Consider the following 52,580-nt stretch of genomic DNA (forward strand, 5'->3'; position numbering starts at 1 on the left):
CGGATCTGGGCGCGGGCCGCCCCGGACAGCGCGATCCACAACCTCTACGGCCCGACCGAGGCGACGATCGCCATCAGCCACTTCGCCTACCGGCCGGACGATCCCGCGACGGTCCTGCCGATCGGCCGGCCCTTGGCGGGGCAGGGGATGGCCCTGTTCGACGAGGCCGGCCGGCCCGCCGCGCCGGGCGCCGTCGGCGAGATCTGCCTGTCCGGATCGCAGCTCACGCGCGGCTACTGGCAGCAGCCGGAGCTCGACGCGGACCGGTTCCGGACCGTCGAGGGGACGCGCTGGTACCGGACCGGCGATCTCGGCCGGCTGGAGGCGGGGGATGGCCTGCACTTCCTCGGCCGCGTCGACCACCAGATCAAGATCCGGGGCTACCGGGTCGAGACGCTGGAGATCGAGGGCGCCCTGCGGGCGGCGGCCGGGCGCGACCTCGTGGCCGTCCTGCCGCTGCCCGCCGCTGACGGGACGGTCGCGGGCGTGGTCGGCTTCGTCGCCGGCGCACCGCTCGACACGGCCGCGGTCCGGGCGCGCCTGCAGGGCTGCCTGCCCGACTACATGATCCCGCAGGCCGTGATCGTCCTCGACGCCCTCCCGCTCAACACAAACGGAAAAGTCGACCTGCGGGCGCTCGCGGAAATCTCAAATTATACAATTCACGGAAGATCAGAAACTGCTCGACACGGTGCTGCATAACTATATCGCAGCACAAAGCATTGCTTCTTGGTTGCAGCGCAAGGAGGGCGATATGGACGTTCTATGTAATTTGCAAGAAATCGCTCGCCGAGTCTTCGAAAACAAGGACATTGCCCTCAGTCGAAAGACAACGGCCGCCGATGTTTCGGAGTGGGATTCAGTGTCCCACATTACTTTGGTTTTGGCAGTCGAAAGCGAATTTGGCATGCGCTTCGGCGTTGCTGAAATCGGTTCGCTCGAAAATGTCGGCGCATTTGTCGATCTAATAGAGAAAGGGCTGAAGAGCACTCCGCAATAGAACTCGCAAAGGATATTTTTCGTTTATTTCAGCTGCTCTAATTGGGTATAGGATAAGGCGTGCCCAAAGCAGTGGGAGGTAGAAGATGCCGACGCGATTCTTGGTGCTTGGTGATGGCTGGCCGGCTGCGGAAGCGGTTCGTACAATCTGCAGCCATCCTAATGGTCATCTTGTAGCATACATACAGCCTCGAACAGAGAGGAATAAATACTTGGTTCAACTGAGCGATTTTGGCTCGCATCGCAGCGTTGAGTATTTACGATCTTCGGGCGTTGATTGGATAGTTAGTGCAAACAATTTACAGATAATTGGCCGCGAAGCGCTTGATGAGGTAAAATATCAAGCCATAAATCTACATCCGGCTCTTTTGCCGGAATATGCAGGCGTTCATTGTCATGAATGGGCGATCCGCAACAGTGAAAAATATTTCGGAGTGTCGGTTCATATGATACTTCCTGGCATTGACACGGGAGATGTCGTCGCTGAAAGCAAATTTCCATTGGCTGACAATGAGACAGGATTGAGTCTTTTTACGAAGTGCATGAGAGAGGGAGCTCTGTTGCTCGGAAAAGTACTTATAGATGTCCTTGAAGAGAAGTCACTCGTTTGTCGGAAGCAGGATTTGGCTAAGCGCCAAATATATCGACACAAGGACAGATCAATTCAAAATCTGACGTGGCAAGAAAATGCGGATTCTATCGCTCGAGTGGTAAGATCATATAATTACGAGCCTTTTGATCGCCCAGACCATTGCTTAAAGATTGTACTCGATAACAATCAAAAATTTGATATCATTCGAGCGCGCGTTGGAGAATTTACGTCTGAAAAGCCAGGCGAAATCGTTCGTTCATCGAAAGATGGCGTCCACATTGCTGCTGGAGGTTTCAGAGAAATTATAGTCACAAAGGCTAGATATGCAACGTCCGATGTTTCCGGAGCGGAAATCGGTACATTATGCAGATCGGCTAGGAGATGTGTTTTGTGCTAATAATTCAAATTTAACTGGGGGGTGAGCGCGTCACCTGCGAGTTGCTCCCGCTTGCTTGCCTGCTGCTGGCGCTGATGCCGACCCAGCGCAAGAGCTGCGCGATCACCCGCTCGTTCTCGCACCGGGTGACGGATCGGGTCGAACTGGAGCAGGCGGTGGCAACATATGCGGCGCGGCTCTGCGAGGAGCTGCGGCGGGGCGGCTTGGCCACGAACCACGTCGGCGTCTTCTCCCACATCAGCGAGCACGACTGGGGCGAGCCGATGCGCTCGGTCTCGACGACGGTGGGCTTGCCAGAGGCGACGAGCGACAGCTTGGCGCTACGCGAAGGCGGGCGCGCTGAAGGCCATGCTGAATTCGGGGTTCGGCGGAAGATGCTACCGGCCAACCCTTCCAAGGGTGTGAAGCTCTACAAGATCGAGAGCCGCGAGCGCTTCCTGCTGGACCGCGAGGTGATTGCTCTGGCCGAGGCACTGGCAGTCATGGAGGAGGAGGCTGGGATCAGCCACACGATGGCGACCGGCATTCGCCCTGCTGCTCCTCACTGGCGCCCGCAAGCAGGAGATCGCGACGCTGCAATGGGCGTGGGTGGATCTCGACCGTGCCTGCCTTCATGCCGAACTCGAAGACCGGCGCGAAGGCGGTGCCGCTGGCAGGGGCTGCGCTGGAGATCCTGGCGAATCTACCGCGGAGATCGCCCTGCATCCTACGGTCCTCGCGGTCAGGTGGACCAATCGGTGGCCTGCTGCAGGTCTGGGGTGCGGTGCGGAAGCGGGCGACCGTGCTGGCGAGAGCACGTGCCGTAGCAGCTGGCGAGCCGGCTGACCGGGCGCCGAACCTCGATGCGGTCCGCATCCACGATCTGCGCCATAGCTTCGCGAGTTTCGCGGTCGCGGACGGAGCCCCCTATTCACGGTCGGCAAGGTGCTCGGTCACCGACAGACAAGCACGACGGAGATCTACGCGCACCTGCATGACGACCCACTGAAGACTGTAGCCAATCAGACCGGGGCGAAGATTGCCGCCGCCCTGAAGGTCGGGGCGATGCGTGGGCGGCCGAGTGTTGGTGGTTGATCCGGCAACTCGGTGACGAGCCGGTACGTGCATCACCTCGATGCCGTGTTGATCGCTGCGGCGAAGCGGATCGCAGCCAGCCTGGCAGGAGCCAAACATGAGAAAGCCCCCGCTGCGGGCGGTGCAGCGGGGGCCCTGAACTCGTTGGCGACAGCGGCTTAGTAGCCGCGGCCGTAGTAGCTCGGCGCATAGCCGCCTTCGTAGGCACCGGCCGCAGCCGCGCCGGCCGCTACACCGGCAATGCCCAGGCCTACCGCGGCGCCCGTCGACAGACCGCGGCGCCCGCGCCGGTCATAGCCGCGATCGTAGCCGTAGCCGCGGTCATAGCCTCGGGCGTAGCCACCATCCCGGTAACCGCCATAGCCACCGTAACCGCCATAGCCGTAGCCCTGCGCCTGAGCGCCGGTCACGCCGAGAGCCCCGAGGGACAGCGTCACGGCGGAGATGAGAGCGAGCTTACGCATCGTTGTCTCCTTCGTCGTTGCGTTGGGGAGCCAATGCATGGGGCCGGAGCATGTTGCGGCCGTTTCCTCACGATGGCGTGAGGCGGATGAAGGCAACCCTAGCGCCAGGCTCGCCGCAAAAGCCTGCCTGTCTTCAGGTCATGGAAGGAGGAGTTCCATTCTGATTGAACGTTATGGAAAACACATCCGAAGAATTAGCTTTAGCTAGCAATTTTGTATGTAGATTTACACCAACATATCTGCCTCCAGGGGCGCCGCCAATAATCTCAACTAAAGCCCAATGCAAATGAGGCGGCATGCCGCTTCCTGGAATGATATAAACTTCCCCAAGCAAATCGCCTCTACTAATTTTGGCGCCTGCTTTAATCGCGGCCGGGACTGAGGTGATATGCTGGTAAAAAACGCCAGCTTTATCATTTTCTGATCGAGCGAAAATCTGCGCTCCGTACTCTTTAGTCGAATCGCTTGATTTATCGTGTGGATGATAAACGGTTATATGAGCGTCGAATGCAGCATACACTCTTGTGCCGACAGGGCCGCTCAAATCCATGCCATATTGGATATACCATTTTTCGCGATTGACGTGTCCACCTACCCCAGGACCTCCATTCGTTCCAGTGTTGCCGGATGGCATTGGGCTCGACATGTCGATGCTGAACGCAGGCATTATATAAAACCTCCGATAAGCTGGATTTATCCGAATTTATTACATGTCTTCTCTGTGAATAGTTTCGCGTCAAGAGATTGAAGGCGAGTCGCAAGCGACCATGCGGGCCTCAGAATAGCTGCCAGAGCGTGGCTGTCGAGAGCTGGTCAGTAGAACAGCTTGCCGCAATTCGACGATCCCAGTGATGAGCGGTGTAGCCGGGTCTCGTGAGATGGCAGTCTCGCCCTTCGCCTTCGGGTGCCCAGAAATTTCGTCGCAGCAATCACTTGTCCCCCTGATCCCAGCGGGCTTTCACGAACACGACCGCCGAGGCGATCAGGGCGCCGGCCAGCAAAGGAAGGCGAGGCATCAGTTCGTGCCCTCGCTCTTCCGCAGGCGCACGCCCGGGCCTTCTCCGTTCTGCTCGATGACGATGACGCCGGCCGCTTCGAGAGCGGCCTGTAGGGCAGCGACAGTTCGGCTCTTCAGCTCTTCTCCAGCCTCGAACCGAGAGACGGTGTTCGTCGAGACCTGAGCTCGTTCCGCCAGATCGCTAATCCCAAGGCCCGCTCGAGCCAACTTGCACGGCTCTGGCGTCAAAATCGCGTCCTTGCAGCGAATTTGCATTGATACTGCGAAAACCGCGCGTTTATTCGCAACATAGTTGCGAATTTGCTGCTTAAACGCAAGGAATTCGGCAGCCCAGTGGGCTGCCGGTACTCCCGACACATCCGACCCCCCTTCAGCCCCGGAGACCCCGGTTATGGCAACGCCCCCGCTCGCCCCGCGTCCGGCCGAGCGCCGGTCCGCGCCCATCGTGCACACCAACGCAACGCCGCTCCTCGAGCCGGAGGAGACAGACGCTCGGCCCGTCATCCGCGCCGCCCGGCCCGATGCCCCGCACGTCCGCGCGCCGCGGCTCCTGGGTCTCGCTGGCGAGCTCGTCGCTGCTTTCGCGATCATCGCCGGGGCACGATGCTCTACGGCTGGCTGCCGGTCGCGTGAGGGGAGGGGAGGCCCTGAAGCCTGCTCGCTCCCTCTCGGCTGCCCAGGCGCCCGAGCGATCGCCGAGGACGCCCGCCGGAACGACGAGGCCGCGCGCTGTTGGCCGACGTGTTCGAAGCCCTGCTGCGGCGGAGCTGACGCGTGAGTAACGTCATCGCCTTTCCCTCCCGGCAGCGGATTCCGGCCGCCAGCATCCCGCGTGAGGAGTTCGAGCGCCGAGCCGGGCCCACGCTCGACATCGTCGACCAGATCATGCGGCTGCTCGATGCGGCCGAGCCGGACAACGAGAGCCATCCCCGCGAGACCGGGGACTCCCGATCCAGGGCCAGCGCGCGGTCTCGACGCGCGCGCCAATTTTCCGCAAGGTTACCGTCCGGAGATTGACACTATGTGCTTACTACGGGACATCCGAGGCCGATCAGTGGCCTGCTTCAAGATGCCTAAGTATCTATGATTGCAAGAGAAAAATGGTGCCGCAAGAGGGATTCGAACCCCCGACCCCCTCATTACGAATGAGGTGCTCTACCAGCTGAGCTATTGCGGCAGGAACGGTCCGTGCGCGGACCGTTCGGGTGCTGGCTCTTAGCGGTCCGGCCGCGTCTTGGCAAGGCGCATCGGCAAGGGGTATCGCCGCCGGCCGATGCCGTGTTGCAACGCCGAAGCGCCGGAGCAAGCGGCTGTGCGGCCTTGTCCTTGACGGCGCCGCCGCGGGCCGGAACTGTGCTGTCGGACCCCCGCGGAAACACGCCATGTCGCTCGTCTCACGTCTGCGTGCCTATGCCGCCGAGGCTTTCGGCCTCGCGGAACGACCTGAGCCCGTCGACGACACCCATCTCGCCGCCACCGCGCTCCTCGTCCACGTGGCGCGGGTCGACGGCATCCTCGCGCCCGCGGAATCCGACCGTCTGGCCCGGCTCGTGCTCGGCCGCTACGCCGCCACGCCGGAGGCGGCGAACGCCCTCATCGCCCGCGCGAGCGCCTTCGATGCCGAGACACGGGACGTGGCGAGCCTCGTCGAGATGCTGCCGCACGCAGCCGACGACGCCGAGCGGGCGCGCCTGCTCGCCATGGCATGGTCGGTCGCGGGCGCCGACGGGACGGTCGACGAGTTCGAGGAGGCCCTGGTCTGGCGGCTGGGCCGGCTTCTCGGCTTCGACGAGGCCGCGATCGGCCAAGCCCGGGCTGAGGCGGCGGGGCGGAGCGAGTCGGCCTCCTGAGAGGCCGCTGCAGCGATGATCGCGAGCCTCACCCTCATCCTCCTCGCCCAACTCATCGGGGAGGCGGCGGCGCGCGCCGCCGGCTTGCCGGTGCCCGGCCCGGTGATCGGCATGGCGCTGCTCCTCGGCTTCCTGATCCTGCGCGACAGCGGGCCGCCGGTCCTGTTGCGGCTGATGCCGCGGCCCCTGACCGACGGCACCCTGGAGAGCACCGGCAAGGGGTTGCTCGCCAACCTGTCGTTGATGTTCGTGCCGGCTGGTGCGGGCATCGTCGGCCGGCTGGACGTGGTGCAGGCACAGGGGTTGAAGCTCGCCGTCGTCATCGTCGCCTCGACGGGTGCCGCGCTCGCGGTGACGGTGCTGGTCTTCGTCGGCGTCGAGCGCCTCGTCGGACGCGGGAGCCGGGGCCGATGACCGGCGACTTCGCCCTCTGGGTCTATCTCTCGCGCACGCCGCTGCTCTGGCTGACGGTGACGCTCGTCGCCTATCTCGTGGCCGACCGGATCTCGGCGGCCACCGGGCGCCACCCGGTGGCGAACCCGGTGCTGATCGCCATCGCGATCACCGCCAGCGTGCTGGCCTTCACCGAGACGCCCTATCCCACCTATTTCGCGGGCGCCCAGTTCGTGCACTTCCTGCTCGGCCCGGCGACGGTGGTGCTGGCGCTGCCGCTCTACGAGCACCGCGCCACGGTGGTGCGGGCCTTCCTGCCGATGCTGGCGGCGCTCGCGGCCGGCTGCACGGCCGCCCTCGTCACCGCGATCGGCACCGCGCGGCTCCTCGGCATCCCGGAGCCGGTGATCGTCTCGCTGAGCCCGAAATCCGTGACCTCGGGCGTGGCCATGGGCATCTCGGAGGCGCTCGGCGGCGACCCGACGCTGACCGCCGTGCTGGTGATGACCACCGGCATCGTCGGGGCGATCCTCGTCACCCCGCTGATGCAGGTGATGGGCATCCGCGACATGCGCGCGCGCGGCTTCGCCGCCGGCCTCGCCGCCCACGGCGTCGGCACCGCCCGGGCCTTCCAGGTGAGCGAGGTGGCGGGCACCTTCGCGGGCATCGCGATGGGCCTCAACGCTTTCCTCACCGCCATCGTGGTGCCACTGGCCCTGCACCTGCTGTCCTAAGAAGGTCTTGGGATCCCAAAGGGGTCACCCCTTTGGCGGGTCCAGGGCGGAGCCCTGGGGCTTTCGCCGGGGCGCTGCCCCGGCACCCCGCCAAAGGCCTGAGGCCTTTGGAAACCCGGGATCAGGCCTCCAGGCGGTCGGCGACGTCCTCGGCCAGGGAGAGGCTGGAGGTGAGGCCCGGGCTCTCGATGCCGAACAGGTGGACGAGGCCGGGCAGGCCGTGCTCGGCCGGGCCGTCGATCCGGAAATCGGCGGATCCGCCGCCGGGGCCGGTGAGCTTCGGCCGGATCCCGGCATAGTCGGGCACCAGGGCGCCGTCGGGCAGGGCCGGCCAGTAGCGGCGGATCGCGTCGTAGAACAGGGCGCCCCGGGCGGGGTCGACCCGGTAGTCGAGGCTGTCGATCCACTCCACGTCCGGCCCGAATCGCATGCGCCCGGCGAGATCCAGGGTGAGGTGGATGCCGAGCCCGCCATCGACGGGGGCCGGATAGATCAGGTGGCTGAAGGCCGGGCGGCCGGTGCAGCCGAAATAGTTGCCGCGGGCGAGGACGAGGGGCGGCACCCGCTCGGCCGGGTAGCCGTCGGTGGCGCGGGCGAGGTCCTGCGCCCCGAAGCTCGCCGCGTTCACCACGGCGTCGCAGGGAAAGGCGCCTGGGCTCGCGCCGCCGAACCGGGCGAGCCAGCGGCCGTCCGCCCGCGTCAGGCCCTCCACCGGCGTGTGCAGGGCGAGCATGCCGCCGCGATCCTCGATCTCGCCGAGGAGCGCCAGCATCAGGCCATGGCTGTCGACGATGCCCGTCCGCGGCGAGAGCAGCGCGGCGGTGCAGGCGAGATTCGGCTCGAGCGCCCGCGCCTCGGCGCCCTCCATGAGGACGAGATCCTCGACGCCGTTCGCCACGCCCTGGTCGCGGATCGCGGCGATCTTCCCCGCCTCCGCCTCGGTGGTCGCCACGATCAGCTTGCCGCAGGCGCGGTGGGCGACGCCGTGGCTCTCGCAGAAGGCGTAGAGCATCCGCCGCCCGGTCACGCAGTGGCGCGCCCGGAGGGAGCCGGCCGGATAGTACATGCCACCGTGGACGACCTCGGAATTTCGGGCGGAGATCCCGGTGCCGAAGGCGTCGGCCGCGTCGGCCACCACGACTTCATGCCCGCGCGACGCGAGCGCCCGCCCGACCGCGAGACCGACCACGCCCGCGCCGACGACGAGAATCTCCATCGCGACCGACCTATCCGTTCATCCTGATGTCTTCGCGGGCGCGCAAAGCCGTGAAATCCGCTTGTTCCTGCGAGAGGCGTGGCGCATTTTCAAGCGCGAATCGGCCCTGCCGGACGGTATAGCCGGACGGCTGTTCGGCCGTCCGCCGGCTCGCTTCGCGAGGCTGCTCGGAGGCGTCGCGTAGAGGGATTCTCTACACATTCGGCTCTTCAATCAGAGGTAGAAGAATTAGGCAGATTATGCTATTGTAAGATGCAATCGCATACGGGCATTCCTGCCATGCGGGTGTCGTGACCTTTTGGGGGAAGTCGATGCAGCCGGATCCCGACATCTTCGAGCTCGCCGCGAAAATCGTCGTCGCCTACGTTGCGCATAACAGCGTCCCCTCGGGCCAGCTCCCCGACCTCGTGAGCACGGTGCATCAGTCGCTGCGCACCCTCGGCACCCCCGTGAAGGAGGAGCAGAAGAAGGCGACCGACGCCCAGATCCGCGCATCGATCCGCCCCGACAGCATCATCAGCTTCGAGGACGGCAAGCCCTACAAGGCGCTTCGCCGGCACCTGACCCTGCGCGGCCTGACCCCGGAGGCCTACCGGGCGAAGTGGGGCCTGCCGATCGACTACCCCCTGGTCTGCGCGACCTACAGCGCCGAGCGCTCGCGGATCTCCCGCGCGATCGGCCTCGGGCAGAAGCTGCGCAGCGTCACGACCGAGTAGCCGCGCCGGCCGCAGGTCCCGCGGCGAGAGCATTCTCCGCGGGCGTGGTTGCCGGTTCCGCGAAAGACAATGCTTTCGCGGAACCTGCGGCGCCTGATCTTACCGCTCGTGCCCGGCGCTGGAGGTGGTCTCCCGGATCGGCGTGAGGACGTAGTCGATCACCCGGCGGTTGCCGGTGTGGATCTCGGCCTGCACCGTCATGCCCGGCGTCAGCACCACCGGCTTGCCCTCCGAGACGATGTCGTTCTGCATCACCTCGATCGTCACCGGGAAGACCAGGTTCTGCGTCCGCGGCGTGCCGATCACCCCGCCCGTCCCCTGGCTGCGCGCCACCGAGAGCGCGTCCGTCGAGCCGCTCGCATCCCGCTCGTCGATCGCGTCGCGCGAGACCCGCACCACCCGGCCCTCGGCGGTGCCGTAGCGGGTGAAGGGGAAGGAATCGACCTTCACCGTCACCGCCTGGCCGGGCGAGATGAAGCCGATATCCTTGTTGAGCACCAGCGCCTCGATCTCGACCGTGCCGTCGTTGGGCACCAGCACCAGCAGCGGCTGGCCGGGGGTGACCACCTGGCCCACCGTGGTGACGGCGAGCTGCTGCACCGTGCCGTCGATCGGCGCGCGCAGCTGCATCCGCTCGCGGCGCATGCGCGCCTTCACCACGTCCTGGCGCAGGGCGTCGACCTTCTGCGCCGTCTCGGTCAGGGCCTGGGCCTGCTTCGCGATGGTCTCGCTGGTGAGCTGCTCGATGCGCCGCTGCAGCGATTCCGCCGCCGCCCGCGCCTCGACGAGCTGGCCCCGGTCGTAGGCGAGTTCCGCCGAGACCTGCTCGACCTGCTGCAGGGCGTCGATCACCGCCGCGCGCGTGCCGGCGGAGCGCGCCACCAGGGTCTCGCGCATGTCGGCGCGCTCGCGCAGCACCGCCTTCAGGCGCTCGCGGGCCTCGATGCTTCCGGTGAAGCGCTCCTCCTGCGCCTTCTTCTCGCCGAGCTGCGATTCGAGGGCGGCCCGGGTCGCGTAGTGCTGGTTGAGCTCGCTCGTCATCGCCGCGCTCTCGCGCAGGCGGACGGCCTTCGCCGTGTTCGGCGCGTAGTCCGGCTCGCCGTCCTTGCGGTCCGCCCGGATCGCGTCGATCGTGGCGACGCGCCGGGCGATCTGCGCCGTGAGCGCGTCGAGGTCGCTCTCGCGGGCGGTGAGGTCGGCCGCCTGCTCGGTGGCGTCGAGGTCGACGAGGAGGTCGCCCGCCTTGACGCGGTCGCCGTTGCGGACGCTGACCGCCTGGACCTTGCTGGTCTCGAAGGGCTGCAGCACCTTCGAGCGCCCGGAGGGCTGCACCCGGCCCGAGGCCACGGCGAAGATGTCGAGGCTGGCGAGCACGCTCCAGAGCAGCGCGCAGGCGAACATCGCGCAGATCGTCCAGGTGAAGACCGTGGCCAGCGGCGAGGCCGGCGTCTCGAGGATCTCGAGATGCGCGGGCAGGAACTCCTGGTCCTCGCGGGTGTCGGCCATGGTGCGCACCCGGGCCGAGAGGGCGCGGGGCGAGAGGTCGCGCGGCCGGATCGCCGGCAGGCGGGCGGCGAGGCGGTCGACGGCGCGGCCGGCGCGGGGCGCCGCCGGGACCGGAACCGGGGCCGGGACGTTCGGCTGGGCGCTCATGCGGCGGCTCCCTGCTCGGAATGGTAGGATTGGAGGTGCCAGAGGCGGCCGTAGAGGCTGTCGGGCCGGGTCACGAGCTCGCGGTGCGCGCCATCCTCGACGATGCGGCCGTCCTGCATGGCGATGATGCGGTCGCAGCCCCGCACCGCGGCGAGGCGGTGGGCGATGACGACCACGGTGCGGCCCTGCACGATCAGCTTCATGTTCTCCTGGATGATGCGCTCGCTCTCGTAGTCGAGGGCCGAGGTCGCCTCGTCGAGGATCAGGATGCGGGGATTGGTGGCGAGCGCCCGCGCGATGGCGAGGCGCTGGCGCTGGCCGCCCGACAGGTTGGCGCCGCGCTCCTCGATCATCGTGTCGTAGCCGCGCGGCATGCGGTTGATGAACTCGTCCGCGCCCGCCAGCCGCGCCACCTGGATCACCTGGGCCCGGGTCAGGCTCGGATTGGCCAGCGCGATGTTCTCGTGCACGGTCTTGTTGAAGAGCAGGTTCTCCTGGAGCACCACGCCGATCTGCCGCCGCAGCCAGGCCGGATCGACCTGGGCGATGTCGATGCCGTCGACCAGGACCTGGCCCTTCTCGGGCAGGTAGAGCCGCTGCAGGAGCTTGGTCAGGGTCGACTTGCCCGAGCCCGAGGGCCCGACGATGCCGATCACCTGGCCGGCGGGGATGTCGAGCGAGACGTCGCGCAGCACCTCGGGCGCGCCCGGCTGGTAGCGGAACACGGCGTTGCGCACGGTGATCTGGCCCTTGGCCGGGGGCAGGTGGGCCTGGGCCATGGAGCGGGTCTCGACGGGAGCGTTGAGCACGTCGCCGAGGCGCTCGATCGAGACCTTCACCTGCTGGAAGTTCTGCCAGAGCTGGCTGAGGCGCAGGATCGGCTGGGTGACCTGGCCCATGATCATGTTGAAGGCGATCAGGCTGCCGACGGTCATCTCGCCGCCCATCACCGCGTAGGCGCCGAAGAACAGCACCAGGGCCGTGGTGACGGCGTTGATGTACTGGATCGCGTTCTGGCCGAGGCTGCCGAGCAGGCCGGTGACGAAGCTGGTCTTCACGTAGGCCGCGAGCCGCTCCTCCCACTGCACGCGCAAGGTGGGCTCCACCGCCATCGCCTTGACGGTGTGGATGCCGACGATCGACTCGATCAGGAACTGGTTGGACAGGGCCGAGCGGCTGAACTGCTCGAGGGTCTTCTCGCGCAGGATCGGGCGCAGCAGCACCGCGACCATCACGTAGCAGGGGATGGACAGGGCGACGATGGTGCCGAGCACCGGCGAGTAGAAGAACAGGATCGCGATGAAGAGCAGCGTGAAGGGCACGTCGATGGCGGCGGTGAGCGCTTGGCCGGTGAGGAAGTTGCGCACCTGCTCCAGCTCGCGCACGCGCGCCACGGTCTGGCCGGCGGCGCGGGTCTCGAAATAGCCGAGCGGCAGGCGCATCAGGTGGTCGAACAGGCGCGCGCCGAGCTCGACGTCGATGCGGCTCGTCGTGTGGGTGAGGATGTACTGCCGCAGGTATTGCAGCACGACGTTGAACAGGCCGAGCACGAGCAGGCCGACCACGACCAGGGTGAGGGTGGCGTAGCCCTTGTGGACCAGCACCTTGTCGATGACGATCTGGAAGAAGACCGGCGTGATCAGCGCGCAGAGCTGGATGAACAGCGAGGCGACCAGGACCGTGGCCAGCGGCCGACGGTAGCGCCAGATCGACGGCATGAACCAGGTCAGGCCGAAATCGGCCACGACCTTGGCGATGCTGGCGCGGCGGGTGACGAGGATGACGGTGCCGGTCCAGCGCGCGGTCACCGCATCGGGGGCGAGATGCTCGGCGGTGCGGGCGGCGGGATCGATGATGCGCCAGGTGCCGTCCTCGAGCCGTCGGCCGAGCAGGCGGTAGCTGCCGTCGTCGTACTGGAGGATGGCGGGCGTGGGCACGCTCTCCAGGCGCTGCGGCTTCTGGCCTTCCAGAAGGCGCACCTTGAGGCCGACCGACTTGGCGCCGCGCACGAGGTCGATCGCCGTGGCCGGGCCCGCGCCGATGCCGAGCTCGTGCCGGATCTGGCCGGCCTCGCACGGAACCTGATGGAACGAGGCGACGAGGACGAGGGCGCTCAGGCCCGAATCGACGCGGGCCTGTGCTCCGGCCGCGGCTGCGCCGGCCTGACCCGCGCTGCCCTGATGCGTGCTTCCCTGGCCTGCGCCGGCCTGCGCGGTGGCCTGTATCCGCGGGGCCGGCGCCCCGTCCTGCTCGGCCCTGGCGGCCGCTTCTGCAAACATGCACGTCTCCCGGCACCCCGCCCACGACGCCGCACCGCGACGCCGCGAGCCGGTGCTGCTTGGCCGCTGCGGCGGCCGGCAATTCCGATCACGGTCATGATGGGCCGGCCCCGATTGCCGCCCGTCAGCCGGCTGCTTCCTTCAGAATTGCGGCAGCACCAAGCCGTCTCGATCGCGACTATCCAATCTGTGATCCGAGATGGGAGCGTTGTCCGTCTGTCACCTCGCCGGATCGACGGCGGAAGAACAATACAACGATGATCTGGAGCAGAGCGGATTGCTCGGCCGGCAGGCAGCGACAGGGCCGATTGCCGAAAAATAGGGCGAAGGAAGATTTGCCGGCTGGCCCGATCGGCTCTCGGAAAGGTCCGTAAAATAAGATTAAATGCGGGGCACTAGACCGGAGACTAAGACGTCTTCACTAGGCGCGACGCCGGCGCGTCGCGATCATGCGTCGGCGCGGATCATCCATTCTTCTCTGGCATCGAGGCCGAAGCGGTGGCGCGGGCCGGGGCGTGGACCTCAGCGGGGCGCCGGACTGAACCCGTCCGGGCAGGGCGGCGGGACGTTCCCGGAGCGACGGCAGGCCACGTAATCGAGGGTGCGCGCCACCACCCGCTCGGAATAGGGCTTGGCGATCACCCCCACCGCGCCGGCGAAGTCGTCCGGGATGCGCTTGGCGTTGGCGGTCATGAACACGACCGTGGTGCGCGGATCGGCGCTCAGCGCCCGGGCGACCTCGACGCCGGTCGGGCCGTCGATCAGGTGCACGTCCACCAGGGCGACGTCGGGCGCCGTCGAGCGGGCGAGCGCGATCGCCTCCTTGGAACTCCCGGCGACGCCCACCGTGACGTGGCCGAGATCGTCGAGAAGGCATTCGAGTTCCAGGGCGATCAGCGCCTCGTCCTCGACCACGAGAACGCGCAGGGCCGGCCCCGGGTCATGCATCATGGCTCGTCACGCGGCGTATCCTCCCGATTACAACTCTTAGTTGCGGCATCTGGCGGCGAAGCTCAAGCGGGATCCGGCAGCGGCACGCCGATCTCGATCCGGATGCCCGGCGGCCCGTCCTGCCAGTCGATCCGCCCGCGGAGCTGCCGCACCAGCATCTCCACGAGGTTGCGTCCGAAACCGGCCGGATTGGGCTCGGCCCCGGCCAGGCCGACGCCGTCGTCGGCGACGGTCATGCGCAGGGTGTCCGCCTCGCGCCGGGCCGTCACCGTGACGAGGCCGGTCCGGCCTTCGGGGAAGGCGTGGCGCACGGCGTTGCTCGTCAGTTCGTGGATCATCAGGGCGATCGGCGCGGCCATGGCGGCCGACACGGCCACCGGCTCCACGCTGGCCTCGACCCGGATGCGCTCCCTGTCGAGGGAGGCGTTCATGTCCGAGAGGAAGTCGCTCATGAAATCGGCCAGGTCGAAATGGCTGACGTCGTCGGAGGCGTAGAGCATCCGGTGCGCGGTGGAGAGCGCGCCGATGCGGTCGGCCATGCCCTGCAGCGCGTCGCGGGCCTCGCCCTCGGGCGTGCGCCGCGCCTTCAGGAGCATCAGCGAGGAGATCACCTGCAGGTTGTTCTTCACCCGGTGATCGACCTCGTGCAGCAGGGCCGTCTTCTGGGCGAGGGCGTATTCCAGGTCCGCGGTGCGCGCGCCGACCTGGCGCTCCAGCTCGTCGTTGGTGCCGCGCATGGCGGTCTCGAGCCGGCGCTTGTCGGTCATGTCGGCCTGCGCGGCGAAGAAGTAGACGAGCCGCCCCTCGCCGTCGCGCACCGGGTTGACGGTCATGCCGTTCCAGAACGGCGTGCCGTCCTTGCGGTAGTTCAGGATCTCGACGGCGAAGGGCACGGCCGCGGCGATGGCCGCGCGCATGCGGCCGATCTCGGCCTGGTCGGTCTCCGGCCCTTGGAGCATGCGGCAGTTCCGGCCGATCAGCTCGTGGCGGGCATAGCCGGTGAGTTCGAGGAAGGCGTCGTTGACCCAGACGATGGGGTTGTCCGCGTGCCGCGCGTCGGTCACCAGCATCGGCGTCGGGCTCGCGTCGAAGGCGAGCGCGAAGGTGCTCGGCGCGAGCGCGGTCTCCGGTGGGGTGGGCGCCTGCGTCATGCCGGATTCATCCGCGGCTGCCATCTCGGCGGCCGCGCGATCGAGATGTTCCCCCCGGAGCTTCATCTCAAAGGCCAGAATTCTGCAATTCCATTAACGAACTATCGATCATGATCTCGCCGCCATGTCGAGATCCGGTAGGCGCGCGTGGCCCCGGATCCGAGTCCGGGGTCAAGGCATCTCGCGCCCGAGGAGTTCCCATCGCGCCATGGCCCGACCCGACCCACGCACAGGAAAGCAGGCCAGCCCCGAGATGAAGACCGGCGAGACGACGAGCGGCGCGCGCAAGCTCGGGCAGACGCCCGGAAAGCCGCGGCTGCGCCTGAAGGACGTCCTCGAGGATGCGCGCATCGGCCTGATGCTGGCGCTCGGCTTCGCCTGCGGCCTGCCGATCCTGCTGGTGTTCTCGACGCTCTCGGCCTGGCTCGCCACGGCCGGCATCCAGCGCACCAGCATCGGGCTCCTGTCCTACGTCTCCTTCGCCTACTCGATGAAGTTCCTCTGGGCGCCGGTGATCGACCGGTTCGACCTGCCGCTCGCCGCCCGCTGGCTCGGGCGGCGCCGGGCCTGGATGGTCCTGTCGCAGATCGCGGTGATCGCGGGGCTCCTGGGAATGAGCCAGGGCAACCCGTCCGAATCGCTGTTCTTCATCGTGGTCTGCGCGCTGGTGACTGCCTTCGCCTCTGCGACGCAGGACATCGTGGTCGATTCCTGGCGCATCGACGCGGCGCCGACCGAGCGGCAGGGCGTGATGCTCGCCGCCTACCAGCTCGGCTATGCGATCGCCCGCGCCTTCGCGGGGGCCGGCGCCCTCTACATCGCGCAGGGGGCCGGCTGGCACCTCGCCTATACCGCCATGGCCGTGCTGATGCTGGTCGGGCTGATCGCCGCCTTCCTGGCGCCGCGGCAGGATCCGGTCGCCGTCGCGGACGAGCACCGCTCGCTCGCCACCACGCTGCGGGTCGCCGTGGTCGACCCCTTCTCCGACCTCGTCCGCCGCAAGGGCTTCCGCCTCGTGGCGATCCTCGCGCTGATCATGCTCTACCGGCTGCCCGACATCATCTCGGGCGTGATGGCGCAGCCCTTCTACATCGAGCAGGGCTTCACCCTCACCGAGATCGCCAACGTGACCAAGGTCTACGGGGTGATCGTCGGCATCGTCGGGGCGCTCGCGGGCGGCTGGGCGGTGATCCGCTTCGGGCTCCAGGCCTCGCTCCTGTTCGGCGGCATCATCGCCGCGGCCTCGAACCTGATGTTCTCCTGGCTCGCGGTCTCGGGCCACGATACGGGCCTGTTCGTGCTCAGCATCTCGATCGACAACTTCGCCGGCAACTTCGCCGGCACGGCGTTGATCGCCTACATGTCGAGCCTCGCCTCGCCGGCCTTCGTGGCGACGCAATACGCGCTGCTGTCCTCGCTCTACGCCTTGCCCGGCAAGTTCGTCGGCGGCTTCTCCGGATTCATGGTGGACGCGATGGGCTATCCCGTCTTCTTCGCGGTCTCGGCCGGGATCGGGATCCCGGTGGCTCTGCTCTGCCTGCTCCTGATCGCATTGCGCGAGGGCCGCGCCGAGCCGGAGCCCGTCGCGCCGCCCGAGGCGGAGGCGATCGCGGCCAAGGCCTGAGGTAGCCCGGCCGGGGGAGGCGCGCGGAACCAAGCGGGCTCCCCCGCGCTTGCTCAGTCCGACGTTTCTGACCACCTTATCGGCCGCCATCAGCGGGAACGACCTGTGAGCGACATCACCCTCGCCGGAGAGACCCTGCCGGCCACCATCGAGACCCCGGAGCGCATGCTCAGCGAGGCCGACCGCGCCGCCCTGCGGCGGGCGGTGCGGGCCCTGGAGCAGCCGGGCCTCGCTGCCCGGCTCTCGGCGGCGGCGGGCGCGCCCCTCGACATCATCGGGCGCTCGCTGCCCGCCCCTGTCACCGAGACGGTGGGGCGCAGCGCCGAGGCGGCGATGCGCGGCGCCCTGCGGGTCGCCCTCGCCACCCTGCCGAAGAAAGAGGTCGTGCCGGCGCCCGGCACCGAGATCGAGGCGGCGACCGCGAAGGTGGAGGGGCGCCTGGAGCGCCTGTTCGGATCGAGCGAGGCCGCCCACAAGGCGATGGCCGCTTTGAGCGGGGCGGTGGGCGGCGCCTTCGGCCTCGCCACGCTCGCGGTCGAGCTGCCGGTCTCCACGACGCTGATGCTGCGCTCCATCGCCGAGATCGCCCGCGAGGAGGGCGAGGATCTGGAGACGCCCGAGGGCGTGCTCGCCTGCATGCAGGTCTTCGCCCTCGGCGGGCGCCGCGGCGAGTCGCAGGTGCTCGCCACCGGGCTGACCGAGAGCGGCTACTTCGCCGTGCGCGCGGCGCTCGCCAAGACCATGTCCGAGGCGGCGCGCTATGCCGGCAGCAAGGCGCTCCTCGACGAGGGCGCGCCGGTCCTGGTGCGGCTCACCGCGCAGATCGCCGCCCGCTTCGGCATCGTGGTCTCGCAGAAGGTGGCCGCCCAGGCGGTGCCGGTGCTCGGTGCGATCGGCGGCGCCACCGTCAACACCGCCTTCATGAACCACTTCCAGTCGACCGCCCGCGCCCATTTCACCGTCCGGCGGCTGGAGCGGATCTACGGCCAGGACACGGTGCGGACCGCCTACGAGGCGGAGAAGGCCGCCCTCGGGATCGTCTGAGCCGGCAAATCTCCTATCTGGGCCCCTGAACGGACCCGGAGGAGAGGCGGAGGCTTGGCCCTGATCGGCAATGCGGAGATGATCGGCCGCCTCGCTCTGGCAGCGGTGCTTGGCAGCGTGGTCGGGCTGGAGCGGCAGCGCCTGCTCTGGGCGGCGGGCCTGCGCACGCACATGCTGGTCTGCGTCGGGGCCTGCCTGTTCATGCTGGTCTCGGCCTTCGGCTTCGGCGACGTCACCGGCCAGAGCCATGTGGTGCTCGATCCCTCACGCGTCGCGGCGCAGGTGGTCTCCGGCATCGGCTTCCTGGGGGCCGGCACCATCCTCCTGCGCGGGGAGATGGTGAAGGGGCTCACCACCGCGGCGAGCCTCTGGGCTGTGGCCGCGATCGGGCTCGCCAGCGGCGGCGGCCTCTACGTGCCGGCGCTCGCGGCGACGGCGATCGTGCTCGCCATCCTCGGCGGCGTGAAGCCCTTGGAGGAGCGCTGGCAGGCCCGGCTCCAGCCCCGGTCCCTGCGCATCGTGGCGCGCGCCGGCGCGCTCCCGCTGGAGGGTGTGCAGGAGGCCGCCGGCCTGCCGGCCTCGCGCATCCGCCAGTTCGTCATGCATCCCGCCGACGAGGCCGGATGCGACGAGATCCGGCTGGCGCTGGCCCGCCTCTCGCCGGCCCAGGCCGAGCGCGTGGCGCGGACCCTGCGCGCGCTGCCGGAGGTGGAGAGCGTCGCCGTCGAGCCGGCCTGATACAGGGCTGCGATTGAACGCGACGCATCGCAGTCTGCCCGTGCGATGGCGCGGCGGCGGCCGTCCGCCGGGCGCGTCGATCGCGACGGAGAGTCGGGATCGACGCACGTTGGTATGAGCCCTACTCGGCCGCCGCTGCCGCCGGGCCGGTGCCGTTGTCGAGGAACAGGCGGTAGGCCGGATTGTCGGTCTCGTCGAAACAGGGATAGCCCAGCGTCTCCAGCGCCGCGTCGAAGCGGGCGCGGTCGGCCGGGCGCACCTCGATCCCGGCAAGCACGCGGCCGTAATCGGCGCCGTGGTTCCGGTAGTGGAACAGGCTGATGTTGAAGTCCTCGCCGAGCGCCTCGAGGAACTTCAGCAGCGCGCCCGGCCGCTCCGGGAACTGGAAGCGGTAGAGCCGCTCGTGGGCGAGGCCGAGCGCCCGGCCGCCGACCATGTAGCGGACATGGACCTTGGCCATCTCGTTGTCGCTCATGTCGAGGACGCCGTAGCCGGCCTCCTGCAACGAGGCGATCAGCGCGCGCTTCTCGGGCTTGCCGCCCGCGAGGTTGATGCCGACGAAGATCTGCGCGTCGGCGCCGCGCGCGTAGCGGTAGTTGAACTCGGTGATGGCGCGGGGCCCGAGCGCCCGTATGAAGGCGCGGTAGGCGCCCGCCCGCTCGGGGATGGTGACGCCGATCAGCGCCTCGCGCTCCTCGCCGATCTCGGCCCGCTCGGCGATGTGGCGGAGCCGGTCGAAGTTGAGGTTGGCGCCCGACGAGATGGCGATGAGCGTGCCCGCGCCGCCATTCTCGGCTGCCCAGGCCTTGGCGCCGGCGAGCGACAGCGCGCCCGAGGGCTCGGACACCGCGCGGGTGTCGTCGAAGATGTCCTTCACCGCCGCGCACATGGCGTCGGTGTCGACGGTGATCACCCCGTCGAGATGTTCGCGGCAGAGCCGGAAGGTCTCCTCGCCGGCCTGGCGCACGGCGACGCCGTCGGCGAACAGGCCGACGCTCGGCAGCGTCACCCGCGAATCGGCCTTGAGGGCCTCGGCCATGCAGGCGGCGTCGTCCGGCTCGACGCCGATCACCTTGGTCTCGGGGCGGAGGTACTTCACGATCGTACTGATCCCGGCGGCGAGGCCGCCGCCGCCGATCGGCACGAAGATCGCCTCGATCGGCCCCGGATGATGCTCCAGGATCTCCTTGCCGATCGTGCCCTGGCCGGCGATCACGTCGGGATCGTCGAAGGGGTGAAGGAAGGTCAGGCCCTGCTCGGCCTCGAGCCGGCGTGCCTCGGTGAGCGCCTCGTCGAAGGTGTCACCGTGCAGGATCACCTCGGCACCCCGCGCCCGGCAGGCATCGACCTTGATGGCAGGGGTGGTGCGCGGCATCACGATCACGGCGCGCGCGCCGAGCTTGGCGGCGCCGAGCGCCACGCCCTGCGCGTGGTTGCCGGCCGAGGCGCAGACCACGCCGCGGCCGAGCTGCTCCGCGTCGAGCCGCGCCATCTTGTTGTAGGCGCCGCGCAGCTTGAACGAGAAGACCGGCTGCAGATCCTCGCGCTTCAGGAGCACCGGGCGGCCGAGGCGGGCGGTCAGCCGCGGCATCGGATCGAGCGGGCTCTCGATCGCCACGTCGTAGACGCGGGCGGTGAGGATCTTGCGGATGTAGTCGGTTGCCGGTCGGTCGGTCGTCATGCCCGCCGAGATAGACCTTCGCGCCGCGAGATGCGAGCGCCCGAAACGCCGGGCGGCCGCGGGGCAGCCATGATCCCGTTACGACAGGCGCTCGATCAGCGCGGCGATCCAGACGAGGGCCGCGATCATCTGCGCCAGGAAGGCGCCGGCCGAGGCGAGGTCCTTGACCGTGCCGATGGCCGGGTGGCGGTCCGGATGCAGGTGGTCGCAGAGCTTCTCCATCGCCGTGTTCAGGAACTCGGCGGCGAGCATCAGGAGCAGGCTCGCCACGAGCGCGACCTTCACCCAGAGGCCGGAGCCGAGGACGAGGGCGACCGGCACGCCGAGCGCGAGCAAGGCCAGCTCCTGCCGCACCGCCCGCTCGGTGCGGGCCCCGTGGCGGAGGCCCCGCCAGGAATTGAGGAAGGCGAGGACGAGCGCGCCCATCAGGCCGCGCCCTCCGGCACGGCGCGGGCGATCCACTTGGCCAGGAGCGGGCCCGTCACCAGCACCACGAACAGCCGCAGCGTCTGCACCGCCAGCACGAAGGAGACGTCGGCATTCGAGCCCACCGCGATGATCGCCACCGAATCGAGCCCGCCGGGGCTCGTCGCCAGGAAGGCGGTGAGGAAGTCGATGGCGAGCAGATGCGTCAGCGCGTAGGCCCAGCCGCCGCAGAGCAGGATCACCGCGAAGGTCGCGACGAGGATCCCGGGCAGCGCCCGGACGGTGAGCCGCAGGGTCTCGCGGGTGAAGCGCAGGCCGACATACCAGCCGATGGCCGCGTAGGCGGCGTCGAGCACCGGCGCCGGCAGGTCCATGCGGACGAGGCCCGCGGCGTGGAGGCCGGCCCCGAGGATCATCGGGCCGACGAGGGCGCCTGCCGGCACGCGCAAAGCCATGGCGACGGCCGCGCCGATCGCGGCCACCGCGAGGGTAGTGAAGACGGAGGCGGCGGAGGCCGCATCGACCGCCTGGTCGGGCCCGGCCGGAACCGGGCTGCCCTGCAGCAGGATCCGGGTGACGAGGGAGGCCGAGAGCACCACCGCCACCACGCGCACATACTGCATGAAGGCGACGAGGCGCGGATCAGCGCCGAACTCCTCCGACATCGCGACCATGGCCGAGGCGCCGCCGGGGGAGGAGCCCCAGGCCGCGGTGGTGCCGGGCAGGATGCGCAGGCGGGTCAGCGCCCAGCCGACCACGCCGCCCGCCGCCACCGTGACGAGGACCACCGCGACGATCACAAGTCCGTCATCGACCAGGGTGTTGGCGATCGAGCCCGTCACCGCATGGGCCACGAGGCAGCCGATCATCGCCTGCGCCGCCTGGAATCCGGCCCGCGGCAGGGCGAGCCGCGCGCCCGTCACCCCGAAGGCGATGCCCGCGATCATCGGCCCGAGCAGCAGCGCCGCCGGGAAATGGGCCTGGTACAGGCCGTAGGCGAGGAGGGCGGAGACCGCGACGAGCGCGCTCCAGAGGCCGATCGTTCGAAGGTGGGACACGGGAGGAATACGGAAAGAATCTGGTGTGCCATGCAACAGGCACGGCCGCGCTACACCGCTTCCGCCTGCCTGTCACGGCGCGGCGCGAGGCCTGCGGGTGACGGCGGGGCGCCATCGTCGCGGCAGGCCACCGTCCCGGCAGGCGCGTGGCCGCGCAGGAAGGCGGCGAGATGCGCGAGGCCCGGCGTACGCGGATCACTGGTGCGCCAAGCGAGCGCGATGGTGCGGCCGGGCCCGTCCGCGTCGAAGCCGCGGGTCACGGTGAGGCCGCTCGGATCCGGTCCGGCCGGCACGGCGAGCGCGGGCAGCAGGGTGTAGCCGGCGCCCGCCGCCACCATCGAGCGGAGCGTCTCCAGGCTGGTGGCGTGGCGGCCCGCCGCGCCGCCCGCCCCGCAGGCCGCCACCGTCTGGTCGCGCAGGCAATTGCCCTCGTCGAGCAGCAGGAGGTCGGGCCCGGCGATGTCGGTGGCGCGCAGCGCGCCCCCTTGCGCGAGCGGGTGCTCGGCCGGGCAGGCGAGCCAGAACGGCTCCACGAAGAGCGGCGAGACCGTCAGGGCAGTCGCCGGCAGTGGCAGCGAGATCAGCGCGGCGTCGATCCGGCCCTCGCGCAGGCCGTCGAGGATCTCGGCGGTGCGCAACTCGCTGAGTGCCAGGGCGAGGAGAGGGAATTCCTGGCGCAGCAGGCGCAGGATGAGCGGGAAGTAGTAGGGCCCGAGCGTCTGGATCGCCGCGAGCACGAGGCGGCCGGTGAGCGGCGAGCCGCGGCCCTCCGTCGCGAGCGCCAGCAGGCGCTGCGCCTCGGCCAGCACCGTGCGCGCCTGCCGCACGATGATCTGGCCGGCAGGTGTGAGCAGCACGCGGCGATTCGAGCGCTCGAACAGGACGAGGCCCAGAGCGCCTTCCAGCTTGCGGACCTGGACCGAGAGCGTCGGCTGGCTGACGTTGCAGCGCTCGGCCGCCCGGCCGAAATGCCCCTCGTCCGCGACGGCGACGACATATTCGAGGTCGCGCAGGGAAAGGCCGGTCAGGTTCATAGGCGGCGCCTATCACAATCTTTGTGACGATGCATTTGCCTCTGGGTCACAGCGGGGTCATAACCCGTGTCCAGAACGGTTCCAGGCTGACCGCGTTGTCCGCCTGAACCTGTGGTTTCTTAAACGAGAGACGGTAGGCATGAGCGATCAACGCCCGATCCTGACCACCCGCCAGGGCCATCCGGTCCGGGACAACCAGAGCCTGCGCACGGTCGGTGAGCGGGGCCCGGCGACCCTTGAGAACTACCAGTTCATCGAGAAGATCACCCATTTCGACCGCGAGCGCATTCCCGAGCGCGTGGTGCATGCCCGCGGCGCCGGCGCCCACGGCTGGTTCGAGGCCTACGGCAAGATCGGCGACGAGCCGGCCTCCAAGTACACCCGCGCCCGCGTGCTCAACGAGACCGGCGTGAAGACGCCGATGTTCGTGCGCTTCTCGACCGTCGCCGGCGCCAAGGAATCGCCTGAGACCGAGCGCGACCCGCGCGGCTTCGCGGTGAAGTTCAAGACCGTCGAGGGCAACTGGGACCTCGTCGGCAACAACCTCAAGGTCTTCTTCATCCGCGACGCGATCAAGTTCCCCGACATGATCCACGCGTTCAAGCCGGACCCGGTGACCAACCGCCAGGAGGCGTGGCGCTTCTTCGACTTCGTGGCCCAGCACCCCGAATCGATCCACATGGTGACCTGGCTGAAGTCCCCCTGGGGCATCCCGGCCAATTACCGCGAGATGGAGGGCTCGGGCGTCAACACCTACAAGCTGGTCAACGACCAGGGCGAGGCGGTGCTCTGCAAGTTCCACTGGATCCCGAAGCAGGGCGTCCGCAACCTGACCTCGGCCCAGGCCTCCGAGATCCAGGGCAAGGATGTCGGCCACGCGACGCGCGACCTCTACGACAACATCTCCGCCGGCAACTTCCCCGAATGGGAGTTCGCGGTGCAGATCATGCCGGACGGCCCGAACGACCATCTCTCGTTCGATCCGCTCGACGACACGAAGCGCTGGCCCGAGGACCAGTTCCCGCTCCTGAAGTGCGGCCGGATGGTGCTCGACCGCGTGCCGGACAACTTCTTCGCCGAGGTGGAGCAGTCGGCCTTCGGCACGGGCGTGCTCGTCGACGGCATCGACTTCTCGGACGACAAGATGCTGCAGGGCCGGACCCTGTCCTACTCGGACACGCAGCGCTACCGCGTCGGCGCCAACTACCTGCAGCTGCCGATCAACGCGCCGCAGCCGGGCGTGAAGGTCCATTCGAACCAGCGCGACGGCACGATGACCTATCAGGTCGATGGCCACGGGCCGAACCGGCACATCAACTACGAGCCCTCGACGCTGGCCGAGGGCCTGCGCGAGGCGCCGAAGCCGGCACGTGACTACCACCAGCCGGTGAGCGGCAATCTCGGCCGCTACCAGACCTCGCGCGCCGAGGACGACTACACCCAGGCCGGCAACCGCTACCGCTCCTTCCAGGACTGGGAGCGCGAGGACCTGATCGCCAACCTCGTGGGCGACATGAAGCAGTGCCCGGAAGCCATCCAGCTCCGGATGGTCTGGCACTTCTGGCATGCGGACGAGGATTACGGTCGTCGCGTCGCCGAGGGCGCGGGCATCGACCTGGAGAAGGCCAAGGCCCTGCCGCCGCTGCCGGGCCGCGCCGCCCCGCACAAGCGCCTGACTACCGAGACCTACACGGACGGCACCCCGTCCCATAAGGTCGCCGCCGAGTAACATCGGCGCCCGAACGACGCCTTCTCCCCCGCGCGGCACCGCCCGCGCGGGGTTTTCTTTGTGCGCTGCGCGTTCCCACATCCCGAGGATCCGAGGATCGGAGAGGGCATCGGAATGGGTCAGACCTATCGCGCGGGCGGCGCGCCCAACGTCACCATCGGCGGGATGAAGGTGCATTACCTCGCCCGCAGCAGCGCGACGCGGGACGCCCTCGGCATCTACCGGATGGAACTCGCGCCCCACTCGCCCGGCGCCGGCCTGCACCGCCACGCCCGGCTCACCGAAACCTTCGAGGTGCATGCCGGCCGGCTCACCCTGCGGATCGAGGGCCACAGCCTCGAACTCGGGCCCGGCGACTTCGTGCTGATCCCGCCCGGCCAGCCGCACGCCTTCTCCAACCGTGGCGACGCGCCCGTCTCCTTCACCCTGAGCTTCACGCCCGCGCTGGGTCGCGAGGGCTTCTTCGAGGGCCTCGCCGAACTCGCCGCCACCGACCGCCTCTCGGACGAGGCGGCGATGGAGGCGCTGATGGAGCGCTACGACCAGGAGCCGCTGGAGGGGTTTTCCGGCTGGAGCAGCCTGGAGTGAGGGCAGAGTGAGGGCAGGGGTCGCTCTTGCGAAGCTGCGGCGAAGCATCGACAACCAGCCGCATGACCGCGACGCCCGACACCCTCGCTCGCAACCATGACCGCTACGCCGACGAGGCGATCCGCGCGATCCTGCGGGCGACGCGCTCGATCGCCCTGGTCGGCGCCTCGGCGAATCCCGCCCGGCCGAGCTGGATCGTACTGAAATACCTGATCGACCGTGGCTACGACGTGACCCCGATCAATCCAGGGCTCGCCGGCCAGGAGCTTCTCGGGCGCCGCGTTGTCGGCAACCTCGCCGAGCTGCCCGGCCCGGTCGACATGGTCGAGATCTTCCGCAACTCGGCCGCGGCCGGCCCCCTCGTGGACGAGGCGCTGGCCCTGCCGGAGCCGCCGAAGGTGATCTGGATGCAGCTCGGCGTGCGCGACGACGCGGCCGCCGCGCGGGCCGAGGCCAGGGGCGTCACCGTCGTCATGAACCGCTGCCCCAAGATCGAGTACGGCCGCCTCTCCGGCGAGATCGGCTGGACGGGCGTGAACTCGCGCATCATCAGCGCGAAGAAACCGAAGCTCTCTCCCAAGGGCGTGCAGAAGCTGACCATCGAGTCGCGCGGATAGGCGACACGATAACGGTATCATGATACCGTTATCGTGAAACCCTTGCAGATATTGGATTTTCCTGCGAGACCCGCGCAACTTTCCCGTTGACCTCGCCGGCGCGCCCGGCTATGCACCCGCCATCGCCGCCGCGGCCCCGCCGCGGCGGCGCCTCGTTTTTCGATACCCCACCGAACGCCACGGGACTTGGCCATGAAGACTACTTCGCTGAAGCCCGCCGACGTCGACAAGAAGTGGATCGTGATCGACGCGGAGGGCCTCATCGTGGGTCGCCTCGCCTCGATCGTGGCGATGCGCCTGCGCGGGAAGCACAAGGCCGCCTACACGCCCCACGTCGATTGCGGCGACAACGTCATCGTCATCAACGCCGAGAAGGTGAAGTTCACCGGGCGGAAGTACAACCAGAAGAGCTACTTCCACCACACCGGCTATCCGGGCGGCATCAAGGAGCGCACGGCCAAGTTCATCCTCGAAGGCCGCTTCCCCGAGCGCGTCGTGGAGAAGGCCGTCGAGCGCATGCTGCCGCGCGGGCCCCTGTTCCGCCAGATCCTCGGCAACCTCCGCGTCTACAAGGGCGCCGAGCATCCGCACGAAGCCCAGCAGCCGCAGACGCTCGACGTCGGCGCCCTCAACCGCAAGAACGTGAGCGCTTGATCATGGCGACCCTTCAGTCCCTCGCCGATCTGAACCGGGCGAATGTCGCCGCCGACGCCGCGAACGAGGCGCCGGTCCATGTGCAGAAGCTCGACGCGCAGGGCCGGGCCTACGCCACCGGCAAGCGCAAGGACGCGGTCGCCCGCGTCTGGATCAAGCCGGGCTCCGGCCAGATCACCGTCAACAAGCGCCCGGTCGAGACCTACTTCGCCCGTCCGGTGCTGCGCATGATCCTGCGCCAGCCGCTGCAGATCGTCGACCGTGTCGACCAGTACGACATCGTCGTCACGGTGGCCGGCGGCGGCCTCTCGGGCCAGGCCGGCGCGGTGCGCCACGGCCTCTCGAAGGCGCTCACCTACTACGAGCCGGAGCTGCGCGGCCCGCTGAAGCGTGAGGGCTTCCTCACCCGCGACGCCCGCGTCGTCGAGCGCAAGAAGTACGGCCGCGCCAAGGCCCGCCGCAGCTTCCAGTTCTCGAAGCGCTAAGCCTCCAACGATCGCGGCGCCCTTTCGAGGACGTCCAGTCCAGGGACCGGTTCGGGCATCGCCCCGAGCCGGTCCTTTTCGTTTTTCCGGGTGTCGAGAGGGATCATCCCTCTCGCGGGTTCGAGGCGCGGAGCCCTGGGATTTCCTGTCAGGGCTCCGCCCCGACACCCCACCGAGGGGACTCGTCCTTTCGGAATCCCGGGATTCAGCTCGCGGCGGCGGTGAGGGGTGGGCGGCCGAGCTCGATCAGCACGATCTCGGGCGGCACGCCGATGCGCACCGGCAGGCGGCTCATCCCGAAGCCGCCGGACACGATGATGTGGCGCCCGCCCGCCACGACGTGGCCGTAGGACAGGTCGAGCCCGCCCACCCGCCGGATCGCGGGCGAGTGGCCGAGCAGGCGGATCTGGCCGCCATGGGTGTGGCCGGAGAGGGTGAGCGCGACGCGGGACGGCACCTTCGGGAAGATATCCGGCTCGTGCGCCATCAGCAGAACGGGCGCGTCGTTCGTCACCTTGGCGAGGGTGCCGGGCAGGTCGTCGACGCCGCCGTCGCTTTCCTCGCTCATGAAGGCCTGCTGGTCGCCCAGTCCCGCGAGCCAGAACGGGCGGCCGTCCTTCACGAAGCGGGTCACGTCGTTTTCGAGAACGGGGATGCCGCGTGCTTCCAGGGCGCGGCGCGATTCCGGCGCGCCACGCCCGGCGATCTGCACGGCCTCGTCGTCCCAGTAATCGTGGTTGCCGAGGACGGCATGGATGCCGAGCGGCGCGCGCAGATCCCCGATCACCCGCGCGAAGTCGACGAGCGGCACCCGGCGCCAGGCGATGCGGCGCGAGGCCGGATAGTCGCCGAGCAGCAGGACGATGTCGGGCTTGAGCGCGTTCGTGGTCGCGACGATCTCGGCGACGCGGTCCAGCGACATGAACGGCTCGCAGACGTGGAAGTCGGCGAGCACGGCGACGCGGAGCGATGGGCCGTCGGCCCAGCCCGGCAGGATAGGGGCGTAGCGGGTCACCACGAGCCGGTGCAGCGGCTCGATGCCGATGCCGTAGGTCGCGGTCGAGAGGCCGAGCGTCGCCGCCGTCGCGCCGAGCCCGGTCAGGAACTGCCGCCGACTCGGCAGGATCAGCATCGAAGGTCCTTCAGGCGGAATGTGGCAGGCGGAATGAGGCGGCGCGAACCTATCGCGCCGCAGCATTCGAGCCAATCAGCCCGCTATGGCCGAATCGTGGTCCGATCAGATGATCGGCGCATCCTCGTGGACGAGATCGAGGATGCCACGGCGGGCCTTGGTCCCGGCTACGGGCTTCTTCGCGGCGGCGGGAGCACGGGTCGCGGCGGCGAGCGCCGGGAGGGCGAGGGGACGGAAGCCGCAGCGGCCTTCGGTCTGGTCCATCTGGCGACGCTCGCTGTCGGAGGCGTCGGCCTGGGTCTCGCGCGGGGGGAACATCGGGGGTCCTGCTGACGGTTGCGTGGCGCGGCACGGCGGATCGTCGGCCGCAGGGGGGATTCAATCGCCGGCAACCTGAATGCCGGCTTAAGGATCGACCCTTCCACCCGTCAGCAGGATATAAATACAATATACCTATGGCTTTCCCGATCATGTTGGATCGGGAAAGCCATAGCGCGTCAAAACAAGGCTTAGAGCCGTGCCCCGTCGCAACGCGATCGGGAACGGCTCTAAGAGCGCTCCACAGTTCAGGGTGCCGGGACCGCCGTCAGGCCTTCGGCCCGGATCCAGTCGCGGGTGCGGTCGAGCGCCCGGGCCAGGCGGTCGAACAGGGCGTCGATCTCGGCCTCCGTGATGATCAGCGGCGGGCAGACCGCGACCCGGTCGCCCGCCAGGAAGCGCACGATCAGGCCTTCACCTTGCGCGAAGGCGACGCAGCGCGCGGCCACCCCCGCCTTCGGCTCGTACTGCGCCCGGCTCGCCTTGTCGGCGACGATCTCCAGGCCGCCGATCAGGCCGATCCCGCGGGCCTCGCCGACGATGTCGTGCTCGGCGAGGCGGGACAGGCGCGCCTGGAAATGGGGCGCCTTGGCGGCCACGCCCTCGACGATCCGCTCGCGGCGGTAGATCTCGATCGTCTTCAGCGCCACCGCGCAGGCGACGGGATGGCCGGAATAGGTGGTGCCGTGGCCGAAGGTGCCGAGCTTGCGGCTCTCGGCCAGCATCGCCTCGTAGAGCGGCTCGTCCACGCTGACGCCGCCGAGCGGCACGTAGCCCGAGGTCACCGCCTTGGCGAAGGAGATGGTGTCGGGGCGGGCGCCCAGCGCCTCCGAGCCGAACCAGGTGCCGAGCCGGCCGAAGCCGCAAATCACCTCGTCGGCGATGAAGCGCACGTCGTAGTTGGCGAGCACCGCCTGCACGGCCTCGAAATAGCCCTCCGGCGGCACGATGGCGCCGCCCGCGCCCATCACCGGCTCGGCGATGAAGGCGGCCACCGTCTCCGGATCCTCGCGCAGGATCAGCGCTTCCAGCTCGCCCGCGAGCCGCTCCGAGAAGGCGCGCTCGCTCTCGCCGCTCTGCGCGAATCGGTAATGGTGCGGGCAGGCGGTGTGGAGGAAGCCCGGCAGCGGCAGGTCCCAGTCGGCGTGGTTGGCGGGCAGTCCCGTGAGCGAGGCGGTCGCCACGGGGACGCCGTGATAGCCGCGCTGCCGGCCGATGATCTTCTTCTTGCGCGGGCGGCCGAGCGCGTTGTTGTAGTACCACGTGAGCTTGACCTGGGTGTCGTTGGCCTCGGACCCCGAGGAGGTGAAGAACACCTTCGAGGTCGGCACCGGCATCAGGCCTTTCAGCACCTCGGCGAGCTCGATCGCCGGGTCGTGGCTGCGCCCCGAGAACAGGTGGCCGAAGGGGAGCCGGCCCATCTGGGCGCGGGCGGCCTCGGCGAGCTCATCGTTCGAGTAGCCGAGCGCCGTGCACCAGAGCCCGGACATGCCCTCGATATAGGGCTTGCCCGCCGTGTCGTAGACGAACACGCCCTCGCCGCGCTCCAGCACCAGCGGGCCGGTGCTGCGGTGGGCGTCGAGATTGGTATAGGGGTGGAGCAGGGTTTCGACGTCGCGGGTCGCGAGGTTCGAGAGCATGGCGGGTCCGGTTGCGTGAGCGCGTTCCGCCACACTACCGGCCCGATCCCGGCCCAGTAACCCCGACGGACCCCGGACGGATCGCCGCCGGGCGCATGGACTGAACCGGATGCTCGAGCCCGCCCAGATCGTCGCCACGCCCGCGCCGGGCCGGGCCTGCGGCACCTGCACCCTGTGCTGCAAGGTCTACGACGTACCGTCGGTGGAGAGCGTCGCCGGGCAATGGTGCCGGCACACGCTGGCAGGCAAGGGCTGCGCCATCCACGCCGCGCGGCCCGACCATTGCCGCGCCTTCCATTGCCTGTGGATGACCGAGAGCTGGCTCGGGCCCGAATGGAAGCCGGACAAGGCCAAGATGGTGCTCGCCCTCGACCCGGCGACCCGCAACATGAACGTGCAGGTCGATCCCGGCCAGGCCAATGCTTGGCGGCGCGAGCCCTATTACGGCCAGCTCAAGCGCTGGGCCGCAGCCTCGATTCCGAAGGGCCGGCACGTGCTGGTCCACGTCAACAAGGCGACGACGGTGGTGCTGCCCGACCGCGACGTGCCTCTCGGCGTGCTGACGCCGGAGGACCGCATCGTCTCGCGCCCGCGCATGACCCCGCAGGGGCCGACCCTCGACATCGAGGCGGTGCGGGCCGCCTGAGGGGCCCGCACCGTTTCCATCGAGAGGTTTCAGGCCGCGAGCCGGAGAGCCGCCGGGGCCGGCACGGGCCGCCGCGGAAGGGCGGCCACGGTGCAGCGCGCGCCCGGCGCGGCGTCGCCGCCGTTCCAGCGGCACACGAGCCGGCCGGTCACCGGATCGAGGCTCCAGGCCGCCCGCAGGTCGCGGCGCGGCAGGGGCTGGGTCCGCGGCGGGGAAGCGGCCGGTACGGTCCGCCGGCCGGTCCGGATCGGCGCGGTGGCGGCGGCCATCGGGAGGACGGCCAGGATCAGCTTGAGAAGGGACATGGGGCACCTCGCTGGGACCGGCCGCTCGCGCGACCGCGTCCGCAAGGCGCGCCCCGTCAGGCGCCCAGGCGGGCCGCGACCGGCGCGAACGGCGCGGTCGATCGACTGTGACTGTCGCTTGGCATGGGGTTGACGGGTCCGTGGAAGGTGGCCGGGCGGAGGGTCCGGCGGGGCCACGCCGCCCCCTTAAACCGCTCCGCTTCCCTGTCAATCCTGCCCCGGCCGGCAGCGCAGGTCTGATGCGCCGGCTTCGGGCCGGGCGCCATCAGGAAGTCGTTAGGAGGTGGCCTCAGCGCAGGCCGATGCGGTCGAGCAGGCCGGCGAGATCGGCCGGATCGATGGTGAAGTCGCGCAGGTGGTCCCGCTGCGCGCTCTCCGCGGCGTGTCCGTAGAGCGCGTGGTAGCCCTGGCCCCGTGCCGCGGCGATGTCGCGGTAATAGGGGTCCTGGAAGGTCTCGGGCGCGAGATGCACCACCGGCGTGCCGGGCGGGCAGAACACCGTGTTGACGAGCCCCGCCCCCTTGATGCCGACCACCGCCTCGGCCCGGGCGAACAGGCCCGCCTGCTCCGGCACGCCCATGCGCTCGGTGTCGAGGATCTCGAAGCCGCGGGCGCGCAGCAGCGCGTGGATCTCCGCGCGGTTGAGGAGCACGCGCTCGCGCAAGGGGTTGCGGCCGACGAACAGGCGCAGGGAGCGCCGGCCGTGCAAGGCCGCGCGCAGGCGCGCGCCGGCGACCACCGGCAGCAGTCCGTGCCCGCGTCGCCCGAGGCGCCGGTCGACCTCGGCCATGGCCTCGGGCGATTTCGCGATGCCGGCATGCTTCACCGGGGTCGCGTAGTGCAGCCGCGGGAAGCGGTAGGTGGTCTCGGGGTCGAGGAAGCTGATCGCGAGCGGGCCGCCCGCGAAGAGGCGGCTGGTGCGCTCGCGCATCCGGTTGTTGAACCAGTCCTGGCGCGGCAGGACCAGGGTGACGGTCTCGCCCGGATGGCGGCGGCGCAGCGCCTCCACCGCCTTCAGCCGCGGCAGGTCCTCCAGGAGCCAGTGCCCGTAATTGAAGGAGCCCTGGTTGCCCACGTAGAGGTGCGGCCCGGGCCCGGCGGGGCCGGCCTCGGGCGCGGCGTCGAGGACGAGCGGACCGGCCATGAGCCGGTCCTGCGGCAGGTGGGTCTCGTAGATCACCGAGGCGCCCCGGAACAGCACGTTCCGGCGCAGGCTGACATCGTCCAGGGCGACGAGGAGCGCGGGCGGCGCGACCCCGCGCGCATCCGGCGCCTCGCGGAAGGCCCGCACCATCGCCTCCGGGGCGGTGACGCCGCGCAGATGCAGGGTCTCCGGCATCGGCCAGTCGTAGGACCAGCCCGGATAGAGCTCCGCCAGCACCGTGCCGGCCGGCGCGCGCTCCCGCAGCCGGGCCACGATGTCGGGCTCCTCGACGGGCCGGCCCGCGGGATAAAGCGCGTCCGGCGCGCAGGAGACGTACTCGGTCATCGGGGGCGGGTGATGGCACAGGCGGGCCGGCGCCGCACGCGCGAAAGCATCGGGATGCAATCCCGGGCTCGCGGCTTAACGGTCCCGCAACCATACCGGGCAATAAAACCCGTGGTGCCGCTTGTCCTTCGCCGGGCACGGCCCGCTCGGTCGCCGTAACAGGTTGCGTTCGCCGTGAAGACGAGACGTGGACGACGCGGAACGGGCCTGCGCCGGCTCTCCTCCGCCATGATCGCCCCGATGGCCTCGGCCATGGCGCCCTGGGCGGCGGCCCTGACCCTGCTCGTCTCCTTCACCGCCTCGGCGGGGACCGAGAGCGCGCTCGGCTCCAGCGTGCTCGCCGCGGGGGATCTGCGCATCGTCCCGGCCCTGCCGCCGGGGACCGGGCTCATCGGCGCCATCGCCCGCCGCGACGGCGCGCACGACCTCCTGATCGAGCGGGCCGACACGATGCCGGCGCGACGCCTCGGCGAGGAGCCCCTCCACGCCGACCTGAAGGCCCAGGCCCGGGTCTTCCCGGCGGTGCAGCGCGCGGGCAAGGGCGACCCGGCCCGGCCGCTGCGCCCGAGCTTCGAGCGCCGTGCCGCGGGTCTGCGCGACGCGCCCGGCGCGCTGATCTTCGGCAACGTCACCGGCAATGTCAGCGGCGTGCTCACCCCCGGCGCCGCCACCTGGAACCCGGAGCTGGAACCGGAGAACGCCTTCGTGCCGGTGCCCGATCTCGGCCTGACCACGGGGGCAGGGAGCGCCGCCTCGACGGGCGAGGGCCGCGCCGATACCACCGCCGACCTCGAATCGGACCGGCACGACGGCTCGACGCCGCCGGTGCCGCGCGCGGTCGCGCTCTCCTCGACCACGCCCGCCCCCGCCGACGCCATCCCCGTGGAGGTGGCCGCGGCGAGCCTCGCCTTGCCGGACTTCGCCTTCCGCCCGGCCACGCCCGCGGCGCCGCTCGCGCCGGAGGCCGGCCGCAGCCGCTACGCCGACCTGATCAGCCCCGACGCGATGGAGCGCGAGCAGCGCTGTCTCGCCGAGGCCGTCTATTTCGAGGCCCGCAGCGAGCCGGAGGCCGGCCAGGCCGCGGTGGCGCAGGTGGTGCTCAACCGCGTGAAGAGCGGGCTCTACCCGACCAATGTCTGCGGCGTCGTCTACCAGAACCGCCACCGCTTCATGGGTTGCCAGTTCTCCTTCGCCTGCGAGGGCAAGTCGCTGCGCATCACCGACGCTGCCTCCTGGCAGACGGCGGCCCGCGTCGCGCAATCGGTGATCGAGGGGCGGACCTATCTCAGCGAGGTCGGCGCCGCGACGCACTACCACGCCGACTACGTGCGTCCCGGCTGGTCGCGCCGCCTGCGCAAGATGGACGTCATCGGCCGGCACATCTTCTACACTTTGAAACCGGGGCAGACCTGATTCGCACAGCTTTCTTCGGCAGCTGTTTACTTAGGTAGAGGCCTCCTAAGCAGTCGATCCCGAGGGTTAATTTTACCCTGATTCGGGATTAGGCTTGCTTGTTCGGCAACCGCGACGCCTTCTGCACGTCGAGATGGGTGCGAGCCTTCGCGCCCCATCCGATCCTGCCGTATCGCGTTCCAGAGGAAGCCGATCCATGACCGCCCCGGTCGCACGCATCTCCAGCCTGCTCGCCGCGCTCGGCGGCCTTGCCCTGCTCGCCGGCCCGGCCCAGGCCGGCGGCTGCTACGGGGCCGAGTGCTACCGCCACGTCACCACGCCGCCGGTCTTCGACACCGTGCAGGAGAACGTGCTGGTGCGCCCGCCGCGCACCGTCTACCGCAGCGTCCCGCCGGTCTTCGACACCGTCTCCGAGCGTGTGATGGTGGCCCCGGGCGGCCGGGTCTGGACGACCCGCCGCGGGCCCTATGGCGAGCTGATCGGCTGCTGGGTCAACACGCCGCCGCGCTTCGCCGTGCAGACCCGCCGCGTGCTGGTGCGCCCGGGCGCGACGATCCCCGAGACGATCCCGCCGGAATATGCCAGCGTCAGCCGCCGCGTGCTGGTGGCGCCGGCTCGCTCGGGCTGGGTGCCGGTGGGCGGCGGCTACGGCGGCGGCTACGGCCCGGGTCCGGGCATCGGCTCGATCCCGGACGCTGTCGGCATCACGGGGGCGAGCTCGGCCGATATCGGCGTCGGCCTCGGCTTCTCCCGCGGCAGCCTCTACGACGGCTACTGAGTTCGGCAGGCCCGATCGGCCCGAGGGCCGGCGCCGCGTGACGGCGCCGGCCTCGTCGTTGCCGGTCCCACTTTCCTTTCCGGACCGCCCGAGCCACCTAGATCCCGAAAAACATCGGGAGGCTTGCGGCATGGCGGCGTTCAAGGCGTGGGTGGTCGAGAAGGGCGAGGGCGGCCAGAGCCTGACCTTCCGCGACTTCGACGAGGCCGACCTGATGGAGGGCGACGTCACCGTCCGCGTCACCCATTCGGGCCTGAACTACAAGGACGGGCTCGCGCTCACCGGCCGTTCGCCGGTGGTGCGCCGCTTCCCCATGATCCCCGGCATCGATTTCGCGGGCGTGGTCGAGGCCTCCGAGGACCCCGCCTACAAGCCCGGCGACCCGGTGGTGCTCACCGGCTGGGGCGTGGGCGAGACCCATCTCGGCGCCTATGCCGAGAAGGCGCGGGTGAAGGGTGGCTGGCTGGTGCCGCTGCCCGAGGGCCTTGCGCCCGAGCAAGCCATGGCGATCGGCACCGCCGGCTACACCGCGATGCTCTCCCTGATGGCGCTCGAGGCGCATGGCGTGAAGCCCGAGGCGGGCCCCGCCATCGTCACCGGCGCCTCCGGCGGCGTCGGCTCGGTGGCCGTGACGCTGCTGTCGCGGGCCGGCTGGCACGTCATCGCCTCGACGGGCCGCGATTCCGAGTCCGATTACCTGCGCGGCCTCGGTGCCGCCGAGATCCTCGACCGGGCGGAACTGTCGATCCCCGGCAAGCCGCTGGGCCGGGAGCGCTGGGCCGCGGGCGTCGACGCGGTCGGCTCGACGACGCTCGCCAACCTGCTCGCCCAGACCAAGGCGGATGGGGCGATCGCGGCCTGCGGGCTCGCCCAGGGCATGGACCTGCCGTCCTCCGTCGCGCCCTTCATCCTGCGCGGCGTGGCGCTGCTCGGCATCAACAGCGTGACGACGCCCCAGACGAAGCGCCGCGAGGCCTGGGCCCGGCTGGCCAAGGAGCTCGACCTCGCCAAGCTCGCCGCGATGACGACGACCGTCGGCCTCGCCGAGGTCGGGCGGCTCGGCGAGGCGATCCTGGCGGGCGAGGTGCGTGGGCGCACGGTTGTGACCATCGTCTGAGGTCCGGGCCGGAACCGCGGCCGTTCCGACCGCGTTGCCCGTTTCATGAGCATTGCATTCGTTCGCGAGAAGGAAGGTGGCGAGGCGTTCGAGGATCTGCCGGACCGCCCCCTCTCGCCGCACACCAATTTCGTCACGCCCGAGGGCCTCGCCCGGATCGAGGCCGAAGTCGCGCGCCTGCAGGACGAGGTCGGCCAGCTCTCGCCCGAGGACAAGGCCGGCAATGCCCGCGTCGCGCGCGACCTGCGCTACTGGACCGCGCGGCTCGGCTCGGCCCAGCTCGTGGAGCGCGTCGAGGGCGACACGGTGCATTTCGGCTCGACCGTGACGGTGCTGCGCGAGGACGACAGCGCCCAGACCTTCCGCATCGTCGGCGAGGACGAGGCCGACCCGACCAAGGGCTCGATCTCCTACGTCGCCCCGCTCGCCCGCGCGATCACCGGCAAGAGCGTCGGCGACGTGGTCGAGGTGAACGGCCACGAGATCGAGGTCACCAAGATCGCCTGAGGTCCGGGATTCCAAAGGGATCATCCCTTTGGCGGGGTATCGGGGCGGAGCCCTGATCTTCGATCGCAGGGCTCCGCCCTGGATCCGCGAGAGGGATGATCCCTTTCGACACCCGGACTTCAGCCGCGTCCCTCGAAGCGGGGGCGCAGCGGCAGCAGGGCCTCGGCCGCGAAATCCATGAAGGCGCGCACGCGCAGGCCGTGGCGCAGGTCCGGATGCGTCAGCAGCCAGAGCTCGGCCTGAAGCTCGGCCTCCGGCTCGCCGAGGCGGCGGAGATCCGGGCAGGCATCGCCGACATAGCAGGGCAGCGGCCCGATCCCGATCCCGGCGCCGACCGCCTCGCGCAGGCCGTCCACCGTGTTGAGGCGCAACGCGATCCGCTCCGGCTCCGTCCGGGCGCGCACGAAGGCGGCGAAGCGCCCGCCCGCCACCGTCTCGGCGAGGCTCACCCAGCGTTGCGCGTCCGGCCGCTCCGTCTCGCGGTCGGCACGGCCGTAGACGGCCCAGGCGATCCCCGACAGGCGCCGCCCCACGAGGTTGGCCGGCGGGTCGCTGCTCGCGCGGATGGCCACGTCCGCGTCCCGCTGCGACAGGTTGAGCGCGCCCTCCGCCGCGATCATGTCCACGCGCATGGCCGGGTGGCGGACGAGGAAGCGGGCGACGACCGGGATCAGCAGGTCCCGCACGAAGCTCGCCGCCGCGGTGACGCGGATCTCGCCCGCCGGGCTCCGGGCGTGGCCGGCCACCGCCCGGCCGAAGCCCGCGACGTCGGCCTCCATGCGCGCGGCGGCGGCGAGCATCGCCTCGCCGGCCGGCGTCGGCAGGTAGCCGGTGCGCAGCCGCTCGAACAGGCGCACGCCGAGCCCCGCCTCGATCTGCGCGAGGCGGCGGAAGGCCGTCGAGTGGTTGATGCCGAGATGAGACGCCGCCCGGGTCAGGCCGCCGCGCTCGGCCACCGCCTTCACGAGGCGGAAATCGTCCCAGGCGAGGTCCGGCTTTGCATTCATGCAAGGTCATTCTTGCACGGCAGGGCATTTCCGCAAGGCGCCAGCGGGGCGATATGGCGGCGAGCGGCGGGGGTGGAGCCCCGGCCGGGATGTTCGAGGAGGTCGCGTCGATGGCGAAGGTTCTGGTGCTCTACTACTCGTCCTGGGGCCATGTGGAGCAGATGGCGCTGGCCGCCGCCGAGGGCGCCCGCGAGGCCGGCGCGGAGGTGACGGTGAAGCGGGTGCCGGAACTGGTACCCGAGGAGGTCGCCCGGCAGTTCCACTACAAGCTCGACCAGCAGGCGCCGGTCGCCGACCCGAACGAGCTGGCCAACTACGACGCGATCATCTTCGGCACGCCGACCCGCTTCGGCAACATGGCCGCGCAGATGAAGCAGTTCCTCGACCAGACCGGCGGCCTCTGGGCGAAGGGTGCCCTCGTCGGCAAGGTCGGCTCGGTCATCACCTCCACCGCCTCGCAGCATGGCGGCCAGGAGACGACGCTCACGAGCTTCCACACCGTGCTCCTGCACCACGGCATGGTGATCGTGGGCCTGCCCTACAGCTTCCAGGGCCAGAACGGGGTGGAAGAGGTGAAGGGCGGCTCGCCCTACGGCGCCACCACGATCGCGTCCGGGGACGGCTCGCGCCAGCCGAGCCAGGTCGAACTCGACGGTGCCCGCTACCAGGGCCGCCACGTGGCGACGATCGCGGGCAAGCTCGCCTGAAGACGGTGGCGCCCTTCCGCATGGCGGGGGAGGGCGCGGCATGGCGGACCCAAGAAAATGGCGGGCCCAAGAAAAAAGGCTCGGATTGCTCCGAGCCTCTGAAGGATAAAGGCCATTGGGGGCTGAACTGGCCTTCGTGATCCATCAACGGGGGCCTGCGGCCATTCGTTCCCGGCTCCGCCAAGATTTTTCCCAAGATTTTTCCCAAGATTTTTTCGAGAGCGAATGTCAGCGCGGCGCCGCGGCCCGCGCGAGCCGGTCGCGGATCGCCTCGCCGAGCCCGTCCGCGGGGATCGGCGCTACGGCGATGGTCGCGGCGCCCGAGGCGTCGAGGCCGCGCAGGGCCGCGAACAGGTTCGCTGCCGCCTCGGCGAGGTCGCCGGCCGGACTGAGGTTGCGAGCGGCGACGGCGCCGTCGAGGCCCCGCGGCGCCTGGGGGCCGAACAGCAGGGCCGCTTCGCCGGGCGCGATCCCGTCGGCGTCGAGGCGTACCCGCGCCCGCGGCGCGTAGTGCGAGGCGAGGAGCCCGGGGCCGACCGGGCGCGCCGCATCCTCCGCGCCGGCTTCCCCGATGGCGCGGCCGAGCACGTCGCGGATCATCGCCCGGGTGACCGCCCCCGGCCGCAGCAGCCGCGGCGTATCCCCCAGGCAGGCGACCACCGTCGATTCGACCCCGACCCGTGCCTCGCCCCCGTCGAGCACCGCGTCGAGCCGCCCGTCGAGGTCGGCGAGCACGTGCGCCGCCGAGGTCGGGCTGACATGGCCGGAGCGGTTGGCCGAGGGGCCGGCCACCGGCCGCCCCGTGGCCGCGAGCAGGTCGCGGGCGAGCGGGCTGCCGGGCACGCGCAACGCCACGCTGGGGAGCCCCGCCCGGGCGAGATCGCAGACCGTGCAGGCGGCGCCCGCCGGCACCACCAGGGTGAGGGGGCCCGGCCAGAAGGCGGCGGCGAGCGCCTCGGCGGCCGCGTCGAAGGCGCCCTCGGCGCGGGCGGTCGCCGCATCGGGCAGGTGGGCGATCAGCGGGTTGAAGCGGGGGCGCGCCTTGGCCCCGAAGATCGCCGCCACCGCGGCCGGGTCGCTCGCATCGCCGCCGAGGCCGTAGACCGTCTCGGTGGGGAAGGCGACGAGCCGGCCCCCCCGCAGCAGGGACGCCGCCTCGGCCACGCCCGCCGGCGTGCCAGGGAGCAGGCGCGTGCCAGCCTCCAGGGCGGAGGAGGCCGTTGACCGGCGATCGTTCATATATAAACTATCTCCGTTCGCGACGGCGGCTCGGTTGGACGGCGCGCCTGGGCCGGCGTATCTCGGCGGATCAGCGCCGGCCTAGCCCTCGTTCCGCCGGCGCGTCAAACGGCCCGCATGACAGACGGGCCGAGGGAGGTTGTCCGTGAGCTACCGCGCGCCCGTATCCGAGATGGTGTTCACGCTGGCCCACGTCTCCGGCATCCCGGGCGATGCGGTGAGCGTGGAGGATGCCGAGGCGGTCCTCACCGAGGCGGGCCGGCTGGCGAACGCGGTGATCGCGCCGCTCAACCGCAGCGGCGACCGGCACGGCTCCACGCTCTCCGGCGCCGCGGTGACCACGCCCCCCGGCTGGCGCGAGGCCTACCGCGCCTTCACGGAAGGCGGCTGGAACGGGCTCGCCGCCGACCCGGATTTCGGCGGCCAGGGCCTGCCGCACACCCTGAGCGCCGCGGCGACCGAGATGTGGAACGGCGCCAACCTCGCCTTCGGCCTCTGCCCGCTGCTCACCGCCGGCGGCATCGAGGCGCTCTCCGCGCACGGCTCGGACGACCTGAAGGCGCGCTACCTGGACAAGCTGATCTCGGGCGCGTGGACCGCCACCATGAACCTGACCGAACCGCAGGCCGGCTCGGACCTCTCGGCGCTCCGCACCCGGGCCGAGCCCGTGGGCGACGGCACCTACCGGATCACCGGCGCCAAGATCTTCATCACCTACGGCGAGCACGACCTCACCGACAACATCCTCCACCTCGTGCTCGCCCGGCTGAAGGATGCGCCCGCTGGCACGCGCGGCATCTCGCTCTTCCTCGTGCCGAAGGTCCTGCCGGACGGCAGCCGCAACGACCTGCGCTGCTCAGGGATCGAGCACAAGCTCGGCATCCACGCCTCGCCCACCTGCTCCATGGCCTTCGGGGACGAGGGCGGCGCCATCGGCTGGCTCGTCGGCGAGGAGAATCGCGGGCTCGCCTGCATGTTCACGATGATGAACGCGGCCCGGCTCGGCGTCGGGCTCCAGGGCGTGGGCGTCGCCGAGGCGGCCACGCAGCGGGCGCTCGCCTATGCGCAGGAGCGCCGCCAGGGCCGCGCCCCGGGCGACGCGCAGGCGAGCCCCATCGCCGCGCATGCCGACGTGCAGCGCATGCTGCTGACCATGAAGGCCTACACGGCCGCCGCCCGCGGCATCTGCTACCTCACCGCCGCCGCCCTCGATGCCGCCCATGGCGAAGAGGGGCAGGCCGCGGCCGACCGCGCCTCGCTGCTGACCCCGGTGGCCAAGGCCTTCTCCACCGACATCGCCAACGAGGTCACCTCGCTCGGCGTGCAGGTCCATGGCGGCATGGGTTTCGTGGAGGAGACGGGCGCCGCTCAGCTCATGCGGGACGCGCGCATCCTCGGCATCTACGAGGGCACCAACGGCATCCAGGCCATCGACCTGACGAGCCGCAAGCTGCCGCTCAACGGGGGCGCCACGGTGCGGGCGCAGATCGCCGCCATGCGCAAGGTCGCCGAAGGACTGCTGAAGAACGCCGATCCGGCCTTCGGCCACATGGCCGCGCGTCTGCGCGCCGGCATCGAGAGCCTCGACCGGGCGACCAGCCACCAGCGCGCGGCGCTCGCCTCCAACCGGCCCGAGGCGGCGCTCGCCGGCGCCACGCCGTATCTGCGCCTGTTCGGGCTCGCCCAAGGTGCGGCCTGCCTCGCCAAGGCGGCGCTCGCGGCCAGCGCGGCGCTCAAGGCCGGCGAGACCGACCCGGCCCACCGCGCCCGCATCGCGCTCGCCCGCTTCTTCGCCGAGAACCTGCTGCCGGCGGCCTCCGGGCTGGAACAGGCGGTCACCGAGGGCGGCGCCTTCGCGGACGAGGCGGCTCTGGCGCTCGCGCACTGAGGGGGACCACGCATGACCGAGAACATCCGGATCGAGGATCTGCCGGGCGGGGTCCGTCTCGTGACGCTCGACCGCCCCGAGAAGAAGAACGCGCTGACCGGGGTCATGTACGACGCCATGCGCGGCGCCCTGGAGGCGGCGGATGAATCGGACGCGGTCGGCGCCGTGGTCTTCGCCGGGGTGCCGGGCGCCTTCAGCGCCGGCAACGACATCGCCGACTTCGTCACCCGGGCGGAGAAGGCCTTCAGCGAGGCGCCCTCGCTCCGCTTCATCCGGCAGCTCGCCCGCACCAGGACCCCGATGGTCGCGGCGGTGGACGGCGTCGCGGTCGGAATCGGCACGACGCTGACGCTGCATTGCGACCTCGTCTATGCGAGCCCGGCCGCGCGCTTCCGCATGCCCTTCGTGGAGCTCGGCCTCGTGCCGGAGGCGGCCTCCAGCTACCTGCTGCCGCGCCGGGTCGGCCGGCTCAAGGCGACGGAGCTGCTGCTCCTCTCCGAGATGTTCGGCGCCGACCAGGCCGAGGCGCTCGGCCTCGTCAACGCGGTGATGCCCTCGGACATGCTGGTGGAGCACGCGGTCGCTCAAGGGACGCGGCTCGCTGCCCTGCCGCGCGGCGCGCTCGCCGCCTCGCGGGCCCTGATCCGCGGCGACCAGGCGCAGGTCGATGCCGCGCTCCAGGCCGAGGCGGAGGCCTTCGACCGGCAATTGCGCACGCCGGAGGCGCAGGAGCGCTTCCAGGCCTTCCTCGCCCGCGCCAAGCCCGCTTCCGCGTGAGCGCGCTCGCCGGCAAGGTCTGCCTCGTGGCCGGCGCCTCCCGGGGCGTCGGGCGGGGCATCGCCCGCGGCCTCGCCGAGGCCGGCGCCACGGTGATCGTCACCGCCCGCTCCAGCGAGACCGGCCCCCGCACCGAGATGCGCTCCGAGGCGATCGAGGACACCGCCCGCGAGGTCGACGCGGCCGGCGGCCAGGGTCACCACTATCTCTGCGACCATCTGAGCGAGCGCGCCGTGGACGAGCTGGTCCACTGGGCTCTGCGCCGCTTCGGGCGCATCGATGTCGCCGTGTCGAGCGTCTGGGGCGGCAACGAGGGCTATGACGGCGCCCGCTACCTCGACGGCGCGGCCTGGGGCACGCCGTTCTGGCGCCGCTCGGCCGAGCCCTATGCCCGTTTCCTCGAGGTCGGCCCCTACGCCGCCCTGCTCTTCGCCCGCGCCGTCGCCCCCGCCATGGTGGCGTCGCGCTCGGGCCTCCTCGCTCTCGTCTCCTTCGGCACGGAGGAGGGCTATCTCGGCGACGTCTTCTACGATTCGGCCAAGGCCGCGACCAACCGCCTGGCACTCGCCTTCGCGGAGGAATTGCGCCCCCACGGCGTGACCGCGCTCGCGCTCTCGCCCGGCTTCGTCGCCACCGAGCGGGTGCGCGACCTGGGCCAGGAGGCGCTCGCCACCGAGAGCCCGCTCTATGCCGGCCGGGCGCTGGCGGCGCTGGCAGCCGACGCCGAGGTGGCGCGCCATGCCGGCCGGGTCCTGCACGCGGCCGACCTCGCCCGCGCCTACGGCTTCACCGACGCGGACGGGACGCAGCCGGAGCGGTTCAGGGTCGGGCCGGGGGTGGCGTGAGCGATTGGGCGTGGGAAGCGCGACAGGCCCCCTCTCCCGTTCGGGAGAGGGTTGGGGTGAAGGATGAGAACGTTTCGGAGGGGTCGCGACGGTGAGGCGGCTCGTGCGGAGCCCTTTCCTGACAGGTCTCGACCCTCACCCTGTCCCTCTCCCGAACGGGAGAGGGGACCCGCGTTCGATCCGGATCTTTCGCAGATCAATGATGCAGAATCGGAGCACACGATGACCGGCACCTTGCGCGGAAAGACCCTGTTCATCACCGGCGCCTCGCGCGGCATCGGGCTCGCGATCGGCCTGCGCGCCGCGCGCGACGGGGCGAACGTGGCGATCGCGGCCAAGACCACCGAGCCGCATCCGAAGCTGGAGGGCACGATCTACACGGCGGCCGAAGCCATCGAGCGGGCCGGCGGCAGGGCGCTGCCCCTCGTGGTCGACGTGCGCGACGAGGCGGCGGTCGAGGGCGCGATCGCGCAGACGGCCGAGACCTTCGGCGGCCTCGACATCGTGGTGAACAATGCGAGCGCCATCTCGCTCACCCCGACGCCGCAGACCGAGATGAAGCGCTTCGACCTGATGCACCAGATCAATACGCGCGGGACCTACATGGTCTCGAAATACGCGATTCCCTATCTGGAGAAGGCGCAGAACCCGCATATTGTGATGCTGTCGCCGCCCCTCGACATGGCGGAGAAATGGTTCGCCCCCCACCTCGCCTACACGATGGCGAAGTTCGGCATGTCGATGTGCGTGCTGGGGCTCGCGGGCGAGCTGCGCCGCAAGGGCATCGCCGTGAACGCGCTCTGGCCGCGCACCACCATCGCCACGGCCGCGATCAACAACCTGCTCGGCGGCGAGGCGCTGATGAAGGCGAGCCGCACCCCCGAGATCATGGCGGATGCCGCCCACGCCCTGTTCCTGAAGCCGTCGAAGGAGGTCACTGGCCGCTTCCTGATCGACGACGCCTTCCTGGCGGAGCAGGGTGTCACGGACTTTTCAAAATACCGCGTCACACCCGGCATCCCTCTTGCGCCGGACTTCTTCGTGCCGGATGCGAGCCTACCGCCACCCGGCGCGCTCGACTGAGCCGCCCCATGCTCCGAGCCCCCTTGTGATCTTCATCCACCAGCCGGTCTCCGTCGCCGGGACGACGCAGCTCGAACGCCGCGCGCTCGATCTTCAGGACGCCATCCCCGAGGACACCGTCTGGCTCGACCTGATCCGCCCGAGCCGCGAGGAGGAACTGAAGGTCGAGGGCTTCTCCGGGATCGAGGTGCCGACCCGGGAGGAGATGAAGGACATCGAGCCCTCGGAACTCCTCTACGTGGAGGACGGCGCCCGCTACATGACCGGCCGCCTGCTGTCGAAGGTGAGCGATTCGGAGGAGCCGGGGCTCGCCGGCATCACCTTCATCCTGCGCGGCAACCGGCTCGTCACCGTGCGCTACGAGGAGCCGCAGGCCTTCCGCATGTACACGCAGCGCGCCGGCCGGGCCACGGGCAACGGGCCGACCGCGGTGATCTCGGGCGAGTCGATCCTCGCCGGGCTGATCGAGGCGGTGATCGACCGCGCCGCCGACGTGCTCCAGCTCCAGGGCGAGCGCATCGACCGGCTGTCTGCCAAGATCTTCGAGGTGCAGGACGATCCGAGCGCCCGCAACACCGCCCTGCAGGACACCCTGCGCGCGCTCGGGCGCCACAACGACCTGATCTCGAAGCAGCGCGAGAGCCTCGTCTCGATGGAGCGCATCCTGCTCTCGCTCTCGGCCACCTACCGCACCAACAAGGCCCCGCGGGAGCTGCGCGAGGACGTGCGCTCGACGCTGCGCGATCTGCAATCGCTCGAGGAGCACGCGACCTTCCTCTCGACAAAGATCAACTTCCTGCTCGACGCGACGCTCGGCCTCGTGAACCTCGAGCAGAACAACATCATCAAGCTGTTCTCGGTCATGGCGGTGGTGTTCATGCCGCCGACCCTGATCGCCTCGATCTACGGCATGAACTTCAAGACCATGCCGGAGCTGGAACTGCCCTTCGGCTATCCGCTCGCCGTGGTGATGATGGTGGTGGCCGCCGTGCTGCCCTACGCCTTCTTCCGCTGGAAGCGCTGGCTGTAGGACGCGATCGGCTCGTAAGAGCCGCAAGCGCGACCGCGCGTCGCCGCCCATGCGGCGGATCAAGGCTGTCAGGCCTTGCACTGGGGACGATACCGATGTGCGGACGCTTCTTCATCGCGCAGGCGCCGCAGGTCTTCGCCGAGTTCTACCGCTATCCGGAGCGGCCGAACTTCCCGCCGCGCTACAACGTGGCGCCGACCCAGCCCGTGCCTGTGGTGCTGTTCGAGACTGGCGGGCGGCACTTCTGGGGCTTCTGGCCCTCCTGGCTGAAGGACCCGAAGGGCTTCCCGCTCATCATCAACGCCCGCGTCGAGACGATCCTCGACAAGGCGACCTTCCGCGGCGCGGTGCGCCACCGCCGCTGCATCTTCCTCGCCGACGGCTTCTACGAGTGGCGCCGCGAGGGCACCGGCCGCACGGCGAAGAAGACGCCCTACCTGATCCGCCGCGCGGACGGGGCGCCGATGGCGCTCGCCGGCCTATGGGATGCCTGGCTCGGCGCCGACGGCTCCGAGCTCGACACGGCGGCGATCGTCACCACCGGCGCCAACGGAACCATGGCCGCGATCCACGACCGCATGCCGGCGATCCTCGACCCCCGCGCGATCGAGCCCTGGCTCGACACCCGCAGCACCGATGCGGCCTCGGCGGCCGCCCTGTGCCGGCCCTGTCCCGACGCGTGGCTGCGGCTCGACCCCGTGAGTCCGCGGGTGAACGACGCGCGCAACGACGATGCCGGCCTGATCGAGCCGATCGAGCAGGCCCGCCCCGGCCCGGCCGAAACGGAGGCGCCGCCCGCGGAGCGCCCGCGTTCCAGCGACGAGGACGACCAGAGCAGCCTGTTCTGATCCGGAGCGCTCTCAAGCCGAAGCGGAGACCGGTTCGGCGAAAAAGAGCGCGTTAAAACAAAGACTTGCCTCTAGGCACGCCAGAACGGCTTGAGGCTCTCGGCCCGTACGGCGATCGCGTCGAGGCCCGCCTCGCGGATCTGCTCGGAATGCAGCGCGGCGAGCGCGCGCCGGGCGCGGATGCGCCGCAGCCAGAGGCGGGGGAGGGCGGCCTGCCCGTCGCGCGCGGCGGCGCGCGGGCTGGCGGTGGGACAGGTGTGCAGCGTGGCGGCGGACATGGTCGGCGATCCTGTGGCGGGGAATGCAGTCCGGCCGGGATTGCGCGCCGAGGATTGAACCGATACTTATCTCGGTGCAATCGAAACATTGACCTCGGAGCAATAATGCCGAGCCCGGATTATCGCGCCGTCGCCGACGCGGTCGCCGCCGAGATCGCCGCCGGCCGGCTGCGCCCGGGGGACCGGCTGCCGCCGCAGCGGGACTTCGCCTATGCCCGCGGCATCGCGGTCTCCACGGCGAGCCGGGTCTATGCGGAGCTCGCCCGGCGCGGGCTCGTCCTCGGCGAGGTCGGGCGCGGCACCTATGTCCGGTCCGATCTCGGCGCCCCCGGGACGATCCAGGCCGAGCCGCCGCCGGCCGCGATCGACCTCCAGCGCACCCACTCGCACCTGCCGCAGCAGGAGAGCCTGCTCGCCGAGACGCTCGCCGCCCTGCCGCGGCTCGGCGCGTCCGAGGCGGCCCTGAGCCAGTTCGGGCCGGCCGGCACGCCGCGTGCCCGCGCGGTCGCGGCCCGCTTCCTCGCCCGCGACGGATACGCGCCGGACCCGGACGGCATCCTGTTCACCGGCAACGGGCGGCAGGCGCTCGCCGCCGCGCTCGCCGCCCTGGCGCCCCCCGGCGAGCGCATCGGCTGCGAGCCGCTGACCTATCCGGTGGTGAAGGGCATCGCCGCCCGCCTCGGCATCGCGCTGGTGCCGCTGCCCATGGATGCGGAGGGCGTGCGGCCGGAGGCGGTGCTGCAGGTCCACCGCGCGCAGCCGCTCGCCGGGCTCTACCTGCAGCCGACCCTGCAGAATCCGCTGGGCGCGACGATGGGCCTAGGCCGGCGGGCGGAGATCGCAGCGCTCTCCGCCGAGACCGGGCTGACCGTGGTCGAGGACGCCGTCTACGGCTTCCTGTCGGATGCGGTGCCGGTCGCCGCCCTCGCACCCGAGCGGACCATCCTCATCGACAGCCTGTCGAAGCGGGTCATGCCCGGCCTCACCATCGGCCTGATCGCGAGCCCGCCTGCGCTGGTGGACCGGCTCGCGGCCTCGGTGCGCCAGGGTGGCTGGACGGCGATGGGGCTGCCGCTCGCGGCCGGGGTGCACTGGATGAGCGACGGCTCCGCCGCGCGCCTCGCCCTGGCCAAGCGGGCGGATGCGGCGGCGCGCCAGGCGCTCGCCCGCGAGGCGCTGGCCGGCCTATCCGTCCGCGGCGACCCGTCCGCCTACCATCTCTGGCTCGAACTGCCCGAGACTTGGCGGGCCGAGGCCTTCGCCGCCGCGGCACTGCGCCGGGGCATCGCGCTGATCCCGGCAGCGTCCTTCGCGGTGAGCCCGGGCTATGCCCCGAACGCCGTGCGCCTCGCCCTGGCCGTGCCGGCGCGCGTCGACCTCGCCCGGGCCTTGGGCGAACTGCGCCGCCTCGCCCTCGCGGGCGACGACCAAGCGGTGGAGTAAAAGATCAGCAACCCTTGCAGATGCTGCCCTCGATCTTGTCGATCTCCCGGCGCTCGCGGCTTTGCGCCTTGGGGGAGGGGACCTCGCCGGGGCCGAGGGAGGTGCCGGGCGGCTTCGTGACACCCTCGCGGTTGGTGTAGGGCGCGGTGATCGTGCTGTCGGGGCCGCCGCCGGTGCCGGTGCGGTCCGCGGGCTGGGCCTGCGCAACGGCGGTGAGCGCTGCGAGGACGACGAGGGATCGGAGCAGAGAGACGAGGGGCATGGCGAACCTCCGCCCGACCCAACGCGCGAGAAAGGCCAAGGTTCAGCGCGGGATGCGTCAGCGCGGCCGGCGCAGGCCGGGGCGCCGCTCGGGCACCTTCGTGAAGACGCCGACCATCTCCAGATGGCCCGAATAGCGGAACTGGTCGACCGGGGTGACCCGCTCCAGGCGGTAGCCGCCCGCGGCGAGGGTCGCGGCGTCGCGGGCGAAGGTGCCGGTGTCGCAGGCGACGCCGATGACCCGCGGCACCTGCGATTCGGCGAGCTGGCGTGCCTGCGCCTCGGCGCCCGCCCGCGGCGGATCGATCACCACCGCGTCGAAGCCGTTGAGGTCGTGGGCGAGAACCGGGCGGCGGAACAGGTCGCGCCGCTCCTGGGTGATGCGGCGCAGGCCCGTCGATGCCCGCACAGTCCGGTCGAGGCCGGTCAGCGCCCCCGCATCGCCCTCGACGGCGTGCACGTCCGTGCGCCGGGCCATGGCGAGGCTGAAGGGGCCGCTTCCGGCGAAGAGGTCGGCGACGCGCTTCGCCTTCTTCGGCAGGGCCTCCAGCACCAGGGCGGTGAGCGCCGCCTCGCCGGCCGCCGTCGCCTGGAGGAAGCCGCCGGGCGGCGGGAAGAGCTGCGCGTCTCCTGAGCGGATCACCGGGGTCGTGCGCTCCACCACCACGTCGCCGTGGAGCGAGAGGCGGGCGAGGCCGTGCGCCTCGGCGAGCCGCACCAGGGCGGCGCGCACCCCCGCCTCCACCGGGCCGTGGCCGCGGATGTCGACGTCGAGGCCGCTCTCGGTCGCCGTCACCAGCACGTCGAGGGGCTTGCGGCCGTGGCCGAGCGGCGCGCTCAGCGCCGCCGCGAGGGCGGGGGCGGGGTGCAGGGCCGGCACGGTGATCGGGCAATGGTCGATCGCCACGAGGTCGTGGCTGCGCGCCGCCATCAGCCCGGCCTCGGCCCGGCCCTCGCGGTTGCGCACATGCAGGGTCAGGCGGCGGCGGCCCTCGCCGTGCCCGTCGACCGTCGGCTCCGGCTCGATGCCGATCCCCGCCTGCGACAGCGCCTGGGCGAGGAGAGCCTGCTTCCAGGTCGCGTAGGCGGCGGGGGCGAGATGCTGCGTCGCGCAGCCGCCGCAGCGCCCGAAATGGGGGCAGAACGGTTCGATCCGGTCGGGGGAGGGGTCGAGCACCGCGTCCAGCACGCCGCGCCCCTCGGCGCGGGTGATCGTGACGCGCTCACCCGGCAGGGCGCCGGCCACCGGCGTGCCGTCCGCGGCGATGCCGTCGCCGCGGGCGCCGAGTCGGGCGATGGTGACGGTCTCGCTCATGCCTCGGCCTTCCGCGCAGCGATCAGGAATTCGGTGTTGCCGTCGCCGCCCTGGATCGGCGACGGGATCAGGCCGCGGACGGCGAAGCCGAGCCCTTCGAGGACCGCCCGCACCTCGGCGCAGACCGCCTCATGCACGGCCGCGTCGCGCACGATGCCGCCGCGGCCGACCCGGTCGCGGCCGGCCTCGAACTGGGGCTTGATCAGCGCGACGAGGTCGGCGCCGGAGGCGAGCAGCCCCGCCACCGCCGGCAGCACGAGGCGCAGGGCGATGAAGCTCACGTCGATGCCGGCGATATCCGGAACCGGCGCGAGCCGGGTGCCGGCGAGGTCGCGGATGTCGGTCCCCTCCAGGCTCGCGACGCGCGGGTCGGCGCGCAGGGTGGCGTGGAGCTGGTCGCGGCCGACATCGACCGCGTGGACGAAGGTGGCGGCGCGGCGCAGCAGCAGGTCGGTGAAGCCGCCCGTCGAGGCGCCGACATCGAGGGCGGCGCGGCCCCGCGGGTCGAGCCCGAAGGCGTCGAGGGCGGCCTCGAGCTTCAGCCCGCCGCGCGAGACGTAGGGGTGCGGCGCCTCCGCCTCGATGCGCGCGCCCGGCGCGATCGCCTCGGAGGGGCGGGCGACGACGCGGCCATCCGCGCGCACGAGCCCGGCCGCGATCGCGGCCTGGGCCCGCGCCCGGCTCTCGAAATGCCCGTGCTCGACCAGGTAGCGGTCGGCCCTGAGCCGGTCCCCCGTCATCGTACTCTCAATAAACCGGAAGCATGAGCGGCCTGTCGGCCGGTCGCATCGCGCCTAACTAGCCCGGCGTCACGAGGAGAGCCATCACATGACACGCATCCTGCCCCTGCTCGCGCTGGCCGCGGGCCTCGCGCCCCTCCAGGCGCTGGCCCAGGAGCCCGCCAAGCCCGCGGGCCAGGCGCCGGCCGCGCCACAGACCTACGAGACCGCGATCAAGAACAACAAGGGCGAGGACATCGGCACCGCGAGCTTCCGGGACGGCGCCAACACGCTGGTCGTGCGCATCGCGATCAAGGCGGGCGGCCTGACGCCGGGCTGGCACGGCATGCATTTCCACGCGGTCGGCGACTGCTCGGACACGGAGAAGTTCGCCAACTCCAAGGCCCATGTGAACCACGACCAGAGCAAGCACGGCCTGCTCAACGCGGACGGGCCCGACGAGGGCGACCTGCCGAACATCTTCGCGGCCACGGACGGCTCGGCCAATACCGAGGTGTCGAGCGAGACCTCGCTCGGCGGCGAGGGCGGCCTGAAGGATGCCGACGGCTCGGCGCTGGTCTTCCACGCCAAGGAGGACGACCATACCAGCCAGCCGATCGGCGGCGCGGGCGACCGGGTCGCCTGCGCAGTCATCAAGTAGTCGGGTCCGAGTCTCCCTCCCCCGTGGACGGGGGAGGGACGACCGGTCCGTCAGGCGTGGGCGAGGGCGGACTTCTTGCCGAGTGCCTCCTCGACGGTGCCGGCGCCGTCGAGATAGCCGTGCACCTTCGGGTTCGGCATGATGAGCGAGGCGACGAAGGCGATGGCGAGCAGCACGGTGACGTACCAGAAGAAGGTCGTCTCCATGCCGCTGTCCTTGAACCACAGGGCGACGTACTCGGCCGTGCCGCCGAAGGTGGCGTTGGCCAGCGCGTAGGACAGGCCGACGCCGAGCGCGCGCACCTTGGTGGGGAACAGCTCCGCCTTCACGATCCCCGAGATGCCCGTGTAGAAGCTCACCACGAGCAGGCCGAGGGTGATGTACAGGAAGGCGAGGTAGGGATCCGTGTTGGACCCGATCGCCGTCATCAGCGGCACCACCATCAGCGCGCCGAGGCCGCTGTAGAGGATCATGTTGGCCTTGCGGCCGATCCGGTCCGAGAGCCAGCCGAAGAAGGGCTGGACCATCATGTAGACGAGCAGCACCGCCGTCATCGTGCGCGAGGCCACGGTCTTGTCCATGTGCGCGGTGTTGACGAGGTATTTCTGCATGTAGGTGGTGAAGGTGTAGAACACGAGCGAGCCGCCCGCCGTATAGGCCAGCACCACGCAGAAGGCGCGCCAGTGCTTGAACAGCTCGCTGAAGGTGCCGGCATCCTCCTTGTCGGAGCCGCCGGTCTCGGCGAGCGAGCGGCGCAGGTAGAGGGCGACGACCGCCGCGAGCGCACCGATGAAGAACGGGATGCGCCAGCCGTAAGCCGTGATCTGCTCGCTCGTCATCACCCCCTGCAGCACGATCAACACCAGCGAGGCCAGGAGCTGGCCGCCGATGAGCGTCACGTACTGGAACGAGGCGAAGAAGCCGCGATGGCCCTTGAGCGCCACCTCGCTCATGTAGGTCGCGCTGGTGCCGTACTCGCCGCCGACCGAGAGGCCCTGCAGCATGCGGGCGAGGAGCAGCAGGATCGGGGCGGCGGCGCCCACCGTCTCGTAGGTCGGCAGGATGCCGATGAAGAGCGAGCCCGCGCACATCATCAGCACCGAGATCACCATCGAGGTGCGGCGTCCGACCCGGTCGGCGATGCGGCCGAACAGCCAGCCGCCGATGGGGCGCATGAAGAAGCCCACCGCGAAGATGCCGGCCGTCTGCAGGAGCTGGCTGGTGGCGTCGCCCTTCGGGAAGAAGGCCGGGGCGAAGTAGATCGCGAAGAAGGCGTAGCAGTAGAAATCGTACCACTCGACGAGGTTGCCGGAGGACGAGCCGACGATCGCCATGATGCGGCGGCGGCGATCCGCGGCGGCATCCGCCGCGGACGGCGCGATTCCGATCGAGTCTGCCATTCTCTCTAGCTCCCGGCGTTTCCCTCGCCCGCGCCGCGGGCAGCCTCGTTGTGCGGTGCGGGCCTAGCACGGGGCATCGGGGCCCGCGAAGGGCGCGGGCCCTGAGAGGGTGAGGTACGCACGCGAACTGTCACTTAATCCCGGCGGAAACCGAATAACCCTGCCAAGGATTTGCCCAGCCCGGCAGGGCTTCCGGCAAGGCTTCCCGCAGGATCTCGGGGAGCCCGCGCGCGGCCTTCTTCCGACGCGATGAGACGGAACGGTTTGCTGGCCGTTGTCGTTGCGGGGCGGCACGATGACCGGTCGTGGCCAGTAACGGGGTCAGTAACGCGCCGGTCGAGATCGGTACAGGGACAGGAAAACTCGCCATGAACAAGCTCGTTCGGAGCACGATGACGGCTGCCTTGCTGGTGGCCGGCGCGTCCGTCGCCCTCGCCCAGGGTGGCGCGGGCGGCGGTGCGGCAGGTGGAGCAGGGGGCGGTGCCGGCGGCGGCGCCGGCATGGGCGCGGGTGGCGCGGGTGGCGGAGCGGGCGGTCCGGCCGGCGGCGGCGCCGGAGCGGGTGGCGGG

General features: G+C 70.3%; 55 protein-coding genes and 1 tRNA gene. 31 read left to right on the forward strand and 25 right to left on the reverse strand.

Annotation, left to right across the window (positions count from 1 at the left end; all coding sequences use genetic code 11):
• The 4 genes from MTDSW087_RS22465 to MTDSW087_RS31320 form a co-directional block, all read left to right on the forward strand.
• Positions 1–702: AMP-binding protein (locus tag MTDSW087_RS22465; RefSeq protein ID WP_144767103.1), on the forward strand; the 702-nt coding region annotated here is incomplete at its 5' end.
• Positions 692–1,000 carry an acyl carrier protein gene (locus tag MTDSW087_RS22470; protein WP_210248301.1) on the forward strand — a complete coding sequence of 103 codons (309 nt, stop codon included), beginning with the start codon at positions 692–694 and terminating at the stop codon, positions 998–1,000. The genes MTDSW087_RS22465 and MTDSW087_RS22470, both read left to right, overlap by 11 nt.
• Positions 1,001–1,085: 85 nt before the next feature.
• Complete coding sequence (locus MTDSW087_RS22475; protein WP_144767104.1) at positions 1,086–1,988, forward strand: methionyl-tRNA formyltransferase; 903 nt, start codon at positions 1,086–1,088, stop codon at positions 1,986–1,988.
• 74 nt (positions 1,989–2,062) lie between these two features.
• On the forward strand, positions 2,063–2,794 hold the full coding sequence (locus MTDSW087_RS31320) for a DinB/UmuC family translesion DNA polymerase (RefSeq protein WP_144767150.1): 732 nt from the start codon (positions 2,063–2,065) through the stop codon (positions 2,792–2,794).
• 426 nt (positions 2,795–3,220) lie between these two features.
• On the opposite strand, the gene MTDSW087_RS22485 is transcribed toward MTDSW087_RS31320, so the two are convergent.
• The 3 genes from MTDSW087_RS22485 to MTDSW087_RS22495 form a co-directional block, all read right to left on the reverse strand.
• Positions 3,221–3,526 carry a hypothetical protein gene (locus MTDSW087_RS22485; protein WP_144767105.1) on the reverse strand — a complete coding sequence of 102 codons (306 nt, stop codon included), beginning with the start codon at positions 3,524–3,526 and terminating at the stop codon, positions 3,221–3,223.
• A 133-nt stretch (positions 3,527–3,659) separates the two neighbouring features.
• Positions 3,660–4,193: a M23 family metallopeptidase gene (locus MTDSW087_RS22490; RefSeq protein WP_144767106.1), complete on the reverse strand. Its 534-nt coding sequence runs from the start codon at positions 4,191–4,193 to the stop codon at positions 3,660–3,662.
• A 348-nt stretch (positions 4,194–4,541) separates the two neighbouring features.
• A complete protein-coding gene (locus MTDSW087_RS22495) occupies positions 4,542–4,901 on the reverse strand; it encodes a helix-turn-helix transcriptional regulator (RefSeq protein ID WP_342353841.1) in 360 nt (119 codons plus the stop codon).
• A 417-nt stretch (positions 4,902–5,318) separates the two neighbouring features.
• On the opposite strand from MTDSW087_RS22495, the gene MTDSW087_RS22505 reads away from it, so the two are divergent.
• On the forward strand, positions 5,319–5,561 hold the full coding sequence (locus MTDSW087_RS22505) for a hypothetical protein (RefSeq protein WP_144767107.1): 243 nt from the start codon (positions 5,319–5,321) through the stop codon (positions 5,559–5,561).
• Between the two features lie 84 nt (positions 5,562–5,645).
• Here the strand turns inward: MTDSW087_RS22505 and MTDSW087_RS22510 are convergent.
• A tRNA-Thr gene (locus MTDSW087_RS22510) sits at positions 5,646–5,721 on the reverse strand.
• A gap of 205 nt (positions 5,722–5,926) precedes the next feature.
• Between MTDSW087_RS22510 and MTDSW087_RS22515 the strand changes: the two genes are divergently transcribed.
• The 3 genes from MTDSW087_RS22515 to MTDSW087_RS22525 are packed head-to-tail and all read left to right on the forward strand — an operon-like array spanning position 5,927 to position 7,521.
• Positions 5,927–6,394, forward strand: coding sequence for a tellurite resistance TerB family protein (locus MTDSW087_RS22515; protein WP_144767108.1), 468 nt, complete (start codon positions 5,927–5,929; stop codon positions 6,392–6,394).
• A gap of 15 nt (positions 6,395–6,409) precedes the next feature.
• Positions 6,410–6,808 (forward strand): CidA/LrgA family protein, encoded by a 399-nt coding sequence (locus MTDSW087_RS22520; protein WP_144767109.1) that lies wholly within the window; start codon positions 6,410–6,412, stop codon positions 6,806–6,808.
• Complete coding sequence (locus MTDSW087_RS22525; RefSeq protein WP_144767110.1) at positions 6,805–7,521, forward strand: LrgB family protein; 717 nt, start codon at positions 6,805–6,807, stop codon at positions 7,519–7,521. Before MTDSW087_RS22520 ends, MTDSW087_RS22525 begins: the two co-directional genes overlap by 4 nt.
• 121 nt (positions 7,522–7,642) lie before the next feature.
• Here the strand turns inward: MTDSW087_RS22525 and MTDSW087_RS22530 are convergent, their stop codons facing one another.
• Positions 7,643–8,737: an NAD(P)/FAD-dependent oxidoreductase gene (locus tag MTDSW087_RS22530; RefSeq protein WP_144767111.1), complete on the reverse strand. Its 1,095-nt coding sequence runs from the start codon at positions 8,735–8,737 to the stop codon at positions 7,643–7,645.
• Between the two features lie 311 nt (positions 8,738–9,048).
• Between MTDSW087_RS22530 and MTDSW087_RS22535 the strand changes: the two genes are divergently transcribed.
• On the forward strand, positions 9,049–9,453 hold the full coding sequence (locus tag MTDSW087_RS22535) for a Ros/MucR family transcriptional regulator (RefSeq protein WP_144767112.1): 405 nt from the start codon (positions 9,049–9,051) through the stop codon (positions 9,451–9,453).
• Between the two features lie 99 nt (positions 9,454–9,552).
• Here the strand turns inward: MTDSW087_RS22535 and MTDSW087_RS22540 are convergent, their stop codons facing one another.
• From MTDSW087_RS22540 to MTDSW087_RS22555, 4 genes are all read right to left on the reverse strand, one after another.
• Entirely contained in the window at positions 9,553–11,106 is a 1,554-nt protein-coding gene (locus tag MTDSW087_RS22540) for an HlyD family type I secretion periplasmic adaptor subunit (RefSeq protein ID WP_144767113.1), read from the reverse strand.
• Positions 11,103–13,385, reverse strand: coding sequence for a type I secretion system permease/ATPase (locus MTDSW087_RS22545; RefSeq protein WP_144767114.1), 2,283 nt, complete (start codon positions 13,383–13,385; stop codon positions 11,103–11,105). The genes MTDSW087_RS22540 and MTDSW087_RS22545 overlap by 4 nt, the downstream gene beginning before the upstream one ends.
• Positions 13,386–13,907: 522 nt before the next feature.
• A complete protein-coding gene (locus MTDSW087_RS22550) occupies positions 13,908–14,336 on the reverse strand; it encodes a response regulator (protein ID WP_144767115.1) in 429 nt (142 codons plus the stop codon).
• Positions 14,337–14,398: 62 nt separating this feature from the next.
• Entirely contained in the window at positions 14,399–15,487 is a 1,089-nt protein-coding gene (locus MTDSW087_RS22555) for a PAS domain-containing protein (RefSeq protein ID WP_144767116.1), read from the reverse strand.
• 208 nt (positions 15,488–15,695) lie between these two features.
• Between MTDSW087_RS22555 and MTDSW087_RS22560 the strand changes: the two genes are divergently transcribed.
• From MTDSW087_RS22560 to MTDSW087_RS22570, 3 genes are all read left to right on the forward strand, one after another.
• Entirely contained in the window at positions 15,696–17,111 is a 1,416-nt protein-coding gene (locus MTDSW087_RS22560) for an AmpG family muropeptide MFS transporter (RefSeq protein ID WP_238178773.1), read from the forward strand.
• A gap of 165 nt (positions 17,112–17,276) precedes the next feature.
• Positions 17,277–18,155 (forward strand): EcsC family protein, encoded by an 879-nt coding sequence (locus MTDSW087_RS22565; protein WP_373321916.1) that lies wholly within the window; start codon positions 17,277–17,279, stop codon positions 18,153–18,155.
• Positions 18,156–18,233: 78 nt separating this feature from the next.
• On the forward strand, positions 18,234–18,893 hold the full coding sequence (locus tag MTDSW087_RS22570; protein WP_186383966.1) for an MgtC/SapB family protein: 660 nt from the start codon (positions 18,234–18,236) through the stop codon (positions 18,891–18,893).
• Positions 18,894–19,014: 121 nt separating this feature from the next.
• On the opposite strand, the gene ilvA is transcribed toward MTDSW087_RS22570, so the two are convergent.
• The 4 genes from ilvA to MTDSW087_RS22590 form a co-directional block, all read right to left on the reverse strand.
• Positions 19,015–20,574: a threonine ammonia-lyase, biosynthetic gene (gene ilvA / locus MTDSW087_RS22575; protein ID WP_144767118.1), complete on the reverse strand. Its 1,560-nt coding sequence runs from the start codon at positions 20,572–20,574 to the stop codon at positions 19,015–19,017.
• A 78-nt stretch (positions 20,575–20,652) separates the two neighbouring features.
• The gene (locus MTDSW087_RS22580; protein WP_144767119.1) at positions 20,653–21,000 is read right to left on the reverse strand and encodes a diacylglycerol kinase; all 348 of its coding nucleotides are present in this window, start codon (positions 20,998–21,000) and stop codon (positions 20,653–20,655) included.
• Positions 21,000–22,067, reverse strand: coding sequence for an AbrB family transcriptional regulator (locus MTDSW087_RS22585; RefSeq protein WP_144767154.1), 1,068 nt, complete (start codon positions 22,065–22,067; stop codon positions 21,000–21,002). Before MTDSW087_RS22585 ends, MTDSW087_RS22580 begins: the two co-directional genes overlap by 1 nt.
• A 41-nt stretch (positions 22,068–22,108) precedes the next feature.
• Positions 22,109–23,092, reverse strand: coding sequence for a LysR substrate-binding domain-containing protein (locus MTDSW087_RS22590; RefSeq protein ID WP_144767120.1), 984 nt, complete (start codon positions 23,090–23,092; stop codon positions 22,109–22,111).
• A 139-nt stretch (positions 23,093–23,231) separates the two neighbouring features.
• Here MTDSW087_RS22590 and MTDSW087_RS22595 point away from each other — a divergent pair, with 139 nt between their 5' ends.
• From MTDSW087_RS22595 to rpsI, 5 genes are all read left to right on the forward strand, one after another.
• Positions 23,232–24,821 carry a catalase gene (locus MTDSW087_RS22595; protein WP_144767121.1) on the forward strand — a complete coding sequence of 530 codons (1,590 nt, stop codon included), beginning with the start codon at positions 23,232–23,234 and terminating at the stop codon, positions 24,819–24,821.
• A gap of 114 nt (positions 24,822–24,935) precedes the next feature.
• Positions 24,936–25,409 (forward strand): cupin domain-containing protein, encoded by a 474-nt coding sequence (locus tag MTDSW087_RS22600; protein WP_144767122.1) that lies wholly within the window; start codon positions 24,936–24,938, stop codon positions 25,407–25,409.
• Between the two features lie 62 nt (positions 25,410–25,471).
• Positions 25,472–26,026 (forward strand): CoA-binding protein, encoded by a 555-nt coding sequence (locus MTDSW087_RS22605; RefSeq protein WP_144767123.1) that lies wholly within the window; start codon positions 25,472–25,474, stop codon positions 26,024–26,026.
• 192 nt (positions 26,027–26,218) lie between these two features.
• Positions 26,219–26,680: a 50S ribosomal protein L13 gene (gene rplM, locus MTDSW087_RS22610; RefSeq protein WP_144767124.1), complete on the forward strand. Its 462-nt coding sequence runs from the start codon at positions 26,219–26,221 to the stop codon at positions 26,678–26,680.
• A gap of 2 nt (positions 26,681–26,682) precedes the next feature.
• The gene (gene rpsI, locus MTDSW087_RS22615; protein ID WP_144767125.1) at positions 26,683–27,165 is read left to right on the forward strand and encodes a 30S ribosomal protein S9; all 483 of its coding nucleotides are present in this window, start codon (positions 26,683–26,685) and stop codon (positions 27,163–27,165) included.
• A gap of 205 nt (positions 27,166–27,370) precedes the next feature.
• Here rpsI and MTDSW087_RS22620 read toward each other — a convergent pair whose 3' ends face one another.
• The 3 genes from MTDSW087_RS22620 to MTDSW087_RS22630 all read right to left on the reverse strand — a co-directional run bounded on the left by MTDSW087_RS22620 (position 27,371) and on the right by MTDSW087_RS22630 (position 30,255).
• Positions 27,371–28,297 carry a metallophosphoesterase gene (locus tag MTDSW087_RS22620; protein ID WP_144767126.1) on the reverse strand — a complete coding sequence of 309 codons (927 nt, stop codon included), beginning with the start codon at positions 28,295–28,297 and terminating at the stop codon, positions 27,371–27,373.
• A gap of 105 nt (positions 28,298–28,402) precedes the next feature.
• Entirely contained in the window at positions 28,403–28,615 is a 213-nt protein-coding gene (locus tag MTDSW087_RS22625; RefSeq protein WP_144767127.1) for a hypothetical protein, read from the reverse strand.
• A 248-nt stretch (positions 28,616–28,863) separates the two neighbouring features.
• Positions 28,864–30,255: an aminotransferase gene (locus MTDSW087_RS22630; protein WP_144767128.1), complete on the reverse strand. Its 1,392-nt coding sequence runs from the start codon at positions 30,253–30,255 to the stop codon at positions 28,864–28,866.
• Between the two features lie 109 nt (positions 30,256–30,364).
• On the opposite strand from MTDSW087_RS22630, the gene MTDSW087_RS22635 reads away from it, so the two are divergent.
• Complete coding sequence (locus MTDSW087_RS22635) at positions 30,365–30,901, forward strand: hypothetical protein (protein ID WP_144767129.1); 537 nt, start codon at positions 30,365–30,367, stop codon at positions 30,899–30,901.
• Between the two features lie 29 nt (positions 30,902–30,930).
• Here the strand turns inward: MTDSW087_RS22635 and MTDSW087_RS22640 are convergent, their stop codons facing one another.
• Entirely contained in the window at positions 30,931–31,206 is a 276-nt protein-coding gene (locus MTDSW087_RS22640) for a hypothetical protein (protein ID WP_144767130.1), read from the reverse strand.
• A 289-nt stretch (positions 31,207–31,495) separates the two neighbouring features.
• On the reverse strand, positions 31,496–32,695 hold the full coding sequence (locus MTDSW087_RS22645; protein ID WP_144767131.1) for a glycosyltransferase family 61 protein: 1,200 nt from the start codon (positions 32,693–32,695) through the stop codon (positions 31,496–31,498).
• Between the two features lie 252 nt (positions 32,696–32,947).
• On the opposite strand from MTDSW087_RS22645, the gene MTDSW087_RS22650 reads away from it, so the two are divergent.
• From MTDSW087_RS22650 to greA, 4 genes are all read left to right on the forward strand, one after another.
• Complete coding sequence (locus MTDSW087_RS22650) at positions 32,948–34,108, forward strand: cell wall hydrolase (protein WP_144767155.1); 1,161 nt, start codon at positions 32,948–32,950, stop codon at positions 34,106–34,108.
• A 196-nt stretch (positions 34,109–34,304) separates the two neighbouring features.
• Positions 34,305–34,886 carry a hypothetical protein gene (locus tag MTDSW087_RS22655; protein WP_144767132.1) on the forward strand — a complete coding sequence of 194 codons (582 nt, stop codon included), beginning with the start codon at positions 34,305–34,307 and terminating at the stop codon, positions 34,884–34,886.
• Between the two features lie 130 nt (positions 34,887–35,016).
• Positions 35,017–36,003: an acrylyl-CoA reductase (NADPH) gene (gene acuI / locus MTDSW087_RS22660; protein ID WP_144767133.1), complete on the forward strand. Its 987-nt coding sequence runs from the start codon at positions 35,017–35,019 to the stop codon at positions 36,001–36,003.
• Positions 36,004–36,048: 45 nt separating this feature from the next.
• A complete protein-coding gene (greA, locus tag MTDSW087_RS22665) occupies positions 36,049–36,510 on the forward strand; it encodes a transcription elongation factor GreA (RefSeq protein WP_144767134.1) in 462 nt (153 codons plus the stop codon).
• Between the two features lie 119 nt (positions 36,511–36,629).
• Here the strand turns inward: greA and MTDSW087_RS22670 are convergent, their stop codons facing one another.
• Positions 36,630–37,517, reverse strand: coding sequence for a LysR family transcriptional regulator (locus MTDSW087_RS22670; RefSeq protein WP_144767135.1), 888 nt, complete (start codon positions 37,515–37,517; stop codon positions 36,630–36,632).
• 110 nt (positions 37,518–37,627) lie between these two features.
• Between MTDSW087_RS22670 and wrbA the strand changes: the two genes are divergently transcribed.
• Positions 37,628–38,224 (forward strand): NAD(P)H:quinone oxidoreductase, encoded by a 597-nt coding sequence (gene wrbA / locus MTDSW087_RS22675; RefSeq protein ID WP_144767136.1) that lies wholly within the window; start codon positions 37,628–37,630, stop codon positions 38,222–38,224.
• Positions 38,225–38,452: 228 nt separating this feature from the next.
• Here wrbA and MTDSW087_RS22680 read toward each other — a convergent pair whose 3' ends face one another.
• A complete protein-coding gene (locus MTDSW087_RS22680; protein ID WP_144767137.1) occupies positions 38,453–39,463 on the reverse strand; it encodes an L-threonylcarbamoyladenylate synthase in 1,011 nt (336 codons plus the stop codon).
• A gap of 145 nt (positions 39,464–39,608) precedes the next feature.
• On the opposite strand from MTDSW087_RS22680, the gene MTDSW087_RS22685 reads away from it, so the two are divergent.
• The 6 genes from MTDSW087_RS22685 (at position 39,609) to MTDSW087_RS22710 (ending at position 45,934) form a co-directional block, all read left to right on the forward strand.
• Positions 39,609–41,351 (forward strand): acyl-CoA dehydrogenase family protein, encoded by a 1,743-nt coding sequence (locus MTDSW087_RS22685; RefSeq protein ID WP_144767138.1) that lies wholly within the window; start codon positions 39,609–39,611, stop codon positions 41,349–41,351.
• Between the two features lie 12 nt (positions 41,352–41,363).
• Positions 41,364–42,128, forward strand: coding sequence for an enoyl-CoA hydratase-related protein (locus MTDSW087_RS22690; RefSeq protein WP_144767139.1), 765 nt, complete (start codon positions 41,364–41,366; stop codon positions 42,126–42,128).
• Between the two features lie 26 nt (positions 42,129–42,154).
• Positions 42,155–42,973, forward strand: coding sequence for an SDR family NAD(P)-dependent oxidoreductase (locus MTDSW087_RS22695; RefSeq protein ID WP_144767156.1), 819 nt, complete (start codon positions 42,155–42,157; stop codon positions 42,971–42,973).
• A 222-nt stretch (positions 42,974–43,195) separates the two neighbouring features.
• Positions 43,196–44,056 carry an SDR family oxidoreductase gene (locus tag MTDSW087_RS22700; protein ID WP_144767140.1) on the forward strand — a complete coding sequence of 287 codons (861 nt, stop codon included), beginning with the start codon at positions 43,196–43,198 and terminating at the stop codon, positions 44,054–44,056.
• Positions 44,057–44,081: 25 nt separating this feature from the next.
• A complete protein-coding gene (locus tag MTDSW087_RS22705; RefSeq protein WP_144767141.1) occupies positions 44,082–45,086 on the forward strand; it encodes a magnesium transporter CorA family protein in 1,005 nt (334 codons plus the stop codon).
• 95 nt (positions 45,087–45,181) lie between these two features.
• Positions 45,182–45,934, forward strand: a complete 753-nt coding sequence (locus tag MTDSW087_RS22710) for an SOS response-associated peptidase (RefSeq protein ID WP_144767142.1) — start codon at positions 45,182–45,184, stop codon at positions 45,932–45,934.
• 71 nt (positions 45,935–46,005) lie between these two features.
• Here the strand turns inward: MTDSW087_RS22710 and MTDSW087_RS22715 are convergent, their stop codons facing one another.
• Positions 46,006–46,212 carry a translation initiation factor IF-2 gene (locus tag MTDSW087_RS22715; protein ID WP_238178777.1) on the reverse strand — a complete coding sequence of 69 codons (207 nt, stop codon included), beginning with the start codon at positions 46,210–46,212 and terminating at the stop codon, positions 46,006–46,008.
• 105 nt (positions 46,213–46,317) lie between these two features.
• On the opposite strand from MTDSW087_RS22715, the gene MTDSW087_RS22720 reads away from it, so the two are divergent.
• Positions 46,318–47,655 (forward strand): aminotransferase-like domain-containing protein, encoded by a 1,338-nt coding sequence (locus MTDSW087_RS22720; RefSeq protein ID WP_144767143.1) that lies wholly within the window; start codon positions 46,318–46,320, stop codon positions 47,653–47,655.
• Positions 47,656–47,659: 4 nt separating this feature from the next.
• Here the strand turns inward: MTDSW087_RS22720 and MTDSW087_RS22725 are convergent, their stop codons facing one another.
• Genes MTDSW087_RS22725 through MTDSW087_RS22735 form a run of 3 tightly spaced genes read right to left on the reverse strand, consistent with a single transcriptional unit; the run spans position 47,660 to position 49,971 of the window.
• Complete coding sequence (locus MTDSW087_RS22725; RefSeq protein ID WP_144767144.1) at positions 47,660–47,917, reverse strand: hypothetical protein; 258 nt, start codon at positions 47,915–47,917, stop codon at positions 47,660–47,662.
• 57 nt (positions 47,918–47,974) lie between these two features.
• Entirely contained in the window at positions 47,975–49,231 is a 1,257-nt protein-coding gene (locus tag MTDSW087_RS22730; RefSeq protein ID WP_144767145.1) for a class I SAM-dependent RNA methyltransferase, read from the reverse strand.
• On the reverse strand, positions 49,228–49,971 hold the full coding sequence (locus MTDSW087_RS22735) for a TlyA family RNA methyltransferase (RefSeq protein ID WP_144767146.1): 744 nt from the start codon (positions 49,969–49,971) through the stop codon (positions 49,228–49,230). Before MTDSW087_RS22735 ends, MTDSW087_RS22730 begins: the two co-directional genes overlap by 4 nt.
• Before the next feature lie 88 nt (positions 49,972–50,059).
• On the opposite strand from MTDSW087_RS22735, the gene MTDSW087_RS22740 reads away from it, so the two are divergent.
• On the forward strand, positions 50,060–50,611 hold the full coding sequence (locus tag MTDSW087_RS22740) for a superoxide dismutase family protein (RefSeq protein WP_144767147.1): 552 nt from the start codon (positions 50,060–50,062) through the stop codon (positions 50,609–50,611).
• Between the two features lie 50 nt (positions 50,612–50,661).
• Here the strand turns inward: MTDSW087_RS22740 and MTDSW087_RS22745 are convergent, their stop codons facing one another.
• On the reverse strand, positions 50,662–52,011 hold the full coding sequence (locus MTDSW087_RS22745) for an MFS family transporter (RefSeq protein WP_144767148.1): 1,350 nt from the start codon (positions 52,009–52,011) through the stop codon (positions 50,662–50,664).
• Positions 52,012–52,580: the final 569 nt, after the last annotated feature.

Source organism: Methylobacterium dankookense, assembly GCF_902141855.1.
Lineage (GTDB): Bacteria > Pseudomonadota > Alphaproteobacteria > Rhizobiales > Beijerinckiaceae > Methylobacterium > Methylobacterium dankookense.

Excerpts from the sequence above, each read along its gene's own strand:
- MTDSW087_RS22475 (WP_144767104.1), top strand. The coding sequence starts at position 1,086 with ATGCCGACGCGATTCTTGGTGCTTGGTGATGGCTGGCCGGCTGCGGAA.
- MTDSW087_RS31320 (WP_144767150.1), top strand. The coding sequence starts at position 2,063 with ATGCCGACCCAGCGCAAGAGCTGCGCGATCACCCGCTCGTTCTCGCAC.
- MTDSW087_RS22485 (WP_144767105.1), bottom strand. The coding sequence starts at position 3,526 with ATGCGTAAGCTCGCTCTCATCTCCGCCGTGACGCTGTCCCTCGGGGCT.
- MTDSW087_RS22490 (WP_144767106.1), bottom strand. The coding sequence starts at position 4,193 with ATGCCTGCGTTCAGCATCGACATGTCGAGCCCAATGCCATCCGGCAAC.
- MTDSW087_RS22515 (WP_144767108.1), top strand. The coding sequence starts at position 5,927 with ATGTCGCTCGTCTCACGTCTGCGTGCCTATGCCGCCGAGGCTTTCGGC.
- MTDSW087_RS22520 (WP_144767109.1), top strand. The coding sequence starts at position 6,410 with ATGATCGCGAGCCTCACCCTCATCCTCCTCGCCCAACTCATCGGGGAG.
- MTDSW087_RS22525 (WP_144767110.1), top strand. The coding sequence starts at position 6,805 with ATGACCGGCGACTTCGCCCTCTGGGTCTATCTCTCGCGCACGCCGCTG.
- MTDSW087_RS22530 (WP_144767111.1), bottom strand. The coding sequence starts at position 8,737 with ATGGAGATTCTCGTCGTCGGCGCGGGCGTGGTCGGTCTCGCGGTCGGG.
- MTDSW087_RS22535 (WP_144767112.1), top strand. The coding sequence starts at position 9,049 with ATGCAGCCGGATCCCGACATCTTCGAGCTCGCCGCGAAAATCGTCGTC.
- MTDSW087_RS22540 (WP_144767113.1), bottom strand. The coding sequence starts at position 11,106 with ATGAGCGCCCAGCCGAACGTCCCGGCCCCGGTTCCGGTCCCGGCGGCG.
- MTDSW087_RS22545 (WP_144767114.1), bottom strand. The coding sequence starts at position 13,385 with ATGTTTGCAGAAGCGGCCGCCAGGGCCGAGCAGGACGGGGCGCCGGCC.
- MTDSW087_RS22550 (WP_144767115.1), bottom strand. The coding sequence starts at position 14,336 with ATGATGCATGACCCGGGGCCGGCCCTGCGCGTTCTCGTGGTCGAGGAC.
- MTDSW087_RS22555 (WP_144767116.1), bottom strand. The coding sequence starts at position 15,487 with ATGACGCAGGCGCCCACCCCACCGGAGACCGCGCTCGCGCCGAGCACC.
- MTDSW087_RS22560 (WP_238178773.1), top strand. The coding sequence starts at position 15,696 with ATGGCCCGACCCGACCCACGCACAGGAAAGCAGGCCAGCCCCGAGATG.
- MTDSW087_RS22565 (WP_373321916.1), top strand. The coding sequence starts at position 17,277 with ATGCTCAGCGAGGCCGACCGCGCCGCCCTGCGGCGGGCGGTGCGGGCC.
- MTDSW087_RS22570 (WP_186383966.1), top strand. The coding sequence starts at position 18,234 with ATGATCGGCCGCCTCGCTCTGGCAGCGGTGCTTGGCAGCGTGGTCGGG.
- ilvA (WP_144767118.1), bottom strand. The coding sequence starts at position 20,574 with ATGACGACCGACCGACCGGCAACCGACTACATCCGCAAGATCCTCACC.
- MTDSW087_RS22580 (WP_144767119.1), bottom strand. The coding sequence starts at position 21,000 with ATGGGCGCGCTCGTCCTCGCCTTCCTCAATTCCTGGCGGGGCCTCCGC.
- MTDSW087_RS22590 (WP_144767120.1), bottom strand. The coding sequence starts at position 23,092 with ATGAACCTGACCGGCCTTTCCCTGCGCGACCTCGAATATGTCGTCGCC.
- MTDSW087_RS22595 (WP_144767121.1), top strand. The coding sequence starts at position 23,232 with ATGAGCGATCAACGCCCGATCCTGACCACCCGCCAGGGCCATCCGGTC.
- MTDSW087_RS22600 (WP_144767122.1), top strand. The coding sequence starts at position 24,936 with ATGGGTCAGACCTATCGCGCGGGCGGCGCGCCCAACGTCACCATCGGC.
- MTDSW087_RS22605 (WP_144767123.1), top strand. The coding sequence starts at position 25,472 with ATGACCGCGACGCCCGACACCCTCGCTCGCAACCATGACCGCTACGCC.
- rplM (WP_144767124.1), top strand. The coding sequence starts at position 26,219 with ATGAAGACTACTTCGCTGAAGCCCGCCGACGTCGACAAGAAGTGGATC.
- rpsI (WP_144767125.1), top strand. The coding sequence starts at position 26,683 with ATGGCGACCCTTCAGTCCCTCGCCGATCTGAACCGGGCGAATGTCGCC.
- MTDSW087_RS22620 (WP_144767126.1), bottom strand. The coding sequence starts at position 28,297 with ATGCTGATCCTGCCGAGTCGGCGGCAGTTCCTGACCGGGCTCGGCGCG.
- MTDSW087_RS22625 (WP_144767127.1), bottom strand. The coding sequence starts at position 28,615 with ATGTTCCCCCCGCGCGAGACCCAGGCCGACGCCTCCGACAGCGAGCGT.
- MTDSW087_RS22630 (WP_144767128.1), bottom strand. The coding sequence starts at position 30,255 with ATGCTCTCGAACCTCGCGACCCGCGACGTCGAAACCCTGCTCCACCCC.
- MTDSW087_RS22635 (WP_144767129.1), top strand. The coding sequence starts at position 30,365 with ATGCTCGAGCCCGCCCAGATCGTCGCCACGCCCGCGCCGGGCCGGGCC.
- MTDSW087_RS22640 (WP_144767130.1), bottom strand. The coding sequence starts at position 31,206 with ATGTCCCTTCTCAAGCTGATCCTGGCCGTCCTCCCGATGGCCGCCGCC.
- MTDSW087_RS22645 (WP_144767131.1), bottom strand. The coding sequence starts at position 32,695 with ATGACCGAGTACGTCTCCTGCGCGCCGGACGCGCTTTATCCCGCGGGC.
- MTDSW087_RS22650 (WP_144767155.1), top strand. The coding sequence starts at position 32,948 with ATGGCGCCCTGGGCGGCGGCCCTGACCCTGCTCGTCTCCTTCACCGCC.
- MTDSW087_RS22655 (WP_144767132.1), top strand. The coding sequence starts at position 34,305 with ATGACCGCCCCGGTCGCACGCATCTCCAGCCTGCTCGCCGCGCTCGGC.
- acuI (WP_144767133.1), top strand. The coding sequence starts at position 35,017 with ATGGCGGCGTTCAAGGCGTGGGTGGTCGAGAAGGGCGAGGGCGGCCAG.
- greA (WP_144767134.1), top strand. The coding sequence starts at position 36,049 with ATGAGCATTGCATTCGTTCGCGAGAAGGAAGGTGGCGAGGCGTTCGAG.
- MTDSW087_RS22670 (WP_144767135.1), bottom strand. The coding sequence starts at position 37,517 with ATGAATGCAAAGCCGGACCTCGCCTGGGACGATTTCCGCCTCGTGAAG.
- wrbA (WP_144767136.1), top strand. The coding sequence starts at position 37,628 with ATGGCGAAGGTTCTGGTGCTCTACTACTCGTCCTGGGGCCATGTGGAG.
- MTDSW087_RS22680 (WP_144767137.1), bottom strand. The coding sequence starts at position 39,463 with ATGAACGATCGCCGGTCAACGGCCTCCTCCGCCCTGGAGGCTGGCACG.
- MTDSW087_RS22690 (WP_144767139.1), top strand. The coding sequence starts at position 41,364 with ATGACCGAGAACATCCGGATCGAGGATCTGCCGGGCGGGGTCCGTCTC.
- MTDSW087_RS22700 (WP_144767140.1), top strand. The coding sequence starts at position 43,196 with ATGACCGGCACCTTGCGCGGAAAGACCCTGTTCATCACCGGCGCCTCG.
- MTDSW087_RS22710 (WP_144767142.1), top strand. The coding sequence starts at position 45,182 with ATGTGCGGACGCTTCTTCATCGCGCAGGCGCCGCAGGTCTTCGCCGAG.
- MTDSW087_RS22715 (WP_238178777.1), bottom strand. The coding sequence starts at position 46,212 with ATGTCCGCCGCCACGCTGCACACCTGTCCCACCGCCAGCCCGCGCGCC.
- MTDSW087_RS22720 (WP_144767143.1), top strand. The coding sequence starts at position 46,318 with ATGCCGAGCCCGGATTATCGCGCCGTCGCCGACGCGGTCGCCGCCGAG.
- MTDSW087_RS22725 (WP_144767144.1), bottom strand. The coding sequence starts at position 47,917 with ATGCCCCTCGTCTCTCTGCTCCGATCCCTCGTCGTCCTCGCAGCGCTC.
- MTDSW087_RS22730 (WP_144767145.1), bottom strand. The coding sequence starts at position 49,231 with ATGAGCGAGACCGTCACCATCGCCCGACTCGGCGCCCGCGGCGACGGC.
- MTDSW087_RS22735 (WP_144767146.1), bottom strand. The coding sequence starts at position 49,971 with ATGACGGGGGACCGGCTCAGGGCCGACCGCTACCTGGTCGAGCACGGG.
- MTDSW087_RS22740 (WP_144767147.1), top strand. The coding sequence starts at position 50,060 with ATGACACGCATCCTGCCCCTGCTCGCGCTGGCCGCGGGCCTCGCGCCC.
- MTDSW087_RS22745 (WP_144767148.1), bottom strand. The coding sequence starts at position 52,011 with ATGGCAGACTCGATCGGAATCGCGCCGTCCGCGGCGGATGCCGCCGCG.